58 protein-coding genes (2 of these 58 only partly in view) are annotated in these 55,298 nt (G+C 59.0%); 33 read left to right on the forward strand and 25 right to left on the reverse strand.

All coding sequences use genetic code 11. The features are described from left to right. Positions 1–881: the 3' portion of an adenylate/guanylate cyclase domain-containing protein gene (locus ACR0JB_RS15650; protein ID WP_170578132.1), read on the forward strand. 508 nt of this gene lie to the left of the window's left edge; 881 of the gene's 1,389 nt are visible here — the last part of the coding sequence; the start codon falls outside the window, past its left edge; the stop codon is at positions 879–881. Between the two features lie 78 nt (positions 882–959). Here ACR0JB_RS15650 and ACR0JB_RS15655 read toward each other — a convergent pair whose 3' ends face one another. After that, positions 960–2,096: an alkane 1-monooxygenase gene (locus ACR0JB_RS15655; RefSeq protein WP_170398186.1), complete on the reverse strand. Its 1,137-nt coding sequence runs from the start codon at positions 2,094–2,096 to the stop codon at positions 960–962. A gap of 59 nt (positions 2,097–2,155) precedes the next feature. After that, the gene (mutY, locus tag ACR0JB_RS15660; protein WP_170398189.1) at positions 2,156–3,211 is read right to left on the reverse strand and encodes an A/G-specific adenine glycosylase; all 1,056 of its coding nucleotides are present in this window, start codon (positions 3,209–3,211) and stop codon (positions 2,156–2,158) included. Positions 3,212–3,292: 81 nt separating this feature from the next. Between mutY and ACR0JB_RS15665 the strand changes: the two genes are divergently transcribed. Both ACR0JB_RS15665 and ACR0JB_RS15670 read left to right on the forward strand, forming a co-directional pair. Next, positions 3,293–3,799 carry a DUF721 domain-containing protein gene (locus ACR0JB_RS15665; protein ID WP_170398192.1) on the forward strand — a complete coding sequence of 169 codons (507 nt, stop codon included), beginning with the start codon at positions 3,293–3,295 and terminating at the stop codon, positions 3,797–3,799. A 14-nt stretch (positions 3,800–3,813) separates the two neighbouring features. Continuing rightward, entirely contained in the window at positions 3,814–4,470 is a 657-nt protein-coding gene (locus ACR0JB_RS15670) for a DsbA family protein (RefSeq protein ID WP_170378256.1), read from the forward strand. Positions 4,471–4,509: 39 nt separating this feature from the next. On the opposite strand, the gene lpxK is transcribed toward ACR0JB_RS15670, so the two are convergent. The 4 genes from lpxK to ACR0JB_RS15690 are packed head-to-tail and all read right to left on the reverse strand — an operon-like array spanning position 4,510 to position 8,861. Next, a complete protein-coding gene (gene lpxK / locus ACR0JB_RS15675; RefSeq protein ID WP_170398195.1) occupies positions 4,510–5,508 on the reverse strand; it encodes a tetraacyldisaccharide 4'-kinase in 999 nt (332 codons plus the stop codon). Beyond that, on the reverse strand, positions 5,508–6,731 hold the full coding sequence (locus tag ACR0JB_RS15680; RefSeq protein ID WP_170398199.1) for a 3-deoxy-D-manno-octulosonic acid transferase: 1,224 nt from the start codon (positions 6,729–6,731) through the stop codon (positions 5,508–5,510). Before ACR0JB_RS15680 ends, lpxK begins: the two co-directional genes overlap by 1 nt. Next, entirely contained in the window at positions 6,728–7,528 is an 801-nt protein-coding gene (locus ACR0JB_RS15685) for an inositol monophosphatase family protein (protein WP_170506744.1), read from the reverse strand. Before ACR0JB_RS15685 ends, ACR0JB_RS15680 begins: the two co-directional genes overlap by 4 nt. Continuing rightward, a complete protein-coding gene (locus ACR0JB_RS15690; RefSeq protein ID WP_170578130.1) occupies positions 7,515–8,861 on the reverse strand; it encodes a TldD/PmbA family protein in 1,347 nt (448 codons plus the stop codon). The genes ACR0JB_RS15685 and ACR0JB_RS15690 overlap by 14 nt, the downstream gene beginning before the upstream one ends. A 239-nt stretch (positions 8,862–9,100) precedes the next feature. Here ACR0JB_RS15690 and ACR0JB_RS15695 point away from each other — a divergent pair, with 239 nt between their 5' ends. Beyond that, positions 9,101–10,027, forward strand: a complete 927-nt coding sequence (locus tag ACR0JB_RS15695) for a hypothetical protein (RefSeq protein WP_480790058.1) — start codon at positions 9,101–9,103, stop codon at positions 10,025–10,027. 49 nt (positions 10,028–10,076) lie between these two features. Here ACR0JB_RS15695 and ACR0JB_RS15700 read toward each other — a convergent pair whose 3' ends face one another. Beyond that, on the reverse strand, positions 10,077–11,600 hold the full coding sequence (locus ACR0JB_RS15700; protein WP_480790059.1) for a DUF2125 domain-containing protein: 1,524 nt from the start codon (positions 11,598–11,600) through the stop codon (positions 10,077–10,079). A gap of 139 nt (positions 11,601–11,739) precedes the next feature. On the opposite strand from ACR0JB_RS15700, the gene ACR0JB_RS15705 reads away from it, so the two are divergent. From ACR0JB_RS15705 to ACR0JB_RS15715, 3 genes are read left to right on the forward strand one after another with little or no spacing between them, the layout of a single operon-like run. After that, positions 11,740–12,483, forward strand: coding sequence for an SDR family oxidoreductase (locus ACR0JB_RS15705; protein ID WP_480790060.1), 744 nt, complete (start codon positions 11,740–11,742; stop codon positions 12,481–12,483). Beyond that, on the forward strand, positions 12,480–13,088 hold the full coding sequence (locus ACR0JB_RS15710; RefSeq protein ID WP_226689243.1) for an enoyl-CoA hydratase/isomerase family protein: 609 nt from the start codon (positions 12,480–12,482) through the stop codon (positions 13,086–13,088). Before ACR0JB_RS15705 ends, ACR0JB_RS15710 begins: the two co-directional genes overlap by 4 nt. Next, on the forward strand, positions 13,085–13,822 hold the full coding sequence (locus ACR0JB_RS15715) for a VOC family protein (protein ID WP_170398217.1): 738 nt from the start codon (positions 13,085–13,087) through the stop codon (positions 13,820–13,822). Before ACR0JB_RS15710 ends, ACR0JB_RS15715 begins: the two co-directional genes overlap by 4 nt. Here the strand turns inward: ACR0JB_RS15715 and ACR0JB_RS15720 are convergent, their stop codons facing one another. Then, on the reverse strand, positions 13,823–14,119 hold the full coding sequence (locus ACR0JB_RS15720; RefSeq protein ID WP_170398220.1) for an HNH endonuclease: 297 nt from the start codon (positions 14,117–14,119) through the stop codon (positions 13,823–13,825). Between the two features lie 48 nt (positions 14,120–14,167). Between ACR0JB_RS15720 and ACR0JB_RS15725 the strand changes: the two genes are divergently transcribed. Further along, positions 14,168–15,349 (forward strand): TIGR03862 family flavoprotein, encoded by a 1,182-nt coding sequence (locus ACR0JB_RS15725; RefSeq protein WP_170506736.1) that lies wholly within the window; start codon positions 14,168–14,170, stop codon positions 15,347–15,349. On the opposite strand, the gene holA is transcribed toward ACR0JB_RS15725, so the two are convergent. The 4 genes from holA to ACR0JB_RS15745 form a co-directional block, all read right to left on the reverse strand. Further along, the gene (gene holA / locus ACR0JB_RS15730; protein WP_170398228.1) at positions 15,346–16,374 is read right to left on the reverse strand and encodes a DNA polymerase III subunit delta; all 1,029 of its coding nucleotides are present in this window, start codon (positions 16,372–16,374) and stop codon (positions 15,346–15,348) included. The two genes, ACR0JB_RS15725 and holA, sit on opposite strands and share 4 nt — an antisense overlap. Further along, positions 16,371–16,862, reverse strand: coding sequence for an LPS assembly lipoprotein LptE (lptE, locus tag ACR0JB_RS15735; RefSeq protein WP_170398230.1), 492 nt, complete (start codon positions 16,860–16,862; stop codon positions 16,371–16,373). Before lptE ends, holA begins: the two co-directional genes overlap by 4 nt. After that, positions 16,849–19,386 (reverse strand): leucine--tRNA ligase, encoded by a 2,538-nt coding sequence (gene leuS, locus ACR0JB_RS15740; RefSeq protein WP_480645158.1) that lies wholly within the window; start codon positions 19,384–19,386, stop codon positions 16,849–16,851. Before leuS ends, lptE begins: the two co-directional genes overlap by 14 nt. Positions 19,387–19,458: 72 nt before the next feature. After that, positions 19,459–19,944 carry a DUF3576 domain-containing protein gene (locus tag ACR0JB_RS15745; RefSeq protein ID WP_170398235.1) on the reverse strand — a complete coding sequence of 162 codons (486 nt, stop codon included), beginning with the start codon at positions 19,942–19,944 and terminating at the stop codon, positions 19,459–19,461. A 283-nt stretch (positions 19,945–20,227) separates the two neighbouring features. Between ACR0JB_RS15745 and ACR0JB_RS15750 the strand changes: the two genes are divergently transcribed. Then, positions 20,228–21,295 (forward strand): porin, encoded by a 1,068-nt coding sequence (locus ACR0JB_RS15750; RefSeq protein WP_480790061.1) that lies wholly within the window; start codon positions 20,228–20,230, stop codon positions 21,293–21,295. Between the two features lie 102 nt (positions 21,296–21,397). Beyond that, a complete protein-coding gene (locus ACR0JB_RS15755) occupies positions 21,398–22,057 on the forward strand; it encodes a YggS family pyridoxal phosphate-dependent enzyme (protein ID WP_170351054.1) in 660 nt (219 codons plus the stop codon). Here the strand turns inward: ACR0JB_RS15755 and ACR0JB_RS15760 are convergent. Further along, a complete protein-coding gene (locus tag ACR0JB_RS15760; RefSeq protein ID WP_480790062.1) occupies positions 22,041–22,541 on the reverse strand; it encodes a L,D-transpeptidase family protein in 501 nt (166 codons plus the stop codon). The genes ACR0JB_RS15755 and ACR0JB_RS15760 overlap by 17 nt on opposite strands. After that, a complete protein-coding gene (gene ribA, locus ACR0JB_RS15765; RefSeq protein ID WP_170351052.1) occupies positions 22,538–23,632 on the reverse strand; it encodes a GTP cyclohydrolase II in 1,095 nt (364 codons plus the stop codon). Before ribA ends, ACR0JB_RS15760 begins: the two co-directional genes overlap by 4 nt. 161 nt (positions 23,633–23,793) lie before the next feature. On the opposite strand from ribA, the gene ACR0JB_RS15770 reads away from it, so the two are divergent. Then, positions 23,794–24,480, forward strand: a complete 687-nt coding sequence (locus ACR0JB_RS15770) for a response regulator transcription factor (RefSeq protein ID WP_058283107.1) — start codon at positions 23,794–23,796, stop codon at positions 24,478–24,480. Positions 24,481–24,671: 191 nt separating this feature from the next. Here ACR0JB_RS15770 and ACR0JB_RS15775 read toward each other — a convergent pair whose 3' ends face one another. After that, a complete protein-coding gene (locus ACR0JB_RS15775) occupies positions 24,672–25,127 on the reverse strand; it encodes a hypothetical protein (RefSeq protein WP_480790063.1) in 456 nt (151 codons plus the stop codon). A gap of 224 nt (positions 25,128–25,351) precedes the next feature. Between ACR0JB_RS15775 and ACR0JB_RS15780 the strand changes: the two genes are divergently transcribed. The 4 genes from ACR0JB_RS15780 (at position 25,352) to ACR0JB_RS15795 (ending at position 27,985) form a co-directional block, all read left to right on the forward strand. Then, positions 25,352–26,140 carry an exodeoxyribonuclease III gene (locus ACR0JB_RS15780; protein ID WP_425081807.1) on the forward strand — a complete coding sequence of 263 codons (789 nt, stop codon included), beginning with the start codon at positions 25,352–25,354 and terminating at the stop codon, positions 26,138–26,140. 76 nt (positions 26,141–26,216) lie between these two features. Then, positions 26,217–27,134, forward strand: coding sequence for a thioredoxin (gene trxA / locus ACR0JB_RS15785; protein ID WP_170378292.1), 918 nt, complete (start codon positions 26,217–26,219; stop codon positions 27,132–27,134). A 27-nt stretch (positions 27,135–27,161) separates the two neighbouring features. Next, positions 27,162–27,803 carry an LON peptidase substrate-binding domain-containing protein gene (locus tag ACR0JB_RS15790; RefSeq protein ID WP_170362347.1) on the forward strand — a complete coding sequence of 214 codons (642 nt, stop codon included), beginning with the start codon at positions 27,162–27,164 and terminating at the stop codon, positions 27,801–27,803. After that, a complete protein-coding gene (locus tag ACR0JB_RS15795) occupies positions 27,800–27,985 on the forward strand; it encodes a Trm112 family protein (protein WP_480790064.1) in 186 nt (61 codons plus the stop codon). The genes ACR0JB_RS15790 and ACR0JB_RS15795 overlap by 4 nt, the downstream gene beginning before the upstream one ends. Here the strand turns inward: ACR0JB_RS15795 and ACR0JB_RS15800 are convergent. Next, positions 27,982–29,244, reverse strand: a complete 1,263-nt coding sequence (locus tag ACR0JB_RS15800; protein ID WP_480790065.1) for an FAD-dependent monooxygenase — start codon at positions 29,242–29,244, stop codon at positions 27,982–27,984. The genes ACR0JB_RS15795 and ACR0JB_RS15800 overlap by 4 nt on opposite strands. Before the next feature lie 54 nt (positions 29,245–29,298). Here ACR0JB_RS15800 and ACR0JB_RS15805 point away from each other — a divergent pair, with 54 nt between their 5' ends. The 4 genes from ACR0JB_RS15805 to ACR0JB_RS15820 all read left to right on the forward strand — a co-directional run bounded on the left by ACR0JB_RS15805 (position 29,299) and on the right by ACR0JB_RS15820 (position 35,466). Next, a complete protein-coding gene (locus ACR0JB_RS15805) occupies positions 29,299–30,627 on the forward strand; it encodes an amidase (RefSeq protein ID WP_170398245.1) in 1,329 nt (442 codons plus the stop codon). A 109-nt stretch (positions 30,628–30,736) separates the two neighbouring features. Then, positions 30,737–31,918: an aminotransferase class I/II-fold pyridoxal phosphate-dependent enzyme gene (locus ACR0JB_RS15810; protein ID WP_170378296.1), complete on the forward strand. Its 1,182-nt coding sequence runs from the start codon at positions 30,737–30,739 to the stop codon at positions 31,916–31,918. Positions 31,919–31,932: 14 nt separating this feature from the next. Then, complete coding sequence (locus tag ACR0JB_RS15815; protein WP_170398247.1) at positions 31,933–34,830, forward strand: DNA translocase FtsK; 2,898 nt, start codon at positions 31,933–31,935, stop codon at positions 34,828–34,830. 39 nt (positions 34,831–34,869) lie between these two features. Further along, positions 34,870–35,466 (forward strand): LolA family protein, encoded by a 597-nt coding sequence (locus tag ACR0JB_RS15820; protein WP_170398249.1) that lies wholly within the window; start codon positions 34,870–34,872, stop codon positions 35,464–35,466. Between the two features lie 12 nt (positions 35,467–35,478). On the opposite strand, the gene ACR0JB_RS15825 is transcribed toward ACR0JB_RS15820, so the two are convergent. Together ACR0JB_RS15825 and ACR0JB_RS15830 are read right to left on the reverse strand one after the other, a co-directional pair. Further along, positions 35,479–36,060, reverse strand: coding sequence for a transglycosylase SLT domain-containing protein (locus ACR0JB_RS15825; protein WP_170351042.1), 582 nt, complete (start codon positions 36,058–36,060; stop codon positions 35,479–35,481). 60 nt (positions 36,061–36,120) lie between these two features. Beyond that, positions 36,121–37,002, reverse strand: a complete 882-nt coding sequence (locus ACR0JB_RS15830) for an AEC family transporter (protein ID WP_170398251.1) — start codon at positions 37,000–37,002, stop codon at positions 36,121–36,123. Between the two features lie 80 nt (positions 37,003–37,082). On the opposite strand from ACR0JB_RS15830, the gene hspQ reads away from it, so the two are divergent. Next, positions 37,083–37,409: a heat shock protein HspQ gene (gene hspQ / locus ACR0JB_RS15835; protein ID WP_170506718.1), complete on the forward strand. Its 327-nt coding sequence runs from the start codon at positions 37,083–37,085 to the stop codon at positions 37,407–37,409. Positions 37,410–37,434: 25 nt separating this feature from the next. Here the strand turns inward: hspQ and ACR0JB_RS15840 are convergent, their stop codons facing one another. The 3 genes from ACR0JB_RS15840 to ACR0JB_RS15850 form a co-directional block, all read right to left on the reverse strand. Then, entirely contained in the window at positions 37,435–39,012 is a 1,578-nt protein-coding gene (locus ACR0JB_RS15840) for a gamma-glutamyltransferase family protein (protein ID WP_170506715.1), read from the reverse strand. A gap of 211 nt (positions 39,013–39,223) precedes the next feature. Further along, positions 39,224–39,664 (reverse strand): ATP-binding protein, encoded by a 441-nt coding sequence (locus ACR0JB_RS15845; protein ID WP_254437451.1) that lies wholly within the window; start codon positions 39,662–39,664, stop codon positions 39,224–39,226. A gap of 32 nt (positions 39,665–39,696) precedes the next feature. Next, positions 39,697–40,035, reverse strand: a complete 339-nt coding sequence (locus tag ACR0JB_RS15850; RefSeq protein ID WP_170398259.1) for an STAS domain-containing protein — start codon at positions 40,033–40,035, stop codon at positions 39,697–39,699. Between the two features lie 101 nt (positions 40,036–40,136). Between ACR0JB_RS15850 and ACR0JB_RS15855 the strand changes: the two genes are divergently transcribed. Together ACR0JB_RS15855 and ACR0JB_RS15860 are read left to right on the forward strand one after the other, a co-directional pair. Continuing rightward, entirely contained in the window at positions 40,137–41,309 is a 1,173-nt protein-coding gene (locus tag ACR0JB_RS15855; protein ID WP_170398261.1) for an acetyl-CoA C-acyltransferase, read from the forward strand. A 54-nt stretch (positions 41,310–41,363) separates the two neighbouring features. Beyond that, the gene (locus tag ACR0JB_RS15860; RefSeq protein ID WP_170398264.1) at positions 41,364–41,816 is read left to right on the forward strand and encodes a GAF domain-containing protein; all 453 of its coding nucleotides are present in this window, start codon (positions 41,364–41,366) and stop codon (positions 41,814–41,816) included. A 53-nt stretch (positions 41,817–41,869) separates the two neighbouring features. Here the strand turns inward: ACR0JB_RS15860 and ACR0JB_RS15865 are convergent, their stop codons facing one another. Then, positions 41,870–42,265, reverse strand: a complete 396-nt coding sequence (locus tag ACR0JB_RS15865) for an SHOCT domain-containing protein (RefSeq protein WP_170378302.1) — start codon at positions 42,263–42,265, stop codon at positions 41,870–41,872. Positions 42,266–42,370: 105 nt separating this feature from the next. Next, positions 42,371–42,781, reverse strand: coding sequence for a DUF1294 domain-containing protein (locus ACR0JB_RS15870; protein WP_254429602.1), 411 nt, complete (start codon positions 42,779–42,781; stop codon positions 42,371–42,373). On the opposite strand from ACR0JB_RS15870, the gene ACR0JB_RS15875 reads away from it, so the two are divergent. From ACR0JB_RS15875 to rarD, 10 genes are all read left to right on the forward strand, one after another. After that, positions 42,770–43,339, forward strand: a complete 570-nt coding sequence (locus ACR0JB_RS15875) for a helix-turn-helix domain-containing protein (protein ID WP_170398267.1) — start codon at positions 42,770–42,772, stop codon at positions 43,337–43,339. The genes ACR0JB_RS15870 and ACR0JB_RS15875 overlap by 12 nt on opposite strands. Further along, positions 43,339–43,962, forward strand: a complete 624-nt coding sequence (locus ACR0JB_RS15880; RefSeq protein WP_170413845.1) for a LysE family translocator — start codon at positions 43,339–43,341, stop codon at positions 43,960–43,962. The genes ACR0JB_RS15875 and ACR0JB_RS15880 overlap by 1 nt, the downstream gene beginning before the upstream one ends. A 4-nt stretch (positions 43,963–43,966) precedes the next feature. Next, positions 43,967–44,347 carry a GFA family protein gene (locus tag ACR0JB_RS15885; RefSeq protein WP_425081818.1) on the forward strand — a complete coding sequence of 127 codons (381 nt, stop codon included), beginning with the start codon at positions 43,967–43,969 and terminating at the stop codon, positions 44,345–44,347. A gap of 15 nt (positions 44,348–44,362) precedes the next feature. Beyond that, positions 44,363–46,813: a GcvT family protein gene (locus ACR0JB_RS15890; RefSeq protein WP_480790066.1), complete on the forward strand. Its 2,451-nt coding sequence runs from the start codon at positions 44,363–44,365 to the stop codon at positions 46,811–46,813. A 17-nt stretch (positions 46,814–46,830) separates the two neighbouring features. Beyond that, on the forward strand, positions 46,831–47,307 hold the full coding sequence (locus tag ACR0JB_RS15895; protein ID WP_480790067.1) for a cupin domain-containing protein: 477 nt from the start codon (positions 46,831–46,833) through the stop codon (positions 47,305–47,307). 12 nt (positions 47,308–47,319) lie between these two features. Next, positions 47,320–48,372, forward strand: coding sequence for an alcohol dehydrogenase catalytic domain-containing protein (locus tag ACR0JB_RS15900; RefSeq protein WP_480645142.1), 1,053 nt, complete (start codon positions 47,320–47,322; stop codon positions 48,370–48,372). A 12-nt stretch (positions 48,373–48,384) separates the two neighbouring features. Continuing rightward, positions 48,385–49,278, forward strand: a complete 894-nt coding sequence (locus ACR0JB_RS15905) for a homocysteine S-methyltransferase family protein (protein WP_480785875.1) — start codon at positions 48,385–48,387, stop codon at positions 49,276–49,278. A gap of 10 nt (positions 49,279–49,288) precedes the next feature. Beyond that, positions 49,289–50,260 carry a GlxA family transcriptional regulator gene (locus ACR0JB_RS15910; RefSeq protein ID WP_170351026.1) on the forward strand — a complete coding sequence of 324 codons (972 nt, stop codon included), beginning with the start codon at positions 49,289–49,291 and terminating at the stop codon, positions 50,258–50,260. 90 nt (positions 50,261–50,350) lie between these two features. After that, on the forward strand, positions 50,351–52,804 hold the full coding sequence (locus ACR0JB_RS15915; protein WP_170506701.1) for a GcvT family protein: 2,454 nt from the start codon (positions 50,351–50,353) through the stop codon (positions 52,802–52,804). 158 nt (positions 52,805–52,962) lie between these two features. After that, the gene (gene rarD / locus ACR0JB_RS15920) at positions 52,963–53,868 is read left to right on the forward strand and encodes an EamA family transporter RarD (protein ID WP_170398288.1); all 906 of its coding nucleotides are present in this window, start codon (positions 52,963–52,965) and stop codon (positions 53,866–53,868) included. Here the strand turns inward: rarD and ACR0JB_RS15925 are convergent. After that, positions 53,859–54,563 carry an SGNH/GDSL hydrolase family protein gene (locus ACR0JB_RS15925; RefSeq protein ID WP_170398290.1) on the reverse strand — a complete coding sequence of 235 codons (705 nt, stop codon included), beginning with the start codon at positions 54,561–54,563 and terminating at the stop codon, positions 53,859–53,861. The two genes, rarD and ACR0JB_RS15925, sit on opposite strands and share 10 nt — an antisense overlap. Before the next feature lie 2 nt (positions 54,564–54,565). Continuing rightward, entirely contained in the window at positions 54,566–54,976 is a 411-nt protein-coding gene (locus ACR0JB_RS15930; RefSeq protein WP_170398292.1) for a nuclear transport factor 2 family protein, read from the reverse strand. Between the two features lie 97 nt (positions 54,977–55,073). Here ACR0JB_RS15930 and ACR0JB_RS15935 point away from each other — a divergent pair, with 97 nt between their 5' ends. Beyond that, positions 55,074–55,298, forward strand: the 5' end (the start) of a protein-coding gene (locus ACR0JB_RS15935; RefSeq protein ID WP_170398294.1) for an RluA family pseudouridine synthase. 423 nt of this gene lie beyond the right edge of the window; only the first 225 of its 648 coding nucleotides appear in the window; it begins with the start codon at positions 55,074–55,076; its stop codon lies beyond the right edge, outside the window.

The following is a 55,298-nucleotide window of genomic DNA, read 5'->3' on the forward strand; positions in this document are numbered from 1 at the left end:
TCGCCTGGTGGGTTGCAACCCCGATGCCCGGTCTCAGCGAGCGTGTGGCTGAGGCATTGGCTGGCTATCCCGATGTGGCAGAATTGCTGGACCCCAACAGCTTTATGCCAGCGCAGCGTATTCAACAGGTGATCGTATTCATGATGGTGGCGGTGACATTGGGCGTGTCGATGCGGCGGCTCAATCGGTTGCTGATGTCGAATGCGGGGTTGGAGCGCGAAAGGGCAAACCTGTCGCGGTATTTCTCACCGAACGTGGTGGATGAGCTGAGCCAGAATGATGAGCCGCTGAAGCAGGTGCGCAAAGAGCAAATTGCCGTCCTGTTCATCGATATCGTCGGATTCACCAGATATGCCGCCGGGCGCGACCCTTACGAAGTGATTGAGGTTCTGCGCGGCTTTCACGCTCGAATGGAGGCCGAAGTGTTCCGGCATCACGGAACGCTGGACAAATACCTGGGTGACGGGTTGATGGCCACGTTTGGGACGCCGGTGCCGACAACGCAGGATGCGAGTAATGCAGTGGCCTGCGCGCGCGGGATGATCGATGTGATTGACCGTTGGAACGTGGAACGCCGCCGTACGGGCGAGCCTGAGATACGTGTGGGGATCGGGGTCCATTTCGGCGCGGTCGTTCTGGGGGATATCGGCGCCAACCGTTTGGAATTTGCGGTGATAGGGGATGCGGTGAATGTGGCCGCGAAGCTTGAGGCGCAGACCCGCGAATTTCAGGCAAAAGTCATCATGAGCGACGCAGTTCGGAGCCGTTTGGAGGAAGAAGGTCGCAACGTATCCGAGCTGATGGCGGGGTTTGCGAAACACGAAAATCGTGCGGTCCGGGGGGTGGAGGCCCCGATGGATGTATGGGTGATGACCGGGTGAGGGCTCCCGCCGAACAACCATGCATCGAAGATGCAAGGCGGATCGTTGGGCCGGGCAGCACGCTGACGCGTGCTGCGGTCAGGCACGTGGCAGCGGGTTTTGCAATTTGTTATAGGGCGTCCAGTCCGTAACTTCGGGATAATATTGGCGCCGCCAAGCGCGGACGCGCGGGTTCATGATGCGACGCCACAGCGGTGGGATCATCGCGGCGACCGTCATCACCGGATAGCCGTAGGGCAATTGCGGGGCGGCGTCCTCGGGGTGGTGTTGCAACAGTGGAAAGCGGCGGTTGGGTTTATAGTGGTGGTCCGAGTGGCGCTGCAAATTGATGAGTAGCCAGTTCGACGCTTTCTGTGACGCATTCCATGAGTGGCGCGGTTGGACATGCTCATACTTGCCTGCGCCCAGATGTTTGCGTGTCAGGCCATAGTGTTCGACGTAATTAACCAATTCTAGCTGCCAGATGGCGACGCCCGCCTGGATCAGGAACAGTGCGAGCCCCGAGAGACCTCCGATCACGAAGGCCAAAACCAGCATTGCACCTTGTAATGCCCAGTAGCGCCAGAACGGGTTGGAGAGGTCGCTCCACGGGCGGTCTTTGCGGGCCAGTTTTTCGCGTTCAGCCCGCAAGGCCGAGAACAGGCATTGTTTCAGCACCCGCGGATAAAACCGATGAAACCCCTCGTTATAGCGGGCAGTCACCGGGTCGCGGGGCGTACCGACATAGCGGTGATGCACCAGCAGATGTTCAGAGCGGAAATGTGAATACAGCACCATCGCCAGAAGGATATCGCCCAACCAGCGTTCGACCCGGCCTTTTTGGTGCATCAACTCGTGGCTGTAGTTGATGCCGATCGTGCCCGAGATTACTCCCATGCCGAAGAACAGCCCAACCTTAGCCAAGGTTGACAGGTGGTCGGTATGCGTGGCGTACCAGATCAGCCCGTAAAGGGTCAGGAATTGCACCGGTACCCAGGCTTTTGTCAGCAGGATGTACCAGTGCAACATCGAGTCGGGGGTATCGGGGCTGGCATTGGCCAGATCCAGCCCGGTGAGCCGGTCGAGCAACGCAAAGGCCCACCATGTGGAAAGTGGCACCAGCAAGACCCACCAACCGCCGGCCATTGCGGTGAACCAGATCAGCGGGATCAGCAGGAATGAGATCCAGAACGGCAGGGCCGATTGCCAACGGGGTAAGGTATCTGTTGCGGTCATTGGGTGGCTCCGGATGACTGCGCGCACATTAGCCACAGTCCGGCAGGACAGACAATGGGTTACCGGTTGCGCCAGAGGTCATATGCTTTGCGCATCACGGTCGGCAGGTCGCTGGGGCGGAAAGTGTGTTTTTCCAAAACGATCAGATCATCAAGGGTCGTTTCCGTCGGCAACGTAGCTGTCCAGACACACAGGATCAGGTGAAAATGGGTGAAGGTGTGGCGCACCTCACCTGCTAATGCTTGCCAGTCAGCGGAAAAGGGAGGGGAGTCTGCTGGCGCATCTGACCAAACTGACCCCGGCCAGCCCAGCATGCCGCCCAGCAACCCTTTGTCGGGGCGCCGCTCCAGCAGCAGGGCTCCATCCGTACGCTGAGCGATATAGACATGGCCATACCGCGTGGGTTTCGGCTTTTTCGGTGTCTTTCGCGGCAGGTCGGGCTGGGTTCCGGCCGCACGAGCCTGACAAGGGTTGCGCAGGGGGCAGATGCCACAGGCCGGAGATTTCGGGGTACAGATCGTGGCCCCCAGATCCATCACGGCCTGTACATAATCTCCGGGTCGCAGGTCGGGCGTTAGCGCAGCGGCTTTTTCTTTCAACAGGGGTTTCGAGCTTGGCAGAGGGTCGTGAATGTCATACAGACGCGCCATGACCCGCTCGACATTGCCATCCAGAACAGTCTCGGGCTGGTCAAAAGCGATGGCCGAGATAGCGGCGGCCGTATAGGGGCCGATGCCGGGCAGTTTCAGCAGGGCGTCATAGGTATCAGGAAAAACGCCGCCATGTTCATTGGCCACCGCGCGCGCGCATTTCAGCAGGTTGCGGGCACGGGCGTAATAGCCCAGCCCGGCCCATTCGCCCATGACTTGATCATCCGGTGCGGCCGCCAGTGTCTGAACCGTAGGCCAGCGCGCGGTGAATCGCGTAAAATAATCTCGGACAGCGGCCACAGTGGTCTGTTGCAACATCACTTCGGACAACCAGACCCGGTAGGGGTCGGGTATCATGCCCGCCGCCCGGTCGGCTGGTCTAACACGCCACGGCATCGTGCGAGCGTGGCGGTCGTACCAGGCCAGTAACGCACCGCTCAGGTCATATTGAATAGTGTCACGCAAGTTTTATCTATCTCTCTGTCGGGTTTCGCTGGCGTCCGATATCATGCCCTTTACAATAGCGGCGCAGGAGTTGGAAACCAGATGCAGCGCAGACGTTCTTCGACCCGCGGGTTCAAACGCACCGCGACATTGCTGAACGGCCAGATCAGGCGCGCCGGGGAAAGCCGGGGCTTTGCCGTTTCGCGTCTGCTGACCCATTGGGCCGAGATCGTGGGCCAGGATATGGCCGCCATCGCGCGACCGGTGAATGTGGGCTATGGCAAGGGCGGGATCGGCGCGACGCTGACGGTGCTGACCACTGGCCCGCAGGCTCCGATGCTTGAAATGCAAAAGGAACAGCTGCGCGACAAGGTGAATGCTGTTTATGGCTATAACGCCATCAGCCGGGTGCGTATCACCCAGACCGCGCCGACAGGATTTGCCGAGGGGCAGGCCAGCTTCGATCACAAACCGAAAGCGGCGAAACCCAAAATCGATCCCGAAATCGTGGCCGAGGCGGACCGGACCGCGCGCGACGTCAATGACGGTGATCTGCGCGCGGCCCTTGAACGTCTGGGCCGCAACGTATTATCCAAGCAAAAACGCTGAGAAAGGGCTGAGAAATGAGCCGTATTGCAACCGGAATCTGCGCGGCCGTCGCTATCGCCGCTGGCGGCTATTGGCTGTCGAATTCCTCTACTTCGTATCCGATGATTGGCAGTGCCGAGGCGCAAGAGGCCGATATTGACACCTCGACCATCGTCGAGATGGTGCAGGGGGCAGAAGATGCGCCGGTCGAGATCATCGAATATGCATCCTATACCTGCCCGCATTGCGCCAACTTCCATACGGGGGCGTATAAGCAGCTGAAGAAGGATTTCATCGACACCGGTAAGGTCAAGTTCATCTACCGCGAGGTGTATTTCGACAAATATGGCCTGTGGGCTTCGATGGTCGCGCGTTGCGACGGCCCCGATAAGTTCTTTGGCATTTCCGACCTGATCTATGAAGGTCAGTCCGAATGGACCCGCGCAGGTGGTCCAGCTGAAATCGTGGACGAGTTGCGCAAGATCGGGCGTCTGGCTGGTATTGACAATGACCAGCTTGAAGCCTGCCTGCAGGACGGCACCCGCGCGCAGACACTGGTGGCCTGGTATCAGGAAAACGCCGAACGTGACGGTGTTCAATCCACGCCTTCGTTCGTTGTGAATGGCAAGAAGGTCGACAACCAATCTTATGCCGATTTCAAGAAGCTGATCGAAGAAGAACTGGGCAGCTGATTGCCTGTTGCGACCGGTTCTACACGGACCGGTCGCACTTTACGGCGACGGGGCGATTTGCAGCAGCATCTGCCGCACCTTGTCGGCCTCATTCACTTGCAAACGCACAGGCAGGGTGATGACCTTGCTGCGAAACGCCGGTGGCAGGCGCACGGCGTCTTTTTCTGTTGTCACCATTTGCGCGCCCAGCAGGCGGGCCTCGTTCTCTAACCGGGTCATAAGGGCAGGGGTCAGCGGTTGGTGATCGTCCAGTGCCTCGGCCCGCAAGAGTGTCGCGCCCTGTTGGCGCAAGGTGGCAAAGAACTTTTCAGGATGGCCGATCCCTGCAAAGGCCAGAACCGGCGTATCTGCCCAATCCATACCGGTTTGCAGGGGCTCAACCGCGCCGGTGGCGTGGGGCACGGTCAGCTTCGCCCCCCAGCGATCGGCAAATTGGGTTTGCGCGTCGGTATCACCCAGCGACAGTACCAGATCGGTGCGCTGCAATCCGGTATCGACAGGTTCCCGCAATGGTCCGGCAGGTAGGCATAACCCATTTCCGAACCCACGCGCCGCATCGACCACGATGACCGAGAAATCCTTGGCGACCGAGGGGTTCTGAAACCCGTCGTCCAGCAGGATCACACTGGCCCCGGCTTCGGCCGCCGCGCGCGCGCCGGCGGCGCGGTCCTTGGCCACCCAGACCTCGGCAAAGGCGGCCAGCAACAGGGGTTCATCCCCGACTTGCGCGGCAGTGTGTTTGGCTGGGTCAACCTGCACGGGCCCTTCTAACGAACCTCCATGGCCACGCGTCACCACATGCGTTTCGTGCCAGGCGTCGCGCAATTGCTCGATCATCCAGATTACGGTTGGGGTTTTGCCGGTACCACCTGCGTTCAGGTTGCCGATGCAGATGACAGGAATGCCGGGTTTCATCCCGGGCTCGGACGCCACCCGTCGGGCGGTTGCGGCGGCATAAATGCGTCCCAGCGGCGCCAGCAATTTTGCGCGCATATCCAGTCGGTCGGGGGCGGTATTCCAGAAATCAGGTGCTCGCATCAACCCGCACTCCGCTGATCCAGGCAATCCTGCACCATATCGATCAGTTGATCCGCTTGTGGTGCGCCTTCGGATACGATCTGCCACCCGGCCAACGCCATATCTGCAGCCCGGTCAGGCGATAGCAGCTCGACCACGGCGTCGCCCAGTTCGGTTGCGGATCTGACCATGCGGGCAGCGCCGGCCCGATCCAGTTGATCGTACATCTGCTGATGACGATGCACAAACGGGCCGTGGATGACAGACGACCCAAGGGCAACGGCAAAAAGTGGATCGCGCCCACCCGCGTCGCGTTCTAGCGAACTGCCCATGAATGTGACTGGCGAGATCCGGTGCCACAGGCCCAGATCTTCGGAGTGGGCGGACAGGATAACCTGCGTGTTGTCTTCGATCTGACCGCTGGTGTCCCAATTGGTACAACGCAGATCCATAGTCTCAAGGCGGTTTTGCAGTGGTTCTGCCTCAGCGGTGTCTGCCACATGCAGCACCAGTGTCAGCCGGGGCAACATCCGCAATGCCTGGCGATGGGCACTAAGGATCGAGATGAACTCCTTGTCCCGCACACATGCTGCCAACCAGACGGGACGCCCCGCCAGTGCGTGATTGGTTTCGATCAGTTCATCCTCGGGCCAGGGCTGCGGGTTCGGGCTGACATACAATGGTGGAGAGTCGGTGACTTTGCCCGACGTGATGCCAAGGCGACGGATTGTCCGGGTGGTTTCCGAATTCGTGGTCAGGATGGTTTTGAAACAGTCTAAAGTAAAACGGGTGATGTCCGGCAGCCACCGGGCGCCGCGCGCGATCTTTATATCAACCCGTGCTTCGATCAGGATCAGGGGAATACCGCGCTCTTCGGCGCGCGTGATAACATTGGGCATCAGCCCGCCCCCGACCCACAGGCCGATTTCGGGGTGCCAATGGTCCAGAAACGCGCGTGCTGCCCCCGCTTGTTCGGAGGGCAGGTTCACCAGCGGGTAGTCTCCTTGCTCCCAAAGGCTCAGGTCGGCTTCGGCGGGCACTGTCAGCAGCACATGCAAAGTGGGTCGGACCTGCTGCAGCCTATGGCAGAAATCTACGACCGCGCGCTGGCGATCCTGCGCGTTGATATGGACCCATAGCAACTCGCCCTCAGGGCGCTGGATCTCGGGTTGGCTGCTCGGGTTGGACACGCCCCAGGACAGAACCCGATAGGCTGCCAGGCTGAGGGATCGCGGTCGGCTCATGGGCGGATTCCGGTGCTGCCCGGGTCAAGCTGTGCGTGCAGGGTGTCATGAATGGGCGTGCCGGCCGCGATCACGCCGTTCAGGCGCGGATGGGCGTTGTTGAACCGCAAGGGTTGCGCCAACCGGTCGGAACAGCGGCCGCCAGCCTCACGGATAAGCAGGTCGCCCGCAGCGATATCCCATTCCCAACTGGGCCGCAGCGTCAGCATCCCGTCGAAACGCCCTTGTCCGACCAGCGCCATTCGATAGGCCAGTGACGGGCGATAGACCCGTTCAAAGTCAGGCACCTGACCCTGCCGCCAATGGTGTGGCTTCATATTGGGTTTGGCCGCCAATATTTGCGCCGTGTCCAGCGTCGTGACGCCCGAGACGTGGATCGGCGCCCCATTCAGAAACGCGCCTTGTCCTTTGGCCGCAGTATACAGCAGATCGCGCAGGGGCAGGTAAATTACAGCCGCAATCACTTCGCCCTGTTCTGCAATGGCCAGTGAGTGTGCCCAGGTGCGCGATCCTTCGGCAAAGCTGCGCGTGCCGTCGATCGGATCGATGATGAACACCCGGTCCTTCGTCAGCCGGTCAGTGGAATCCTCGGTTTCTTCGCTCAGCCAGCCATAGCATGGACGGGCGGCGGGCAGGCGCTGTTCCAGCATGGCGTTGACGGCCAGATCGGCCTCGGTCACCGGTCCGGCGCCGTCGGGTTTATCCCAGCGCTGCGCCGTTGTGCCCGAGTATCGGGTGGCGATCTTTCCGGCCTCTAATGCGGCGTCGATCAAAAGTTGCAGGTCAGCTGCCGGCAAGTGTCATTCCTTCGATCAGCACCGACGGAACCACCCGCGACAGATACGGGCGCGCGTCGTTTGCCGGGATGATCCGTTTCAACATATCGCGCAGGTTGCCCGCGATGGTGCATTCGTTGACCGGATGCGTGATCTCTCCGTTCTCGACCCAGAACCCTGATGCACCGCGTGAATAGTCACCCGTGTTTGGGTTGATGGTCGAGCCGATCATAGATGTCACCAGCAGCCCGGTGCCCATGTCACGCAGCAGGTCCTGGCGGCTGTGTGTGCCTTGGGTCAGGCTCAGGTTCCAGTTGCTGGGCGAAGGTGGCCCCGACACGCCTCGCGTGGCGTTACCGGTAGAGGTCATGTCCAGCTTGCGCGCGCTGGACAGATCAAGCGTCCAGCCGGTCAGCACGCCGTTTTCGACAATGGCGCGCCGCTGCGTTGGCAGTCCTTCGGCGTCGAAGGGGCGCGAGCCCGCGATGCGTGGGCGGTGCGGGTCTTCGATCAGCGACAGGTGGTCAGGTAACACCTGTTCGCCCAGACAGTCCTTAAGCCAAGACGCGCCCCGCGCGATAGCCGCACCATTGCTGGCCCCCAGCAGGTGACCGATCAGCGAGGATGAGATGCGTTCGTCAAACAGCACCGGAAATGTGCCGGTGGCGGGTTTCTGAGCCCCGACCAGCGCCACAGCACGTTCACCTGCGGTGCGGCCAATTTCCTCGGGGCTGCGCAGGTCGCTTTGAAAGGTGCGGCTGTCGCCGTCATAGTCGCGCTCCATCCCGGTACCTTCGCCCGAGATCGCCACGCATGAGGTCGAGCGGCTGCTGCGGGCATAGCCACCGGAAAAACCGTTGGTTGCTGCCAGATGTACACGGTGCGTACCATAAGCCGCCGCTGCATCGGATACTTGCGATACGCCGTGAACCGCCAGTGCCGTAGCTTCGGCGGCCAGCGCGTCATGCAGCAGGTCTTTGGCCGCTGGTTCCGGGGTAGGGTCGAACAATTCCAATGCGGGCAGATCCCAATCCGTGGCCAACTGGGCCGCATCGGCCAGCCCGGTGAACGGATCCTCGGGGGCTTCGCGGGCCATGGCCACGGCGCGCTCGGCCATCGCGGTCAAGGTTTCCGGGCGGCTGTCAGAGCTGGACACGATCGCCTGCCGCTGCCCCAGGAACACCCGCAGACCAAGGTCAGTACCCTCGGACCTTTCGGCATGTTCCAGCGCCCCGCTCCGCACTTCGACTGAAGCCGAAGAGCCATCGATCACAATAGCATCCGCCGCGTCGGCCCCGGCATTGCGGGCCGCGTCCATTAAGGATTGGCTGATGTCTTCAGGTGTAAGGGTCATGCGGCCTCCGGTTGTATTGCATTGGACCTAGCCTTGGACCGCCCGTCCCGCAAGACCTCTGGGCAGATAGATCACAGGTCAGACCCCTTAGTTTGGCCCAAATTCAGATGGGGCAGCCGAAGGGTTTGCATTTCCGTATAAACTTTCATTAGTTGGGACGCATTACAGATTTCCGGGTGACGATCACAACAGATTGAAACTTTCACCCGGGCAAGTGAAGGCAAATAGGAGAGCTTGGCTTGGCTCAGTTTTTCGTAGTTGATTTTGACGAGCCGCATGTCGTTGCCGCGGGCAAAGGGTCGAGCAATATCATCAGCCATTTCACAAGGGTTCTTACCAAGCTGCAAGTCCCTGCTGAAGTTTTGCCTTTCCGGGAACTGATTGAGCGCGGCCCGACAACAGATCCGAAAAGCTATGTTTTGCTGCATTACAACGAGCTTTTCGTCGTTCAGTATCAAAAAGTAGACTGGCTGCGCGCGAGTGAGGCAGAGCTCGTGGCGCTGGGTCACAAGGTCCTGCATTCCGTTGAGCATGGGCGCGTCATTGGCCACAAAGTCCGCCAGAACAAGGTTTTGACGGCCGCGGGCGTTCCCATGCCTAAGTTGATTGAGGCGGGTGACAGTTTCGGCACTGTTTTTTCGAACGAAGTGTCAAACGCGCATGTTCCGGTACAACTCGTGAGTGACGAAAGGGAATTGGATTCCACGCGGTACAACACCGATTACATCAATTGCAAATACGAATACAAAGGTAAGCCCTGGCATGTATCCATTCGTGCCATGGCAGTAGGCGAACAGGTCCTGTTTTCGTGGATAAGAGCCGGAAAAGGACTCAATGTCCGAACTCGGGGGACGCCGGTTGATGCTGAAATGCTAACACATTTTCACGACCTACTGATCAAACCCAATATTGACCAAATCCGCGACATCGCGAAAAGCGTCAAGAATGCTGTGGGCGTCGGGCTTTACGCGCATGACATTCTTCCATGCGCAGAAACCGGGAAATTTTTTCTGTGTGAGACCAACTTCAAATTTTATGAGGGGATGTACCGGTTCCACATGCAGAGCATTGCTAAGGATCTGCCGACACCCGCGTATTTTAATGGTCGAACCGCCGGACGGCGTATCGCACGAGCTCTAGTCCACGAGTTGGATTTGCAGACCTGAGTCAGTTAGCGGGCGAAGCTCTGGTAATATTGAGCTTCGCCCCCCAACATCACTTGATGCGCTGACCGTTGGCCAGTATCTGGCCATCTTCCGTGAACTCGATTTTCGAGTTCAGCGTATCCGGTTCGTCGCCGGGTACGGCCATCAGGCCCATCATCATCCGCGCACCCATCGCGTCGCTTTCGCCGATCACGCCCATGGTGATCAGCGTGTCGATCAATGCGTTGGCGCCCGCCAGCTGAAGGTTCGCCACGCCGGCCGGGGTCGGCAGCCCGTCGAACTCCTCGGTGCTGGAATTGTCGAAAGTAAAGTCCGCGTCACCCGTCAATTTAGCTCCGACCATTGAGACCAGCAATTCGTTGATCTTCAGCGAGTTCAGCTCACCCGGTGCTTCGCCAGATGTTTCCAGAGCCTCGATGGCGGCCGGATCGAAGAAGTTCGTCAGGATTTTTGCGGTTCCGGTGGCGTCCAGCGCGATGGTTGCCGGGTCGCGCGGCAGGGCGCCTGCCGGGTCGAAGATGCTCCACAACACGTCAGACATGGTGAAATCGGTTACGTTGACCGACAGTCCAAAGGGCTGCTCTTCTTCGGATTGCTGCACCGGGAATTCGAACCCTAACCCTGTCTTGGCCATTGCCATCTCGATTGGGAACGGCAGCTCGGCCGTGGTCACGGCGAGGTTTGCGCTGTTTTGTTCGACATCATAAGCCAGACGCTGATCGTCCAAGCTGGCGCCGAACCGGCCACCTTCGGATTGGGTGGCCATCGAAAATGCCTGACCTTCGCTCGTCCCTTCAATCGCGGCCTGACCCGAGGCATAGGTGAACAGACCCGAGAATGAGACCCCGCCGTTGAAGAAGGATTGCGGGTCGGTGCCGTCGAAATCTTCGGGGATCACGTTGGTGCCTTCGAAGGTCAATTGGTTCATCGACCCGTTGATCTTGCCATCATCTGACCCTTCGGGATCGGTGAATCCCAGATCATAGGTCAGCCCGGCTGCGGTCATTTTCTGGTCCACTGTGCGGGTTTCGCCGATCTTCATCCGCGAATCTCCTGACAAGTCGGTCAGTTTGAAATCCATGGCCAGCATGTCGTTGGGCAGGGTCTCATCCTCGACCTGTACGCCACCCAGTTTCAGACCAAGTGTGGGCGCGGAATAGTCATAAGTCATATCGTCCGGTTGGCCCGAAACGACCATCTCAAGCCCGGTATGGTAGTACTCGATATCAACGGAAAACGCCTCGCCCTCTTCCTCGCCGGACAGGGTCATGGGAAAGCTTTCGGGGAAACCGATGCTGACTGTGCCGTCACCATTTTCAGTCAGGGTCATCTGCGGGACGGTCATTTTGAACGATCCGTCCGTGTCCGGCGAAGACAAGGCAACATTCATATCGGTGATCGTGGTCACCCCGCCCGAGATGGATTGTTCCGCCGAAACCGTATAGCCCATCTGGGACAGGTAGGCCTGCCAATCATCCCAAACCTGCTGGGCGGTGACATCGGCGAACGCGCCCTGAGTGACAACGGCATAGGCCAGAACTGCGCCGCTGCTGCGGCGGAGGAAAGCGGACATTTGAGAACCCTTCTTGATCAAATTTGCCGGCATCGTCGTGCCTGAGGCCGCAGGCGTCAAGGGGCAAGGGCTGGACCCTTTCCCCGTTGGCACGGTAAAGATTCACACAATCTAAAAACAACGGAGGTACAGGGTCCATATGCAGGGTAAAACCGTACTGATAACAGGGGCCAGTCGTGGCATCGGGGCCGAGGCGGGGCGCGTATTTGCCGCAGCGGGGGCAAATGTCGCGCTAGTGGCCCGTAACCTCGACCAGATTGATGCGCTGGCTGCTGCATTGGGTGACAATGCTATCGCGCTGCAATGCGATGTCAGCGATTTTGCGCAGGTCGAACAGGCTGTTGCGGATTGTATCGACCGTTTTGGCGGGCTGGACGTTTTGATCGGCAACGCGGGTGTCATTGATCCGATCTTTCACTTGTCCAATGCCAATGTCGCCGCGTGGAGCCAGGCAATCGACATCAACCTCAAAGGTGTCTTCTACGGAATGCGCGCCGCGTTACCGGTTATGCGCGCGGCGGGCGGGGGCACGGTGATCACGGTTTCTTCGGGTGCGGCGACAAACCCGATCGAGGCGTGGAGCCACTACTGCGCCTCGAAAGCCGGGGCTAAAATGCTGACCGAATGCCTGCATCTTGAAAATTCAATGCACGGCATTCGTGCTATGGGCCTGTCGCCGGGCACCGTGGCCACGGATATGCAGCGGGTGATCAAGGCGAGCGGCATCAATGCCGTTAGCCAGCTGGATTGGGATGATCACATTCCCGCCGATTGGCCTGCACGGGCATTGCTTTGGATGTGTTCGACGGATGCAGATGAGTTTCTGGGCTCAGAAATCTCGCTGCGACGCGAAGATATCCGGCAAAGGGTAGGGTTGACGTGATCAAACTAACCAAGAAGGACGGGTTGTGGACGGTCACACTCAACAACCCGCAAAAGGCCAATGCACTGACCGAGGCGATGCTGAGTGAACTGGTTGAGATCGCCGAAGCTGCTAATGAGGCGCGGGCCCTGATCCTGACAGGTGAGGGTAAGGTGTTCAGCGCCGGGGCCGATCTGGATGAGGTCCGTGCGGGACTGGCGACCTCGGATCTTTGGGAGAGGTTGTCAGGCGCCATCGCGGCCTTGCCGTGTCTGACGGTGGCTGCTTTGAACGGGACGCTGGCGGGCGGTGCCAACGGGATGGTGCTGGCCTGTGACCTCCGAATCGCGGTGCCGCAAGCCAAGTTCTTTTATCCGGTGATGAAGCTAGGATTTTTGCCGCAACCCTCGGACCCGGTGCGTATGGCTGCCCTGATCGGGTCATCGCGCACCAAGATGATTCTGATGGCCGGGCAAAAGATCACGGCAGAGGAAGCGTACGGTTTCGGTCTGGTCGACCGGGTTGTCGACCCTGATCAACTGATGCCAACGGCGCATGAACTGGTGGCAGACAGCCTGGCCGCCGATCCCCGAATTGCCGCTGGAATCGCAAGGATGTGCCAATGAAATTGTCCGCCGTGCTGCTGCGTGTTGCCGACCCCAAGCAACTGACTGATTTTTATACGGATGTTCTGGGTATGACGGCGCGTGCGCAGGGGGCGAATTATCGCATTGGCTATGGTGGCCAGGACGCGGACCTGCTGCTGATGCCGGGTGGGGGCGGATATGCCCACGATGGTGGACAGCGGTATTGGAAGATCGGTATTACCGTGCCCGATGTTGACCTGGCCGTTTCTCATCTGCGTGAAAAAGGCGTCGAGGTCTCGGAGCCGAAACAGTTCCGCGACATCGGCTATATGTGCCACCTGAAAGACCCCGAAGGGTTTGTGATCGAGCTGCTGCAACACGACTTTCAGGGCAACCGTCCTGACAACGCAGCCGACCCTGCCGCACCATTCGCCAAAGCCTGCATCGGCCAGATCACCTTGCGGACAGGGGACATAGCCGCCGAGGATGCGTTCTGTCGGGCGCAAGGCATGCAACTGCTTTCAGTGCAGGATGTGGCCCAATACGGGTTCGACCTGCATTTCTATGCCTTCACCGATGATGTGCCGCCTAATCCGGACCTTTGGTCCGTTGAGAACCGCGAATGGCTTTGGAAACGTCCCTATACCACGCTGGAATTCCAGCACATCGCCGGGGCGCAGTTTGCGCCGGCGCCGGATTACAGGGGGTTAGAGGTTCAGGGGCTGTCGACGTCCCTGAGGGATGCTTTTGGTGATCCGGTGCGGCCTGGCTGATCAGCGCCCACGTCGCTTGCCCGGAACTTTCGACCGAAATCCGGGTGGTCGTTTGCGCACCCAGATCAGGAATTTCTTCAGACGCGGGTGGGTGCGCAGAGCCTCGACCGTATTGAACGCGCGGGCCAATTCGCCCTCGGTCAGGGTGGCGTGGATCTCTTTGTGGCAAATCACATGCAGCAAAACCGTGGGTCCGCCCTTGCCCCCTTTGAGTTTTGGGATCAGATGGTGCAGGCTGCCGCCCCCATCCGGGATGGGGCGGTCACAGAGCGGGCAGATCGGATTGCTGTCTGACATGGCAGGTACAGATTTGCGCTGGATAGCGTGAAAGGCAAGGGGACGGACATGGCGCAGGCAGTGGTGATCGGGGCCGGACCCGCAGGCCTGATGGCGGCAGAGGAACTGGCCGCTGCTGGCCATGATGTGATGGTGGCCGAGGCCAAGCCCTCGATCGCGCGTAAATTACTGATGGCGGGCAAGTCGGGTCTGAACCTGACCAAGGACGAACCGTTCGAAACTTTGCTGCAATCCTACGGAGAGGCGGCGGAGTGGCTGCGTCCGATGATTGCTGAGTTCGACGCCGCCGAGGTGCAGGACTGGGCGCGGGGCTTGGGGCAAGAGCTGTTTACCGGCTCGACCGGGCGGGTTTTCCCGACAGTGATGAAAGCCTCGCCGCTGTTGCGCGCATGGCTGAGGCGGCTTGAGGGCGCGGGCGTTCGGATACAAACCCGCTGGCGTTGGTTGGGATGGGACGGCGATGCGCTGATTTTCGATACGTCTGAAGGTACACAGAGCCTGAAGCCGGATGTGACCATTCTGGCGCTGGGCGGGGCCAGCTGGGCGCGGTTGGGGTCAGACGGTCAATGGGCGGATATCTTGCAACAGAAAGGCGTCGCGCTGACACCCTTCGCCCCGGCGAATTCCGCCTTGTCCGTTGACTGGAGCCCCCACATGACCCCGCATTTCGGCGCGGCGCTGAAATCGGTGCGTTGGATGGCCGGAGAGCTGGACAGCCGCGGAGAAGCCACGATATCGGCAACGGGGCTTGAGGGCGGCGGGTTGTATTCTTTGACCCCGGCTTTGCGCGCCGGTGCGGACCTGGTAGTCGATCTTGTGCCCGATCTGGACGCAGTGGCGCTACAGTCGCGGTTGGATGCAAAGAAATCCAAGACCACACTGTCACAATGGCTGAAGAAGTCATTGAAGCTGCCGCGGCAAAAGATTGCGTTGTTCCATGAGATGTCGAAACGTTGTGGATTGCCGCAATCCTCTGAGGCCACTGCACTCAAACAACTTCCTGTTTCCGGGGCTGCCCTGCGCCCGATGGATGAAGCCATTTCAACGTCGGGTGGGGTCAGATGTACAGTGCTGGACGAGGGGCTAATGCTGACCGCAATGCCCGGCGTGTTCTGTGCCGGAGAGATGCTGGATTGGGAAGCTCCGACCGGGGGCTATCTGCTGACCGCTTGCATGGCGACTGGGCGATGGGCCGGGCGTTCGGCTGTGGATTGGTTGCGCACCGGCTAGCGGGATCGGGCCAGCATAGCCAGACGGATCATTGCCCGTTCCACCAGCGCCATGGCAGGCGCAGTCTGCCCAGCTGAGCGCAGTGACAGGTCAGTATCAGTCAGAACTGTCAGAGCCGTTTGCAACTTCGGTGCTCCCCAGCCCTGGGCCTGGCGTAAAATCCGGTCACGGCGTTTGCCATAGACCGGTGGCCGCAGCTTGCCGATGCCCTGTGCCGCCCCGCCGGGGTCCGAGGCACAGGCATACAATGTGCGAAAGTGCCGGGTTGCGCCGATACACAGGCTGACCGCATTGGTGCCCTGTGATTGCAGCCGTCGGATCAGCGGACCGATCTCTCCGGCGCGGCCTTCAGCCACCACGTTCAAAACATCATCCAACGCGGCCTCGGTCGAGCGGGGCGCGCAAGCTTCGATATCCTCGATGGCCAGTTCGGAACTGTCTCCACGTTTATAGAGCGACAGTTTTTCAATGGTTTGCGTGAAGTCTCCGGGGCTGATGCCGGTGGCCAGTTCAGCAAGGGCAGACATCGAATCGCGAGGGATGTTCTGCAACCCGGCCTGTGTCAGAATCCGTTCGATCTCGGCCCGTGAGGGCGGATCGTCATAAATGCCGACAGCATAGGCAGCGGGATGCGCCTCGAACGCCTTGCGGATTTTCGAGCTGGGTTTCAACTGCCCGGCTGTGACGATAATCTGGGCATCACCAGGGGCCCAGTCTTCGAACGCGGCGATAAATGCGGGGGCGGCGGTGTCGGTGGTGTCTTCGACGAATACGGCGCGGGGGCCTGGGAAAAACCCCACGGCCTTGACCGCATCCAACAAAAGTGCGGGATCGCCGCGCAAATCCGTGCCAGGAATGCGGGTCAGGCGCATTTCCTCTTCGGCATTGGCGCCCAGAAGTGCCGACAGAACCTGCTGGCGTTTCAGTGCCACGCGCATCGTATCCGCACCATAAATCAAGAGCCCGGCCTTGTCGGCGTCGGGCCGGGAGAAATACCCTTCAGCCTCGCGCGGGCTGAGCTTCATGAACCAAGGCCTGGCGCAGCATAGAGTTCGTTTACGATCTGATCCGATAGGATCGCCATCAACCGTTTGCGGGCGTCGCGTTCGTCCGCCAGCGTGGACACTGTCGATCCGGCGGCTGAATAGCTGACGAAATTCTCGACCGTGCCCGAGGCAATGACCTGACCGGTCTCGTTTAATTTGAGCGTGTAGCTCGACCTGCCTTCGAGGGTATAGCGGTTGGTTTCGTTCGTCGAAGTGATCGCAGACCGCTGGAAAGCAATCGAGACGTTTACATTCAGATTGTATTCGCTGCCCGAGGTCGCGCTGCGCCCCAACCGCTGTTCCAGATTTTGGACCAGCAAATAGGTGTCGACCGAGTTTGGCGCTGAAACGGCGACCTTGCCGTTCAGGGCCGCACCCGAACCACCGGGCGCGTAGACCGGTTCAAAGCCGCAGGCAGCCAACACCAGCGGTATCATCAACAGGATTCTGCGGTTAAACAACGACATTTACGATCCGGCCCGGGACAACAATAACCTTCTTAGGCGCATTGCCATCCAGCGCCTTTTGCACAGCTTCGGTGCTGAGCGCGATTTTTTCAACCTCGTCCTTCGCCATATCTTTGGCCACGCTGATTTCCGCGCGGCGCTTGCCGTTGATCTGAATCGGCAGGGTTACTGTGTCGTCGACCAGCATCGCCTGATCCGCAACGGGCCATGGGGCTACCGCCACCAAGCCTTCGCCGCCTTGATGTGCCCAGATATCTTCTGCAAGGTGCGGCGTCATCGGCGACATCAGCTGCGCCAGCGTTTTTATTGCCTGCTTTTGCGCCGCAGCGCCAGCTTTGGATTTTGCCAGCGTATTGGTGAAGGCGTAGAGTTTCGCGATCGCTGCGTTGAAGCCAAAGCTCTCAACGCCAAGGGTTACGTCGTGGATGGTCTTGTGCATCTCGCGCAAAAGCTCTTGATCGCCTTCCCCTTCGGCTGCTGGGTTCATGGCCCCGATCTTGTCGCAGAGGTTCCATACCCGGTTGAGGTGCTTATAGGCGGCCTCGGCCCCGGACGCGGTCCATTCCACATCGCGCTCGGGCGGCGAATCGGACAGCACGAACCAGCGCGCGGTGTCGGCACCGAACGCCGAGATAATGCTGACAGGGTCGACCACGTTCTTCTTGGATTTCGACATCTTGGCCGAAGGGATGATCTCGACCTCGGTGCCGTCTGCCAGTTTGCCGTCGGTCACATCCTCGGGCAGGTGATAGACCGGGCGGCCGTTTTCGTCGCGGGTCTGGTAAATCTCGTGGGTCACCATGCCTTGGGTGAACAGCGCATCGAAGGGTTCGATGGCCTTTTTGGGCAGATGGCCCGTGATGTTCATCGCCCGCGCGAAGAAGCGGGAATAGAGCAGGTGGAGAATCGCGTGCTCGATGCCGCCGATATACTGGTCCACATTCATCCAGTATTCGGCCTCGGCCAGATCAGTGGGCGTTTCGGCGCGCGGGGCGGTGAAGCGGGCGAAATACCACGACGAATCGACAAACGTATCCATCGTGTCGGTTTCTCGCTTGGCCGGGGCGCCGCAGTTCGGGCACGAACAGTCGCGCCAGGTCGGATGACGGTCCAGCGGGTTGCCTGGTTTGTCAAAGGTGACATCATCGGGCAGGCGGACCGGCAGGTTCTCTTTCTTCTCGGGCACCACACCGCAGCTGTCGCAATGGACAACGGGAATCGGGCAACCCCAATAGCGCTGGCGGGAAAGGCCCCAGTCTCGCAGGCGGTATTTGGTGACGCCTTCGCCCCAACCGGCCTTTTCAGCGAAGTCGACGGTGGCGTTGATGGCCTCATCACCCGTGGCTTCGGTGAGGCCCGCGAAATGGTTCACCCAACGGACTTTTTCGGTCTTGGGCGGCACGAAGGCGGTTTTGTCGACCGGAGTGGCGTCATCCAGCGCAAAGAACGTATCGACCACGGGCAGGCCGTACTTGCGGCAGAAATCCAAGTCGCGCTGGTCATGCGCGGGGCAGGCAAAGATCGCGCCCGTGCCATAGTCCATCAGGATGAAGTTGGCGATCCAAACTGGCAGTTCCCATCTTGGGTCCAGCGGGTGCTTGACGCGGATCCCGGTATCGTAACCCAGCTTTTCAGCCGTTTCGATGGCTTCTTCGGTGGTGCCACCTTTGCGACATTCAGCTACGAATTCAGCAACTTCGGGGTTCTCGGCTTCCAATTGCTTGGCAATCGGGTGATCCGGCGAGATGCCCACAAACGACGCGCCCAGCAGCGTGTCGGGGCGGGTCGTATAGACGGTGATCGGTTCGCCTCCGTCCGTGCGCTCGAACCCGAATTGCAGGCCGCGTGACTTGCCGATCCAGTTTTCCTGCATCAAGCGGACCTTTGCGGGCCAGTTTTCCAACGTGTCCAGTGCGTCGAGCAGTTCCTCGGAATAGTCCGAGATCTTGAAGAACCATTGGGTCAACTCGCGGCGTTCAACCAACGCGCCCGAGCGCCAGCCGCGCCCTTGTTCCACCTGTTCGTTGGCCAGAACGGTCATGTCGACCGGGTCCCAATTCACAACGGCGTTCTTGCGGTAAACAAGCCCAGCATCGAGCATATCCAGAAACAACGCCTGTTGCTGGCCGTAATATTCTGGGTCACAGGTTGCAAACTCACGCGACCAATCGATCGACAGGCCCAATGGCTTCATTTGCCCACGCATGTCGGCGATGTTCCCGTAGGTCCAGTCCTTGGGATGGCCCCCAATGGCCATCGCCGCATTTTCCGCAGGCATTCCGAAGGCGTCCCAGCCCATCGGGTGCAATACGTTGTGGCCGGTCGCCAGTTTGTGTCGCGCGATCACGTCGCCCATCGTATAGTTGCGCACATGTCCCATATGGATTCGGCCTGACGGGTAGGGGAACATCTCAAGCACATAGTATTTCGGCTTGTCCGCCTTGTGGTTGGCGGTGAAGATTCCGGCCTTGTCCCAGGCCTCTTGCCATTTTGCTTCGATTTCGTTGGCCGAGTAGCGAGACATCGTACGGTCCTTCGTGAATGAAAACGCCGGGTAGGAACCCGGCGTGGTATTAGTGTGATTTTCGACGAGTTGCTAGAACTTGTTGTCCGCAATGCGCAACTGACGGGCGCGGGACAGGATTGCATCTTCGACTGCGCGGGTCGTGGCCGCACTGACCGGGGCGCCACCGCTGGTCTGCAGCGAGACCGACAGAGACCGCGCCGCCAGGGCCGGGTCGCTGATGTGAACCGTCGCGCGATATTGCCGCCCCCCACCCGGAGGTGTGCCGTACCCGGTCACGATTACCCCGGTAAAGGGATCAACTTCCTGAACCGGCAGGAAATTCAATACATCCAGCGACGCCGTCCAAAGATAGCGATTCACATTTGTGATCTGTTCGGCATTGCCCCTGTTGAATACGTCCCAGATGGTCGACCGATTCGGATCGTTGAACTCTTGCTCGTCAGAATTGCCACCGGTCGCCAATGAATTCGGATTTGGCGCGGCACCCCGATTCTCACCACAAGCCGCCAGGGCAGCAGTCACTATGATCAAACCGAAAATCGTCTGCAGGCGCATTATCGACTGGTCCTGTTCACTTTGGTCAACATTGTCAGTTGTTACTCCTAGACAAGGACCCGTTCAGCAACAACCCTATTATTGTCACATATCAGTGGACGTAGGGTTGATCAGTGCCTCAAAACATACTGTGGCATCCTTGCACCAATTTTCCCCCAATACAGTCGAGTCATTTATGCCAAGCTTGCGTGTTGGGGGCAAAAAGAGCGAAACGGTTCCCGTGCTGAGACATGTGCTGAGGCATGTGTCGAGTAGAAAAACTTTTGAAACCGAGGGAAACAAGATGAAAAAAGTTCTCTTCGCATCAACCGCTCTGATCGCAACCGCAGGTGTTGCAGCGGCTGATTCCGGAATTAACCTTAGCGGTTACGGCCGTTTCGGTATTGGTTACTTCGAAGATCGCACTGGTGCTGTCACCAATGTCAACACCAACGTGACCACCACCTCGATCGTTGGCGGTGCCATCGTTCAAACGCCTGGCCAAACCACCACTGGCACAGCTGTTGTTGACACCGACGATGCTATCCTGGTTTCGCGCTTCCGTCTGAACATCGACGGTTTCACCGAAACTGACGGTGGCGTTCGCTTTGAAGCTCGTGTTCGTCTGCAAGCAGACGAAAACTCCGCCAACGGCGAAGCCAACAACGCTCAGCTGAACGGCGCGCGTTTCTCGGTTATCTACGGTGGTCTGCGTGTTGACGCCGGTAACGTTGCCGGTTCGTTCGACAACCTCGCAAACTACTACGGTAACGAAGTTGGTCTGGAACTGTTCGCGGGTCAGTACTCGGGCGTTGACTATAGCTTCCTGAGCTATGTTTCGGGCAGCAATCCGGGTTCGAACGCTGTGTTCTTCCAGTATGCAGTCGGCGACTTCGCGTTTGGCGCATCGTATGACCAAGTGACTGGTGCACTGAACGGTTCTGAAGTTGACCTGGACCGTTGGGACGTAAGCGCAACTTATACCTTCAACAACATCACTGCCGCTATCGCCTATGGTCAAACCGACCTGGGTGACATCGGTCTGGATGATGAGAGCCTGACCGTTCTGACCCTGGGTGGCGAATGGGGCGACTTCAACGGTACTCTGTTTGTTGCTGACGACGACGTGAACAACGCCGCCGACGAAGGCACCGCATGGGGTCTGTCCGCAGCCTACAACCTGGGCGCAGCAACTACTCTGCTGTTCACCTATGGTGACGGTAACGGCGACGCTGACACGCAAGAAGTTGCAATCGGTGCCATCTACGACCTGGGTGGCGGTGCATCGCTGCGCGGTGGTATCGGCACCAACGACTGTGACGTTTGCGACAGCCGCGTCCAAGCTGACTTCGGTGCACAGTTCAACTTCTAAGTTGGGTTGAACCGCAAGGTTTAAGGGCAGGTCTTCGGACCTGCCCTTTTCTTTTTTGCCGACATGGTGTTTTCCTGCGCTGAAAGCAGATTGAGGAAGCTTATGTCGCTGCAAGATATCACTGCCCGTATTTCCAAAGCCGAAACTGCCGCCGGGCGGCCTGCCGGTTCTGTCAAATTGATCGCCGTATCAAAAGTGCAGCCGAACGAACGTGTGCAGGCTGTTTTGGAGCAGGGCCATCGGTGTTTTGGTGAAAATCGGGTTCAAGAGGCCGTAGGTAAATGGCCGGGTTTCATGGAGCAGTTCGCCGACATTGATCTGCATCTGATTGGCCCGCTTCAAACCAACAAGGCCCGTCAAGCGATTGAGCTGGTCAACTCTATCCACTCGGTGGACCGGCCCAAGCTTGCCAAAACGCTGGCGCGGCTGGCACAAGAGGTCGGCACCTGCCCGGATCTGTTCATTCAGGTCAATACCGGGGAAGAGGATCAAAAGGCCGGTATCCTGCCTGCCGAGGCGGATACGTTCATTGCAGAATGCCGGGGGCTGGACCTGCCGATCCAGGGGTTGATGTGTATCCCACCCGTCGATGAGGAACCCTCACTGCATTTCGCACTGCTGGCGAAAATAGCCGAGCGCAACGGCCTGACTGGTCTATCGATGGGTATGAGCGGTGATTTCGAACAAGCCATTGCGCTGGGGGCAACCCATGTGCGCGTGGGCTCGGCCATTTTTGGTGAACGGGTCAGGCCGCAGGAATAATCACACGCGTGCCAGGCGAAATCTGGCGCGCGATCCAATGCAGGTGGTCCCGGCGGAAGGCTACGCAACCCTCGGTCGGGTATCCCGGGCGGCGCCATTGGTGAACAAAGATCGCCGATCCGTGGCCCGGTATCGCATTGGGCCAGTTCCAATCAGTGATCAACACCAGATCATACAGCGGATCTGCGCGGCGCAGCTTTTCATGGCTAAAGTCATAGGGCGCGCTGACCAGATTATTGTACTGGTCGTCCCGCCCGTCATCCGACCAAAGATCGCGCGGACCGATGGGAATCGCCCAAGGGGCCGGTTTGGCGATGCGATCTGGCCGGTACAGCATCCCCACGATGTGATGTACACCCGTGGGCGTGGCGCCATCCCCTTCGCGTTTTGCGTGGCTCAAACCGCCTTTGCCAATCGTGCACGGAAACACACGCCCGGCAAATCGTACCCCGCGCGGTGTCAGGACAAGATCATGCGGCGTCACAGCAGATGCCCGGACTTGGCCGCCTTGGTTGCAAGATATCCGCGGTTATGGGCGGTTTCGCCAACCTTCAGCGGCACGCGCTCGGTCACGGCGATACCGGTCTTCTCCATCATCGCGATCTTTGCCGGGTTGTTGGTCAGCAACCGGACCGAGTTGAACCCCAGAGATTTCAGAATGTCCGAACCCAGCCGGAAATCCCGCTCATCATCCTCGAACCCTAACCGATGATTGGCTTCGACCGTGTCGAACCCCTGATCCTGCAGGAAATAGGCGCGCATCTTGTTGGCAAGGCCAATCCCGCGCCCTTCCTGGTTCAAATACAGCAGCACCCCGGCCCCTTCCGAGCCCATCTGCGCCAGCGCACCCCGCAATTGCGGACCGCAGTCGCATTTCAGACTGCCCATAAGGTCTCCGGTAAAACAGGCCGAATGCAAACGGGCCAAAACCGGTTTATCCCGATCAGGGCGGCCGATCTCGACTGCGTAATGTTCCTCGCCACCGTCTTCGGGGCGAAAAACGTGCAATCGACCGGCCTCGGATACTTCCATCGGCAGGCGGGCGGCAACCACAGCATGAAGCTCACTGCGATCGGCCAGATGTGGCGCAGCGCGGGTGTGGTCAATGCATGTCAGGCCATGTGCCGCTGCAAAGCCACGCCCATCCTCAATGGGCATCACAACGGCTGCGGGCAGCAATCGCGCCGACTTGGTGAGGGCGATTGCGATGCGGTGCAGGTTGGCGTTGCCCTGACGTTCGGTCATCAGGGGGCCCTTCATCGGAGCGTTCAGGTCGTCTGACGGATCGGCCACCGCCTGCACCCAGGTCATATCGGCATCGGCAGGGATAATCACACGCGCCAGATCGCCATCATAAGACCGGGCCTTCAGCGTTTCCGCCCGCCGCACAGTGACAGCAACCACCGGGTCGCCACCAAGCCCGCGCAGATCCGCGAGCCGTTGCGCGCTCAGGGTCTCAGCCGCGATGGCCAGCACGCTGAACCCGCTGTCGTCGGTCAATGCGACGGGAACCCCCATGCGCAGATCGGCGCGGGCCCGCGCCAGCAATTCTGAAATATCCGGGATCAGACTCATTTATGTTACCCTGTAACGTTCAAGCCTTCCTGTAGCCTGATACGGCAGAAATGTGAAACATTTCCTCTACCTTGGACACGAGGGCGTGAGACAATTGCAGCAAACCTTGTTGATTGCATCTTCCGCGCGCAAGTGGTGGAAAAGGCTTAGGAGGACCGGACATGGCTCAGCTCAAGAAAATTCTGCTGGTGGATGATGACGAAGATCTGCGCGAAGCTCTAAGCGAGCAACTTGTGATGACCGAGGATTTCGACGTGTTCGAAGCCCATGACGGTCAATCCGCGATGGAGCGGGCGCGCGAAGCGATTTACGATCTGGTCATTCTGGACGTTGGTCTGCCGGATACCGATGGGCGCGAGCTGTGCCGCCTGATGCGCAAGCAAGGTGTAAAAAGCCCGATTCTGATGCTGACCGGCCATGACAGCGACGCAGATACCATCCTGGGCCTGGATGCAGGTGCCAACGACTATGTCTCGAAACCGTTCAAGTTTCCCGTGCTGCTGGCCCGTATCCGTGCCCAGTTGCGCCAGCATGAGCAATCCGAGGATGCGGTGTTTGTTCTGGGGCCGTACACGTTCAAGCCTGCGATGAAGATGCTGATCACAGAAGAAGATCGAAAAATCCGGCTAACCGAGAAAGAAACCAATATTCTCAAGTTCCTGTACCGCTCGACCGATGGTGTGGTCGCGCGCGACGTACTGCTGCATGAGGTCTGGGGTTATAACGCCGGTGTCACCACCCACACGTTAGAGACGCATATCTACCGTCTGCGCCAGAAAATCGAGCCCGATCCGTCAAATGCGCGCCTTTTGGTCACAGAATCGGGTGGATATCGCTTGGTATCTTAACTCGTTGTGGATTGACGTGGATCAAAGTGATACTCTGGATACGTAATTAGATTACTCCCAACCCGCGCATGTCCGGGTTATGACATGCACCTCCCTGTTGGACTGCCGGGCCTGATGGCCCGGCCTTTTTTTGAAACAAGCTGGGTCGAAGATACAAATCCGATGGCCAGATTTGCTCCCCCAAACACAGTTTAGCTGGTGCCGTCGTTTTCCAGAACGGTACCGTAGGTTATGCCGCTGCGCAGGCTGCGAAAATCAGCATAAATTTTGCCATCTTCAAATGTGGCACCGATCAACCCGTTGACCTGGCGGTCTTCTCCGACCCGGGTTTCAACCATGGCGATTGAACCAGTGCCATCGCGGCTGATTGTCCCGGTAACCTGACCTTCGTTCCACCGGTCCGAGCCGATCCGGCTCCATTTGCTGGTTCCCCAGAACGCATTGTCCTGCTGTTGTTTGATCTCAAGAACCCACTCAGATTGATTAAAACGCGGGGCTCCGTCGCTGTGTTCGTTGGGCAGGGCCGCAACGGTGTGGGTGCCGCTCCAGACGCCGCGCAGATCAGGTGTGTTTTCCGCAACTGCATGGGTTGCAAAGGCAAGGGTGCTGGCCAGCGCGGCGGCGCCAAGTGTCTTGAATCTGGTCATGGTTTCCTCCGTTTTCTAGTCATAAATGTTGGGAACAGATGATCTGATTTCCATGCTGGCGGCGAAACATAAACAGGATTTAACCTGCGCTTTATGTTGCGAAGGGGGTAGTGGATTGAGCCCTTTTGCCTTCAAAACCAAAATCTGGCTTGGGACAATTTTTTCTCATGGCACCGGCGGAAACGCCACGCTAACCTGCGCCAATTGCGACAGAGGAATCCCCCATGCCCTTTACCCTTGCCACCTGGAACATCAACTCGGTCCGCCTGCGCGAGCCTATCGTGCTGAAATTGCTGCAGGAGGAAGCGCCGGATGTACTGTGTCTGCAGGAGTGCAAGTCGCCGGTCGAAAAGATCCCGACCGAAGGGTTTGCGGAACTGGGCTATACCCACATGGTTGCACGTGGGCAAAAGGGGTATAACGGTGTCGCCATCCTGTCTCGGCTACCGATGGAAGAGGTCGGCGACAAGGATTTCGCGGGTCTCGGTCACGCGCGACACATTGCCGGACGGTTGGAAAACGGGGTTACCATCCACAATTTCTATGTCCCCGCAGGTGGCGACGTGCCGGACCGCGAAAAGAATGAGAAGTTCGGGCAAAAGCTCGATTACCTCAGCGACATGCGCGATTGGTTCCATGCGGAAAAGCCGGAAAAATCCATTCTGGTGGGGGATCTGAACATCGCCCCGCGCGAGGATGACGTCTGGTCGCACAAACAACTGCTCAAGGTTGTTTCGCACACACCGATCGAGGTCGAATCGCTGGCTGAAACCCAGGATGCGGGCGCTTGGGTTGATATCACCCGTCAGGATATTCCCGAGGGGCAATTGTACAGTTGGTGGTCCTATCGCGCGCGCGATTGGGACGCCGCTGACAAGGGGCGGCGGCTGGATCACGTCTGGGCCACGCCCGATATCTCGAACGCGGGCCACTCCAGCCGCGTCCTGCGCGACGCGCGCGGATGGGAAAAACCAAGCGACCACGCACCCGTTTTTGCCAGTTTTGACCTGTAATTACGCAACTCTGCCCTTGGTTTCCGCTGCCAGCGGTTGCATATAGGGCGCAAGTTCGAACCGGAGAGTGAAAACCATGGATCTTCTGAACGCCGCAGCCAGCCCCGAGGCCACCGATCTGATCAAGGACGGGTCCGAGGCGACCTTTATGGTCGACGTGGTCGAGGCCTCTCAGGAAACGCCTGTCATCGTTGATTTCTGGGCGCCGTGGTGCGGGCCATGCAAGACGCTGGGGCCCGCCCTGGAAGAAGCTGTAACCGCTGCCAAGGGCGCGGTGAAGATGGTCAAGATCAACGTGGATGAGGCGCAGATGATCGCGTCGCAAATGCGCATTCAGTCGATCCCGACCGTTTATGCCTTTTTTAAAGGTCAGCCCATCGACGGGTTTCAGGGCGCTCAGCCGGGCTCGGAAATCAAGGCTTTCGTTGATCGTGTGATCGAAGCCGCGGGCGGTGAAAGCCCCGGTGGGCAGCTGGATGATGCAGTCGAAGCTGCCGAAGATATGCTGGCCGATGGCGCCGCTGTTGATGCGGCCCAAACCTTTGCTGCGATTTTGGGCGAAGATCCGAACCATGCCGGGGCTTACGGCGGGCTGGTTCGCGCACACATCGCGTCAGGCGATTTGGAACAGGCCGAAGCCATTCTGAACGGCGCACCTGCCGAGATTTCTACCTCGGCCGAGGTGGAGGCGGCGCATGCGCAGCTGGAACTGGCCAAGCAGGCCGCTGATGCCGGTCCGGTGGCCGAACTGACCGCTGCGGTCGAGGCTGATCCCGACAACCTTCAGGCCCGGTTCGATCTGGCGCAGGCACTGCACGCCAATGGCAATGTGGAGGAGGCCGTGGCGCAGTTGCTGGACCTGTTCCGCCGTGATCGCGAATGGAATGACGGTGCCGCCAAGGCGCAGCTGTTCACCATCTTCGACGCGCTAAAACCCAATGATCCGATCGTTCTGAACGGGCGGCGCAAGCTCAGCTCGATGATATTTGCCTAATTCGGGATCAGAGCTACACTCGGATACATGATGCATCCCGCTGATCTGCCGGAAACGGTATCCGTTTTTCCATTGCCGGGGGCGCTGTTGTTGCCCCGCTCGCGCCTGCCGCTGCATATTTTCGAGCCGCGCTATCTGCAGATGCTGGACGACGCACTGAAAACGCAGGAGCGGCTGATCGGCATGGTGCAGCCGAACCCATGTCACAGCAACGAAGATAAGCTGCACCAGATCGGCTGTGCTGGGCGTGTGACGCAATTTTCGGAAACCGAAGATGGCCGTTACCTGATTACCCTGACCGGGATTTCACGGTTCCGCGTCCAATCCGAGTTGGACGCCTTTACGCCTTACCGACGCTGTGCCGTGTCGTGGGGTGGGTTTGATCGGGATTTGGGCCGGGCCGAGATGGACGATAGTTTCGACCGCAGCGCATTTTTGGGCTTGTTGGAACGGTTTTTCGCCTCGCGCCAGCTTTCGACCGATTGGGATACGTTGAAAGATGCAGATGATGAGTTGCTGGTGAATTCACTGTCGATGCTGCTGGATTTTGATCCCGAGGAAAAACAAGCGCTGCTTGAGGCCCCCTGTCTGCGCACCCGGCGCGAGACACTAACGACACTGATAGAATTCGCCATGCGCGGCGGCACGAATGAGGAAAAACTGCAATGAGCGAACCCCAACACCCTTTCGACCGGCATATGCTTGAGGCTCTGATTTGTCCGCAGACACACACGACTTTGCACTACGATGCCGACAAGCAGGAACTGGTGTCCAAGGCGGCCAATCTGGCCTTTCCGATCCGAAATGGGATTCCGGTGATGTTGGTCGATGAGGCGCGAGAACTAGACTAGATCGCGCGACCCTGCAGCAGTTTTGGCAGGTCTCCGGTCAGCCCGGCGGCCTCACGCACGAAGCCACGGCGCAGGCCGGGCAGCGATCCCACAATTCCCATTCCAATGTCGCGTCCGATCCGCAGCAGTGGGTTGTCGTTGGAAAACAGCTTGTTGAACACGTCTGTCGCCATAGCCAGCGCCGCCGTGTCGAACCGCCGCCATTCCTGATAGCGTTCCAGCACCAGGACAGATCCGATATCCTCGCCGCGCCGTCCGGCCAGTGTTAGCACCTCGGCCAGAGCCCCGACATCGCGCAGACCCGCGTTCAGTCCTTGCCCCGCGATGGGGTGCATGCCGTGGGCGGCGTCTCCGACCAGGGCCATTCGGTCGCCAATGAAGGAATTGGCGATGGTCAGGTTCAGCGGATAGGTGAACCGGTCGCCCTGCAGGCGGATATCGCCCAGAAAATCTCCGAACCGGGGGCGCAGGACCTGCAGGTACTCGTCTTCGGGCAGGGTGTTGATGTGCTGGGCCGTCTCGGTCCGTTCGCTCCAGACGATCGAACTGCGATTGCCGGTCAGGGGCAGAATGGCTAGCGGGCCGGGTGGCATGAAGAACTGGTGGGCAACGCCGTGGTGGGGCAGGTCATGTTCGATGGCGCAGACCAGTGCGGTCTGGCCGTAATCCCAGCCAGTACGCTTGATGCCCGCCCGCGTGGCGGTGCCGCTGCGGCGACCGTCGCAACCGACCAGCATTGAACCGGTCAGTGTGGTGCCGTCGTCCAAGGTCAGCGTCACGCCGGTCGCATCGCAATCCTGCGCGACAACGGTTCTACCGCTGATTTCTGTGATGCCTTTTTCCTCGGCCATGGCGCTCATAAAGGCGCGGCGCAGGTGACGGTCTTCGACCATATAGCCCATCGGACCTTCTTCGATCTCGGCATGGTCGAAATGCATGAAGAACGGGGATGGCCCAACGCCCGCATACCCATCGGTGACCTTGATTTCCAACATCGGCTGGGCGTGTTCGGCCACGCGATCCCAGACCCCGATCGCATCCAACAACCTTTGCGAGGCCAGCGCCAGCGCATAGGCACGCCCATCAAAGGCTGCGTTCTTGCGCACTTTTTCCGCCAGCGCGTCAATCACGGTGACCGAATGGCCGGTCTGCGCCAGCGCCAAAGCCAATGCCGGGCCGTTCAAGCCGCCGCCCACGATCAGGATATCCGAGGTTTGTTCCATGCCCCGCAATATGCGCGCCCAATCGGGATTGTCCATGTGCGGTCCTGTCGCTACCGTCCGTCAAAGCGCAATTTTTTCAAGGGGGCGGTGATGCAGGATTGGCTGACCATGACGGCGTGTGATCTGGGTCGGGGCATCGGTATGGGGCGGATTGACCCGGTGGAATTGACCGAAACATACCTGTCGGCCATCGACGAACATCCCCACAGCGACCGAATCTATGCCCGTGTCACCCATGATCGCGCCCGGTCTGAGGCGGCAGCGGCGCAAGCCCGCGCCAAGCAGGGGCAGCGCCTGTCGCTTTTGGATGGGGTGCCGATCAGTTGGAAAGACCTGTTCGACACTGCCAGTATTGGAACCGAGTCCGGGTCGGCCTTGCTGAAAGGTCGGGTGCCGGAAACTGACGCGGTCGTGGTGCGCAACGCCACCGCATTGGGGGCGGTTTGTCTGGGCAAAACCCATATGAGCGAGCTGGCTTTTTCTGGCCTTGGCCTGAACCCAATTACTGGCACGCCGCCCTGCGTCGATGATGTAGAGGCGGTGCCGGGTGGATCCTCGTCTGGTGCCGGGGCATCGGTGGCCTGGGGATTGGCGGCTGGCGGGATCGGCTCGGACACCGGCGGATCGGTCCGCATCCCCGCGGCCTGGAACAACTTGGTGGGGCTTAAAACCACCGCCGGACGGATCAGCCTGGAAGGTGTAGTGCCCTTGTGCCTGCGATTCGACACCGCCGGTCCGCTGACCCGGTCGGTTGAAGATGCCGCGCATATGCTGGCGCTGTTGGAAGGAGGTACACCGGCGGACCTGCGGGGGGCCAGCCTGAAAGGTCGGTGCTTTGCTGATCTGCAGAACGTCGCCAAGGACGACCTGCGCGATGCGCCCCGCAAAGCTTTTGACGACGCTGTTGACCGGTTGCGCGATGCTGGCGCGGAAATCGTGCCATTGGAAGTGCCCGAACTGGATGAGGCGATGGGGCTTTCGGGCCTTCTCTACACCACCGAAGCCTATGGTTTGTGGCGTGACGTGATCGAGGCCAACCCTGATGCCATGTATCCCGAGATTCTGGAACGATTCCGTGCAGGCAAAAATAACTCTGGCCCCGATTACGTCGCCGCATGGTCCAAACTGAAAGCCTGCCGGGCCGCTTGGGACGCGGCAACCACTGGCTTTGACGCCGTTCTGGCCCCGACAGCCCCGATTCTGCCACCGAATCTGGACCGGTTGATGAAGGATCATGATTATTACGTCACCGAAAACCTGCTGGCGCTGCGCAATACGCGGATTGGCAATCTGATGGGGCTTGCGGCCCTGACCCTGCCCACCGGCACCCCCGGTTGCGGGCTGATGATGTTGGGCTATCCGGGCTCGGAAGAGGTGCTTTTGCGGCTTGGATCAGCGGCTGAGGCAGCGTTGGCCTGAATGCCACAATCCCCTGATTCGGCACCTCTTTGTCTGGACGAAGCCGGGTGCGGCCTGTAATCTACTAAAAAAACGGGGCGAAAATGATCCCGATATTGAGGCAGCAGTTATGAATTTCCCCGAGCGGTTTTCGAACCTACCGGAATACGCATTTCCGCGTCTGCGCACCCTGCTGGACCACCACCAGCCGGGCGGAGATGTGATTCACATGACTATCGGCGCCCCGATGCATGACTTCCCGGCCTGGGTGACGGATGTGATCATGGAAAACGCTGCGGGGTTTCAGGGCTATCCGCCAAACGAAGGCTCGCCCGAGCTGCGTGGCGCGATCACCGACTGGATCAAGCGCCGCTATGGCGTGGCGATGGACCCCGAAACCAACGTGATGGCGCTGAACGGCACGCGTGAGGGGTTGTATAACGCTGCCATGGCGCTGTGCCCGGAACAGAAGAACGGCCAAAGACCGGTCGTGCTGTGCCCGAACCCGTTTTATCAGGTTTATATGGTCGCCTCGATCTCGGTTGCGGCCGAGCCGGTCTTTGTGCCCGCAACCGCCGCAACGGGTCATCTGCCCGATTACGCTGGGTTGCCCGAGGACGTGCTGAACCGCACCGCTGTGGCCTATATCTGCTCACCCGCCAACCCGCAGGGGGCCGTTGCCTCGCGCGATTATTGGGCCGAGCTGATCCAATTGGCCGAGAAATACGATTTCCGCATCTTCGCGGATGAGTGTTATTCCGAGATTTATCGCAATGATGCCCCAGCCGGGGCCTTAACCGTAGCGCAGGAACTGGGGGCCGATCCCGAACGGGTCACCCTGTTCAACTCGCTGTCAAAACGGTCCAATCTGGCAGGGCTGCGATCCGGCCTGATTGCGGGCGGACCTGAGACGATCAAACGGGTCAAGCAGTTGCGCAGTTACGCGGGCGCGCCCTTACCAGCCCCCTTGCAGGCCGCAGCGGCACGGGTTTGGGCGGATGAGGCGCATGTCGCTGAGAACCGCGCGCTGTATCAGGAAAAATACGCGATTGCCGATGAGGTATTTGCCAATGTTCAGGGTTATATGCCGCCAGAGGCGGGGTTTTTCCTGTGGCTACCGGTCGAAAACGGCGAAGAAACCGCATTGAAGCTTTGGCAGCAGACCGGGGTACGGGTGCTGCCGGGCGCATATCTTTCTCAAGGTGATCCGGGGCAAAACCCGGGCGAACAATTTATCCGGGTCGCCATGGTGGCCCCAAAAACAGAGATGAAGCGCGGGCTGATCATGCTCCGCGACTGCATCTATTCGTGAGGTACGAGGGCAAAATGGCATCATATAACGCGCGCAACCGCGATCCATTGCTGGACAGCACGACTCAGGCCGCGATTGAGCGGCGCAGCAAAGAGCTGATCGGGATCGCCTTGATCCTGCTGGGCCTGGCCGCCGCTGCGATGATCTGGTCCTACACGCCGGATGATCCGAATTGGATGGTTTCAACGGACGCGCCGGTGCAAAACTGGATGGGGCGGATTGGTGCCTCAATCGCCGCACCGTTGTTCATGATCGTAGGTTGGGGCAGCTGGAGTATCGCGCTGGTGCTGATCGGCTGGGGCGTGCGCTTTGCTGGGCATTTCGGCGAGGAGCGCGCGGTTGGCCGTCTGATCTTTGCGCCGATCTGGATTGCCATTGTCTCGGTCTATGCTGCGACGCTGGTGCCGGGGGAGGCCTGGCGCGCGACCCACAGCTTTGGTCTGGGTGGTCTGTTCGGCGATACCGTAATGGGCGCGCTTCTGACGCTGCTGCCGATTTCCTCGCATTTCATGGTCAAGCTGATGTCACTGGCCATGGCTGCCGGGATGTTGGCGCTGGGTGTTTTTGTGCTGGGTTTCACCAAAGCGGATGTGCGCAAGGGCTTCCGCGCCTTCTTGCTGGGCTTGGTCATGTCCTATGACATGCTGATGAACTTGCTGGGCCGTGGGGCCACTGCCACCGCGCAGGCCGCTCGCGACCGTCGCACGCAGTGGGAGGAACGCAAGGCCGCCCGTACGGAAGCGGCGGAAGCTGTGTTTGAAGATAATCTGGCCTATGCCGATCCGGTGTTCGAAGAGCCGGACTATGAAGAACCCGAGCCCGCAAAGCCGGGCTTGTTGGCGCGGATGCCCAGCCTGATCCGCCGTCCCGAGTCGATGATCGAGCCCGAGCTGATCGATCCTGAACCCGTTGCTGGGTTTGACGAAATGCCGGGTGAGGACCGCATCCGGTCTAAGATCTCTGCCGCTGTGCGCAACCGCAAGGTCGCGATCGGCGAAATGACCCCCGAGCCTGATCCGCACCTGCCGCTGACCAAGGGGCGGGGCCGGGGGCCCGATCCGCTGATCCTGAACCCCAGAGGTGGTGACGAGCTACCGCCTGAACCGCCGATGACCTCGGCTGGCCTGCCGCCAGAACCGATGCTGACAGCAGAACCCGCGCCAGAGTGGCAGCAAGAACCGCTGCATCAGGACTTTGCGCCCGAGCCGGATTTCGAAGACGAAGCCGTGTTCGAGGACGCGCCCGAACCCGCGCCACAGCAGCGACCTGCGATGAAAATCCCGGTGGCCGAGCCGCGCAAACCGGTGGTGGCGCAGCCTGTGCGCCGGACCCCGCCACCCTCGCGACGCGCGCAGGCCGAGGCGCAGCCGACCTTGTCCTTCGAGGAACGGCATTCCGATTTTGAATTGCCGCCGCTGAGCCTGCTGTCCAATCCCGCCAGCATTCAGCGCCATCACCTCAGCGATGAGGCATTGGAAGAAAACGCGCGGATGCTGGAAAACGTGCTGGATGACTATGGCGTCAAGGGTGAGATTACCAGCGTCCGCCCCGGTCCGGTTGTCACCATGTACGAACTGGAACCGGCGCCGGGTCTGAAAGCCAGCCGCGTGATCGGTCTGGCCGATGACATCGCACGCTCGATGTCGGCGTTGTCGGCCCGGGTTTCGACTCTGCCGGGTCGCTCCGTGATCGGGATCGAACTGCCGAATGAAAACCGTGAGATGGTGGTTCTGCGCGAAATTCTGGCCAGCCGAGATTTTGGTGACGGTAACCATGCGCTGCCTCTGGCGTTGGGCAAGGATATCGGTGGCGAGTCCGTTGTGGCGAACCTGGCCAAGATGCCTCACTTGCTGATCGCGGGGACCACCGGGTCCGGTAAGTCGGTAGCGATCAACACCATGATCCTGTCGCTGTTGTACAAGTTGTCACCGGACGAATGCCGCCTGATCATGATCGATCCGAAGATGTTGGAACTGTCAGTTTATGACGGCATCCCGCATCTGCTGTCGCCCGTTGTAACCGACCCGAAAAAAGCGGTTGTGGCCCTGAAATGGGTCGTGGGCGAGATGGAGGACCGCTATCGCAAGATGTCCAAGATGGGCGTGCGTAATATCGCGGGCTACAACGGCCGTGTGAAGGACGCGTTGGCCAAGGGCGAGTTGTTCAGCCGCACGGTCCAGACCGGGTTCGATGACGAAACCGGCGAACCGATGTTCGAGACCGAAGAATTCGCCCCCGAGTCGATGCCCTATATCGTTGTCATCGTCGACGAGATGGCCGACCTGATGATGGTCGCGGGCAAAGAGATCGAAGCTTGCATTCAGCGTCTGGCGCAAATGGCGCGGGCCTCGGGCATTCACTTGATCATGGCTACGCAGCGTCCCTCGGTCGATGTGATCACTGGTACGATCAAGGCGAACTTCCCGACCCGGATTTCGTTCCAGGTGACCTCGAAAGTCGACAGCCGCACCATTCTGGGCGAAATGGGCGCCGAGCAACTGCTGGGGCAGGGCGATATGCTGTATATGGCCGGTGGGGCCAAGATCACCCGCTGCCACGGGCCATTTGTCTCGGACGAAGAGGTCGAAGAAATCGTCAACCACCTGAAACAGTTCGGCCCGCCGGATTACATGAGCGGCGTTGTCGATGGACCGGCAGATGAGAAGGCTGACAATATCGATGCCGTTCTGGGTCTGAACACGGGCGGCAATACGAACGGCGAAGATGCCCTCTATGATCAGGCCGTGGCGATTGTGATCAAGGATCGCAAATGCTCGACCTCATACATCCAGCGGAAACTTGCCATTGGCTACAACAAGGCCGCGCGGTTGGTTGAGCAGATGGAGGACGAAGGCGTTGTTTCTTCTGCAAATCACGTCGGTAAGCGGGAAATCCTCGTCCCCGAGCAGTAGGATATTTAATAATAAGGGCAAAGCGCTTATCTGGGTTTTATGAAACAGATTGCTTTTGCCCTTGCTCTGACCCTGGCCGCACCTGCCGCCTGGGCGGCCGACAAACTGCCATTGTCGCAGATATCCAATTATCTGAACGGTCTGAATACCGTTGAGACGACATTCACTCAGGTCAATGATGACGGCTCGTTGAGTACCGGCAAGCTGTGGATGCAGCGGCCGGGCAAGATGCGGTTCGAATATGATCCGCCCAACAGTGCCGTTGTTCTGGCCAATACGGGCACGGTGCAAATCTTTGACCCCAAGTCGAACCAACCGCCCGAGCAATACCCGCTGAATCGGACACCGCTGTCACTGGTGCTGGCGCGTAACGTGAACTTGGGGCAGGCAAATATGGTTGTGGCTCATAACTTCGACGGCACCGCCACAGTTGTCACCGCCCAAGACCCGAAAAACCCCGATAGCGGACGGATCGAGCTGATGTTCACCGACAACCCGGTTGAGCTGCGCAAATGGGTGATCCATGACAATGCGGGCACGAAAACAACCGTGCTGTTGGGTCAACTGGATACAGACAGCAACCTGAGTCGAGATCTGTTTACCAAAGCGAAAAGAAGCGGGTCAGGCAATCGCTGACCCGCGTTCTGGTCAATAGCGGCAACCAGACAGTTGCGCTTGGTAAAGTTTGGCGCGCGCATCCACATCATTGGCGACATTCAGCAACCAGGTCTTGCTATAGTGGCTGCCCCGGGCATAGCCGGTGTGGCCTTCGTGATAGGCTAGATACTGGTTGCGGGTGTCGCTGGGGTGAATGCCGTTCCGCTGATAACTTTTGTTCATATACCAGCCGATAAAGTCAGACGCATCGCGGATACGGTCACGCTTGGCCCGACGCTTGCCGGTCTCGCGCTGGTATTCATCCCAGGTGCCATCCAACGCTTGGCTGAAGCCATATGCGCTGCTCTGCCGGCCCATCGGAATCACACCCAGAACGTAATTATGCGGCGTGCGTGCGTCATGCTTATAGCGGCTTTCCTGATAGATCGTCGCCATTTGTACATGAACCGGGACGCCCCATTTGCGCTCGGTGCTCTTAAAGGCCTTCATATAATCGGGCCGTTCGCGCGCAATGCTGCACGCGTCATTCAATTTGCTGGGTGGTTGCTTGGACCCACCACCACAGGATGCCAAAAGCAGCACCCCGAAGAGTACGATTAGAATTCTGCTCATGTGCCTCGTGCCTTTTTTCTTTATTCTAGCGCAGATTGAGCGTTTAGGGAATCACAATCGTTACAGAATAATCGCGAGAATTATAGGTAATGCGCCCACGGACAACGCTGTTGAGACCATGACCATCCCGGCAACCGCGTCGGAATCGGCATCGAACCGCTCGGCCAGCAAGTAAGAGGTTACTGCCACCGGAGTACACATCTGCAGCACCAGAACGCCAAAGGCCACGGCTTCGAGTTTGAAGATCAGCGCAACAGACCAGCCCAGGGCGAAACAGACAGCCAGTTTAAGAAATGACAGCCAGACCGCCTGACCCAGCCGGTGCGTTGTCAACCGCGCAACCGCCACGCCCAGCGTTATCAGCATCAGGGGCACTGCCATCTGGCCCAACAATTCCAATGTGTTAGTCAGAAACATGGGCGTCTGCCATCCGCGCCACAAAAACAGCGCCCCCAATAGGGTGGCCCAGACCATCGGTTCGCGCACGACTTTGCCGAACGCGCCTTTTCCGGCCACAAGGTAGATGCCGTAAGTAAACGAAAACAACGCTGTTACTGACAGGAAAATGACCGCATAGCCCAACCCGGCCTGGCCAAAGGCGAAAATGCACAAAGGAAGACCCAAATTTCCGGTATTTCCGAATATCAGCGGCGAAAGATAGGTACGCTGTTCAAGTTTCAGCCCCCGGACGATCAGCCAGAAGACCGCTGCCATCACCAGATTAGCAACGATTGTTGCAACGGTAAAACGGGAAAGATCGCCGCCCGGAATGTCGGTTTGCATCAGCGCCACAAAGATCAGGCTGGGCACAGCAAGGGTCATGGCAAAGCGGGTGACGAACTGCAGGCGATACTCAAATCCCAGCTTGACCCAGGCAAAGCCGATGCCCGCCAGAATAAAGACCGGGGCCACGATTTCGAATACTGTCAGCAAAAGGTTCACAGACTGTTTCCCTAATTTACGGATCAATGATTGGCATTTCGGCCCGGAAAGAGGTAGTAAGTTCAATGGGGGCATAAACTATGCTGAAGACACACGCCAAGTACGGCCTGGGACAGGTCGTCCGTCATAAAAAACATCCCTTCCGAGGGGTGATTTTTGACGTGGACCCCGAATTTGCGAACACGGAAGAATGGTATCAGGCCATCCCCGAAGACAGCCGCCCGGTCAAAGATCAGCCGTTTTACCACTTGTTGGCGGAAAACGACCAATCCTTCTATGTGGCTTATGTTTCTGAACAAAATCTGATCGCTGACCAGTCGGGCGAACCGGTCGAACACCCCGATATTCCCGATATGTTCGGTCCGTTCGAAAACGGCGCCTATCCGCTCCACTTCCATCTGAACTAAGGGTGCTTGGCCGGGTGTCGGCCCGTCAGTACCCAAGGGCGCACCCGTCTTTTCGCGGGTCGCTTGCGCCTTGAAGAACGCCATCCTCACAGATTCGAATGGCTTGTGCGCCGCCCAACGGCGTTTCTGGAATCTCTACAGTGTGCCCTAAATCACGTAATTGTTGGACGGTGCTGGGCGAAATTCCGCGTTCCAGCTTTAATACGCCATTGTCGGCAAAGGCGCGCGGTGCGTCGATGCTGGCCTGAAGGCCCAACCCGTGGTCCGTCAAATTTGACACAAACCGGGCGTGGCCGGTGGGTTGATAGGCGCCACCCATCACGCCGAACGGCATCAGCACACGACCATTTTGCGTCAACAGCCCCGGAATGATTGTGTGCATGGGGCGTTTGCCGCCGCTCAGTTCATTCGGATGACCCGATTGCAGGGTAAAGCCTGCGCCTCGGTTTTGTAGCAGAATGCCGTATTTTTCGGATGCGATCCCCGAACCGAAACTGTGAAAGATGGAATAGATCAGCGAAACCGCCATTCTGTCCCGATCCACAACGGTGATATAGACGGTGTCCTTGTGAATAGCCTCGGTCAGTGGGGCGGCGGCGGGCATGGCGCGTTTCGGGTCGATTAGCGCGGCCAGCCTGTCGGCCACATCCTGATCCGTGAACCGATCCGCATGTGTTGTATGATCGGGATCGGCGATAAAGCGGTTGCGGGCGTCATAGGCGAGTTTCGAAGCCTCCGCCTCGATATGCAGACGCTGCGCCCCGAACGGGTCCATGCTGGCAAGGTCGAAGTTCTTGAGGATATTCAGCAAAAGAATGGCCGTGGCGCCTTGGCCATTTGGTGGATGTTCAACCAGTTCCAATCCATTGTAGTCACCGCTGACAGGCTGTGTTTCAGTACATGCGGTGGTCAGAAAATCCTCGGCTGTGTGAACGCCACCCAGTTGGGCAAGTGCAGCGACCATATCTTCAGCGATGTCACCGGAGTAAAACGCATCCCGCCCGGTACGAGCAATCTGGCGCAAGACTTCGGCTTGCCCGCGAGAGCGAAACACCTGCCCAACCTTAGGTGCGTCGTCATTGATCAGGTAATGCGTCCGCGCGGCCCCCTGTAGGGTAGCTGCCCCCGTTTCCCAGTCAAACGCCACCCTTGGGGCAACCGGGACCCCAGCTTCGGCATAGTGAATGGCGGGTTGCAGAATGGCTTCAAGCCCCAGCTTGCCCTCGGTTTGCGCTAGATGACAGAACGCATCGACGGCGCCGGGAACGGTTACAGCGTCTGCTGTGTTCAAAGGCACTTTTGTCAGCCCCTGCGACCGCAGTTTTTCTGCGCTAGCTGCTGCAGGCGCGCGGCCCGAGCCATTCAGGGCGCGTATCTGATCCTCACCCGCCCGGTTGTACAGCACGAAACAATCGCCGCCCAGCCCGGTCATCTGAGGTTCACAAATACCCAACAGCACCGCCCCGGCGATGGCGGCATCCATTGCGTTGCCACCCTGGGTAAGAATGTCCACAGCGACCTTTGCGGCCAAGGGATGCGACGTGGCGCACATCCCTTCGGTCGCCAGAACTTCGGATCGACCCGGTGAGTGAAAATCCCGCATGACATTATTCCCCGATTGAACGCGCCGAAGGTATCGCGCAGTCCGGGGTTGTCCAGTCAAATCAAAGGGAAGTTCCTCGGCGCCGTTCACTGGGTGGGGGCTGTGACACGTGGCGCCGAGGGAAGCTATCTGAGCTACAATTACTCTTTTGCCCTTTGTTTGCGGCGTTACAATGGTTCGATCTGGGCCTTATTGTGACGTTTTCTTGCCGTCAGGTGGGCTCTGGAAAGTCAAAGCGCAGCGACAACCGGTTACAACCATTGCTTCGTTCGTAGCGGATATCGCTGGTCAGTTCGTGGATTAGAAACCAACCGAACCCACCTTCGGGCAGGTCTTCGACCGTCGATCCCAGTGATGCCGGGATGCCGTCAGGTACACGAAATCCGGGTAACGGGTTGCCAGTGTCCGAGATCAAAATCTCAAGCCAGTTCTGATGCAGGCGGCACCGAACCTTCACCTTGGCCGGAGTTATGTCGGCATAGGCATGTTCGACCACATTATTGATTGCTTCGGCCAGCGCGATTTTCACATCACCCGCCTTGTGCGCCGGAAGCCCATGCGCCGCCAACCCCCGGCTGAGTTGCGCGATCCCGGCACTGGCCTCGGTCTCAGTTGCTGCGAAGCTCAGATCTAAACACTTGCCGTTGTACATGGGCATCGCGCCTATTCAGATAGTCAATTAGGTCAATCCGCGGCGGTCGACAGGGCATCATCCAGGGTTGGATACAGTTTGAACACCGTGTCCATACGGGTCAGGCGGAATACCTTTGCAACAAAAGGGTGCAGCCCAGCCAGGTCCAGCCTGCGCTCATTTCCAAGCTGTTTCATCGAGGCGACGATGGCACCCAAGCCACTTGAATCAATGAACTCGACACTGGTCAGGTCCAGCACCACGCGTGTGGCCCCGCCTTCGGCCTGATTGCGCATATCTTCCTTGAACTGGATGGCCATGGCCGCATCAATCCGGTCGGAATGCACTTTGATAATTTGGGTTGCGTCGGTCGTTGTGCTGGTCAAGGCCATGCGCGACGGTCCTCTAATATGAAACTCGCTAGTAGAAATACGCTAGACGACAATTCTTACCATTCGGTATCTATCAATGCTGAAAGAGGAGGATCATCGCGATGAAACAGGTTGTTATCGCGGGGGCGGCGCGGACGCCCATGGGCGGGTTTCAGGGTATGTTCGACGGTATTGCCGCTGCTGAATTGGGCGGGAGCGCCATTCGTGCTGCGCTGCACGGCGCGGGCGCTGATACGGTCGACGAGGTGCTGATGGGCTGTGTTCTGCCCGCCGGCCAGGGCCAGGCCCCGGCACGACAGGCCGGATTTGCGGCGGGATTGGGTGAAGAGGTGCCCGCAACAACCCTGAACAAGATGTGCGGGTCGGGAATGAAGGCTGCCATGATCGCCTTTGACCAGATTGCTCTGGGTCACGCTGATACGATGATCGCCGGTGGCATGGAGAGTATGACCAACGCCCCTTACCTGTTGCCGAAAATGCGCGGCGGTGCGCGCATTGGGCATGGTCAGGTGGTTGACCATATGTTTCTGGACGGCCTCGAGGACGCCTATGACAAAGGCCGCCTGATGGGCACTTTCGCCGAGGATTGCGCCGAAGCCTATCAATTCACGCGAGAATCGCAGGACGAATACGCGCTGCAGTCGCTTTCCAACGCCCTGTCTGCACAGGAAAGTGGTGCCTTCGAGGGTGAGATCACACCTGTTACCTCCAAGACCCGCAAGGGTGAGGTCACTTTTGCCCAAGATGAACAGCCGCAATCCGCCCGGCCAGATAAAATCCCGACGCTGAAACCTGCCTTTCGTAAGGATGGGACGGTCACGGCAGCCAATTCGTCATCGATTTCTGACGGGGCAGCCGCGTTGCTACTGGCTTCGGCTGAGGCGGCCGAAGCGCAGGGCCTGACTGTGCGTGCCCGGATCATTGGTCATGCCAGCCACGCGCAGGCCCCGGGTTTGTTCACGACCGCGCCGGTTCCGGCCGCACAGAAACTACTGTCGAATATCGGCTGGTCCAAAGATGACGTCGACCTGTGGGAGGTGAACGAGGCCTTTGCCGTTGTACCCATGGCCTTTATGCACGAAATGGGCCTGTCGCGCGACAAGGTGAACGTAAATGGCGGGGCCTGCGCTTTGGGACATCCAATCGGCGCCTCGGGCGCGCGGATCATGGTCACTCTGCTCAACGCGCTGGAAAAGCGGAACCTCAAACGCGGCGTGGCTGCCATCTGCATCGGTGGCGGCGAAGGCACGGCCATCGCCATCGAACGCGTTTGACGCTTGGGTTTATTCCACATACTGCGGGATAAACCTTTTCCAAAGAGCTCAATCATGACCGCCGATTACGACACGCTTGCTAAAACCATCGCCGCCTTGACCGAAGGTGAAACGGATCAGGTTGCCCTAATGGCGACAATTGCCTGCGAGGTGCATCACGCCGATGACCGGTTCGACTGGACTGGCTTTTACCGCGTGACCCAGCCCGGTTTGTTAAAGATCGGTCCCTATCAGGGTGGGCATGGCTGTTTGGTCATCCCGTTCGACCGGGGCGTCTGTGGTGCTGCCGCGCGGACTGGCGAAGTGCAGCTTGTGCCGGATGTCGAAGCCTTTCCGGGTCACATCGCCTGTGCGACGTCCACCCGGTCAGAATTGGTGCTGCCAGTGCGGGACGCATCGGGAAAGGTAATAGCGGTGTTCGACATCGACAGCAATCAGCCGGACGCATTTACCGATCAGGACGCCACAGCGCTTGGCGCCATTCTGACCGACGTCTTTGCAAGATGAATTCAGCCGGGACATGTCCCGGCTGATTGATGTTCAAAAAGGGTCGCGATTTATCAGCTTGCCAGGATCTTGGCCTTTTGCGCGGCGAATTCCTCTTCCGTCAGGTGGCCGCTCTCCTTGAGCTTGGCTAGCCGTTCCAATTCATCCGCGGCGGATACGCTCGCGACCGAGCGGATGTAATCCTTCTGCGCCTCTTCTATCTGATTCATGGTCTCGACATTGTGCTGGTGCATCTTATCCCCGCGCACGATGAGATAGCACAGCACGCCCAACCAGGGGATCAGGATCACAAAGGCGATCCACAACGCTTTGCCTCCGCCGCTCAGGTCCTTTGAGCGGAAGACATCGGCAACGACCGAAATCATCACCCAGAACCAGGCAACCATCAGGAACAACCAGAAGATTGACCAGACTATATCGAAGAAACCGATCCCGTTTTCCATATTCATCCAACCCTTTGCATAAAAAATAGAAATCTCTGCGCACAGAGACACCTATTTGTAACAGACAGTTGGCGATATGGTTAGATATTGTTTTAGGTGAATATAATATTTTTACAGTAGTTTTTCCGAGGCTTCGGTCATCACCAAGAATATTAGAGTCATTTGAACTCCAGTTATAGCGAACAGCCAGACTGAAAACCCGCGTTTGCGGGTTTTGTGCCTGAAAATCCATCGCCCGACCACTGCGCCGGGGCTGCCACCAAGCGCGGCCAGCCATAATAGGCGGCGTTCCGGCACCCGGTTTTTGCGCCGTCGTGCGCGGGCCTTGTCCCAGCCAAAGGCCAATAGTGTCAGGGTGTTGATCCCCCATAAATAGATCACTGCAATCCACATGCGAAAGGCATACCAAGCAAACTGATCAAGTGAAATGAAAAAACTCTTGGAAATTTCATGATTCTCAGCCATCGTGAAAAAGGAGAGGAAATTTTCACAAGAATCGGAACGCCCCTGGTGAATACCCAAGCCCCCCACAGCGCGACACTTGGTGCGGATATCCGCGCCCTGCGCAAGGCGCGCGGGTTGACCTTGACCGAGATTGCAGCGCGGTTGAACCGGTCTGTCGGATGGCTCAGCCAGGTTGAGCGCGACATGTCCGATCCCTCGATCTCGGACCTGCGCCAGATTGCTGAGTGTCTGGGTGTGCCGATGTCGATGCTGTTTGCGCATTCCTCGGTGCCGGTGGCCGAACAGGGTTATGTGGTGCGCGCCGGATCGCGCCGTCCGATGGGCTCGGGTGAGGAAGGGTTGATCGAAGAATTGCTTTCGCCCGATCTGACTGATGATTTCGAGATGGTACATTCCACATTCGAGCCACGCTCCAGCATGCAGAAACCGGCCAATCGGCCGACGCAAGAGGTTGGTTACATGATCTCTGGCCGATTGGACCTGACCATAGGCTCCAACCAGTTCACGGTGGGGCCGGGTGACAGTTTCCGCATCAGGCATGAACCCTATCAATGGGCCAACCCCTATGATGAACCCGCCGTGGCCATCTGGGTCATCGCCCCGCCGGTGTACTGATGAGTTACGAGGCCTGGACCATATTCGCGCTGTTTTGGGTAGTGTTCGTAACTACGCCGGGGCCGAATGCGGTCAATTGTATTTCGAATGGGATGAGCCTGCCGTTTCCAAAGGCGATGCTTAGCGTTCTGGCAATCCTGACGCAGGCCAGCGCGTTTCTGATTCTGTCGGCGCTGGGTGTGACCGCGCTGATTGCGGCCTCTCCAACCGGGTTCTTCATCGCAAAGCTGGTGGGCGCGGGTTTCCTGATCTGGGTTGGTATTCGTGGCTGGATGAATGCAACGAAACCTGCGCCAGCTTCGGAACGGCCTGCACGTCATGTCTATCTGCACGCGCTGGCCGTGGCGACGATCAACCCCAAAAGCGTGGCGGGATATCTGGCGGCCTTTTCACAATTTGTGCAGCCCGAGGTGCCGATCTGGCAACAGATGGGGGTGATCATGCCCACCGCGCTGGTCATCACCACGCTCAGCTATACCGGGTTCACCTTGCTAGGTGCGCAGATGGGCAAGGCGGCACTGGGGGCGGTGTTCAACATCTGGGTGCGCCGGGTCATGGCGACCTGTTTCATCATCTATGGCGTGTTGCTGGGGGCCAGCTCCACGCCCGCAACAAGGGGGTAATGACATGCAAGCCGGTTCCTGCCTGTGCGGCGCGGTCGCGTTCACGATTGACGGAGAGTTGTCGCCGCCCTCGGCCTGCCATTGCGGTCAGTGCCGCAAGCAATCAGGGCATTATTGGTCTTCGACCTCGACCCATCAGGACAACCTCAGCTTCGCTGCCAGCGATACGCTGAACTGGTTCCATGCCTCGGACATTGCTCGGCGTGGCTTTTGCAACGCCTGCGGTTCGTTCCTGTTTTGGCAGCACAATGACGAAGACACGATTTCGATTTCCATGGGCGCACTGGATGAGCCCACAGGATTGCACCTCGCCCGGCATATCTTTGTCGCTGACAAGGGCGATTACTATGACATCACAGACGATCTGCCCCAACGGGCACAGTAACAAGGATCAAGACCAATGAGCGATTTTCCGACAAAAGCCCGCGTGGTTGTTATCGGTGGCGGTGTGGTGGGGGCCTCCTCGCTGTACCATCTGGCCAAGAAAGGCTGGACCGACTGCGTTCTGCTGGAAAAGAACGAGCTGACCGCAGGCTCGACCTGGCACGCGGCGGGTAACGTGCCGACGTTTTCGACCTCGTGGGCGATCATGAACATGCAGCGGTACTCGACCGAGCTGTATGCGCGGCTGGGTGAAGAAGTCGACTATCCGATGAACTATCATCAGTCCGGTTCGATCCGTTTGGCGCACAGCAAAGAGCGGATGCAGGAGTTTGAGCGTGCCATGTCGATGGGCCTGTACCAGGGCATCCCGATGGAGATGTGGACCCCAGAAGAGGCCAAGGAACGCTATCCCTTCCTTGAAACGCATGATCTTGAGGGCGTGCTGTATGATCCGACCGATGGTGACATTGACCCGGCGCAGTTGACACAGGCGTTGGCCAAGGGTGCCCGCGACATGGGACAAAAGATCATCCGGTTCTGCCCGGCAACCGGCGTGACCCAGCACGACGACGGCACTTGGACCGTACACACTGACAAGGGCGATATCGCCTGTGACTATGTGGTCAACGCTGCTGGGTATTACGCGCAGCGCGTGGGTGAGTGGTTCAAGCCTTACGGTGGCCGCACTGTGCCCGCGATGGTCATGAGTCACCAGTACCTGCTGACCGACGAAATCCCCGAGGTTGAAGAATGGTCCAAGGAAAACGGCGGCAAGAAGCTGCCGCTGCTGCGCGACGTAGATATCTCGTACTACCTGCGGCAAGAGAAGCACGGCTTCAACCTTGGCCCGTATGAGCCCAACTGCAAGGGCCACTGGATGAGCGAAGACGACCCGATGCCCGAGGATTTCTCGTTCCAGCTTTGGAATGACGATCTGGATCGGATTGAGGACATCGTCACCGACGCGATGGAACGGGTGCCGCTGATGGCAACCTCGGGCGTTGGTCGCGTGATCAACGGCCCGATTCCTTACGCGCCGGACGGTCTGCCACTGATCGGTCCGATGCCAGGTGTGAAAAACGCCTTTGAGGCGCACAGCTTTACCTTTGGCATTGCGCAGGGCGGAGGTGCAGGCAAGGTACTGGCAGAGTGGATCGTCGATGGTCACACCGAATGGGACATGTGGGCCGTCGATCCGCGCCGCTATACCGATTACACCGATCAGGATTACTGTAACCAGAAGGGCATGGAAGTTTACGGCAACGAATACGCCATGCACTTCCCGCATCACGAATGGCCCGCAGCACGTGACAAGAAGCTGTCGCCGGTCCACGCCAAGGTACGGGAACTGGGCGGAGTCATGGGGGTCTACAACGGCTGGGAACGCGCCAACTGGTTTGCACAACCGGGTGACGACACCTCGCTAGAAGCCACTCATACCTGGGGCCGCTCGGGCCCGTGGGAGCAGCGGATCAAAGAAGAATGCGAGGCCGTGCGCGACAATTGCGGTGTGCTGGATCTGCCGGGCTTCTCGCGCTTTATGGTCAAAGGCGAGGGCGCGGCCGAGGCCCTGCGCGGGCTGGTGGCAGGTGGTCTGCCCAAGGTCGGACGCATCAATCTTGTCTATATCTCGGATGACCGCGGTCGCATCCTGACTGAGATGTCCTGCCTGCGTCTGGGCGAGGATGAGTTTGTCATGATCACCGCCGCCACGGCGCAATGGCACGATCGCGATATTCTGGTGAATGCGATGCCTGCTGGCGTTTCAGTCGAGGATGTCACCACCACACGCGACACGCTGATCGTGACCGGCCCGAAATCGCGGGATATCCTGTCGGGTTTGTCGGATGCCGATCTGACCACCGGGTGGCTGACCCACCAAGCGGCCACCGTCGCCGGGCAGCCTGCTTATCTGATCCGCGTGTCCTTTGCCGGTGAGCTGGGCTGGGAAGTGCATGCCCTGAACGAGCATATGCCTGCCATCTATGACGCGATCATTGATGCGGGGGCCAAGCCGTTCGGGATGTATGCGTTGAACTCGCTGCGGATCGAAAAGGGATATCGCGCCTGGAAGGGCGACCTGTCGACCGACTATTCGCTGCTGGAAGGTGGACTGGGTCGCTTCGTCAAACTGGACAAGCCGCAGGATTTCCCCGGCAAGGCTGCGATCCAGAACGAAAAGCAGCAGGGCGTGAAGAAATCCTTTGTCACCCTGACCGTGGATGCAGGCGATTGCGACGCGCCTTACATGTCTTGCATCTGGCAGAATGGTGAAATCGTTGGCGAAACCACCTCGGGCGCATGGGGCTACCGTGTTGGCAAATCCATTGCGCTGGGCATGATCAAGGCCGAGCTTGCCAACCCCGGCACCGAACTTGAGGTCGAGATTTACGGCCGGAAATGCCGTGCCGTGGTAGAAGAGGATCAACCGCTGTGGGATCCTCAGAACGAGCGGCTGCGCGCATAACCCCTGTCGGAGGAGCCATGAGCAAGCGATATTCCAAATTGGGGCCCGGTGAGGGTCCCAACTATGACTGGGAAAACGACCATACGTTCGTAAAGGTTTCGGCCCGAGATACGAATGGTGCCTATACGCTCATGGAAGACAATCTGAAGGCCAGCTTCGCGCTTGGCCTTCATCGCCACGATACCCATGCCGAGACCTTCTATTTCTTGGAAGGTGCAGTGGATTTCTATGTCGACGGTGACTGGCATCGATGCGGTCCTGGTACCACGATGCATGTCCCGCCAGGGGTTCCGCATGCTTGTCGCGTGGCCGATGGGGCACCGGCGCGGATGTTGATGATTTTTCAGCCTTCGGGGTTTGACGGTTTCCTTGCAGAAATTTCGACTATGACCAACGCCGATTTCGCTGATGAGGCTAAGATGGCAGCACTAAACGCCCGCTATGACATCATCCCGATGGGTCCCGTTCCGTCGCATCCAGACGATCAGGCATAAAGGCAGTATCTGATGACGACACCCACAGTCATGTCCGGCGTTTATCTGACCCAACACGGCGGACCCGAGGTGTTGGAATGGCGCGACGACCTTCCGGTACCGCAACCGGGTCCGGGGCAGGCGCTGGTTCGGGTAAAGGCCGCCGGGGTGAACAACACGGATATCAATACGCGGGTCGGCTGGTATTCCTCGGATGTGACAGGCGCGACGGATTCTGTTGATCAGGACGTCGATGCCGGAGGTTGGGGCGGTGCGCTGCAGTTTCCACGCATTCAGGGTGGTGATCTGTGTGGTGTCGTTGAACAAGTGGGTTCAGGGGTGGCGTTCCAACCGGGCCAACGCGTGACCTGCCCGATCAACCTGCCCCGCCCCAGACCCGGTCACCCGACCGGTTTCGTTGCGCTGGGCTCGGAGTTGGACGGCGCATTTGCGCAATACTGTCTGGTTGAGGCGGATGATCTGTACGACGTCAGCGCCTCGCCCCTGTCTGACGTGGAAATCGCCGCCATCCCCTGCGCCTTTGGCACGGCCGAGAACCTGCTGGCCCGCGCAGGTGTGACCTCGGGGCAAAAGGTGCTGATCACCGGCGCGTCAGGTGGCGTCGGTCTGGCGGCCGTACAGCTGGCGGTGTTGCGGGGGGCAACCGTCTGGGGCGTGACCAGCCCGTCCAAGGCCGAAGTGGTCAAATTGCAGGGCGCCGCGGATACGTTCGACCGTGATGCCGCACTGCCAGCCGATATGTTCGACGTGGTGATCGACGTTGTGGGCGGCCCGGCATGGCCCGGCTTGATCCTGGCGTTGAAACCGGGTGGCCACTACGCGGTTTCGGGTGCCATCGCCGGCCCGATCGTAAAGGCCGACCTGCGAGATATCTATTTGCGCGACATCACCATTCACGGCTGCACCCATCAGGCGTTCGAGGTGTTCGGACGGCTGGTTGAGATGATCAATGGCGGACGCATCATGCCCTTGATCGCAAAGACTTATCCGCTAAAGGACATCGCAACCGCGCAGGCTGATTTTCAATCCAAGGCGTTTGCGGGCAAACTTGTGCTGATTCCCTGAAAAGGATGAGATATGGCGGATATCACTCTTCTGGATGGCTCAATCGGACAGGAACTGGTCAAGCGCAGCGGGGACCGGGCCACGCCACTGTGGTCGACGCGGGTGATGATCGACTATCCCGAACTGGTGGGTGACGTACATGACGACTACTTTCGTCGTGGTGCAACTGTCGCCACCACAAACACCTATGCCGTCCACCGCTCGCGTCTGGTGCGCGTGGGGATGGAGGATCAGGTCGCAAACCTGATCGACACTGCCCTGACCCAGGCAGAACGAGCATGTGCAGGAACCAGAGGGCGGATTGCCGGATCGCTAGGGCCGCTATTGGCTTCGTACCGACCCGACCTGAACCCTGACCCGACAGATGCGGCGAATAAGTTTCGGGAGCTAGTGTCGCTGATGACCACGCGCGTCGATCTTTTCCTGATTGAAACGGTGTGTTCGGTGCGGGAAGCCCAAGGCGCTTTGCGCGGGACAGAGGGCTGCGGCAAACCTGTCTGGTTGGGGCTGTCGGTGATGGATGAGGACGGAACCCGCCTACGCTCGGGCGAGCCGTTGAGGGATATCGAACCGGTTGTGGCACGCTTTGCGCCCGACGCCATCTTGATCAACTGTTCGCGTCCCGAGGCGATTCCCGCGGCGCTGCCGATCATTGCGCAGATGGGCCGCCCGTTCGGGGCCTATGCCAACGGGTTCACCGGAATATCAGAAGGATTTCTGAAAGACGCACCCACAGTCGATGCATTGGAACAACGTCAGGATCTTGGACCTGATGCCTATGCCGATCACGCCATGGCCTGGGTGGCGCAGGGGGCGACGATTGTGGGTGGCTGTTGCGAAGTTGGCCCGGATCACATCGAAACGCTGGCCGGCCGGCTGCGCGCAGCCGGCCACCGGATTGTCTGAGGAAAAGGCGATGCGGACACGTTCGGACAACTTACCGCAGACACAGCAGCACTTCGATATCCTGGTGGCACCCGGCTATGTGTTGTTGGAACTGGCCTCGCTGGTTGAAGTTCTGCGACTGGCCAACCGCGTGTGCCCAACGCCTCCGTTCTCCTATGCCTACCGGTCACTAAAAGGGGGCCCGATATCCAGCAGCAGTGAAGCGATGGTTCAGACCGATCCCGTTCCGGCGCAGCCCAAGGCGGATTACCTGTTCGTGATCGGCAATTCTGACCCGGATCACCCTGACCTTTCACTGGGGCGTGTCGTGTCGAGTTATACGTTCCGCGGGGCCAAGGTGTTCCTTCTGGCCGAGGCCGCCAGCCGCTATATCAACGAACACGGCACGGGCGACATGGCGACCCATTGGGAGAACGCCTCGTTCCTGCGTGAGCGCGGCGCCCGGTTCGAGGCCAAGCTGTCCATTGCCACCGAACAGGGCGCGGTGGTGACCTGTGCCGGGATGGAGGCGACAACAGATGTGGCGCTGGCGGTGATCGGTCGCCATATCTCGGGACCTGCCAAGATGACGGTGGCCGATATCATGCTGCATGAAAACATCCGCGATTTTTCATCAATGCAGCCGTTTTCCGGGGCGAAACTGACCGCGACGGGCGACGCCAGACTGGATCAGTGCATCAAGCTGATGCAGGCCAACATTGAAGACCCGATGCCAATCCATCAGATCGTCGAGTCGCTGCACCTGTCGAACCGTTCGCTAGAGCGGAAGTTCAAAACCTTTTTCGGTACCACGCCCAATGGATTCTATCGTGAAATGCGACTGGCCAAGGCAAATAACCTGCTGCTGAACACCACAATGAGCGTTCGTGAAATCGGGCTTGCCTGCGGTTTTCCCAACGGTTTTTCCTCGGTCTACAAAAGCTTCTTCGGGGTTACGCCCTTTGTTGTAAGGCGGGAAAAACGGGCCGCGATACAACGGTGAAAATCGCCAATACAGTGACGGTTTTGGCGCATTTATTGTCGATCTTCCGTGGCATTTTGGCGCAAACCTGACACATCGGAGATTCTCAGGATGGTTGATCTTCCCAGCAAGGCCAAAGTGGTCATCATCGGCGGCGGCGTCATCGGATGCTCGGTCGCATATCATTTGACCAAGAAGGGCTGGAATGACGTTGTGCTGCTGGAGCGCAAGCAACTGACCAGCGGCACCACATGGCATGCCGCCGGTCTGATCGCGCAGCTGCGCGCCACGGCGAACATGACCAAGTTGGCGAAATACAGTCAGGAGCTTTACGGCTCGCTTGAGGAAGAGACCGGTGTGGCCACCGGTTTCAAACGCTGCGGGTCGATCACCGTGGCGTTGACCGAAGAGCGCAAGGAAGAAATCTATCGCCAGGCTGCCATGGCCCGTGCCTTTGGGGTGGAAGTCGAAGAGATTTCCAACGAACGCGTTCAGGAACTGTATCCGCATATCAACCTCGAAGGTGTGACGGGCGCGGTTTACCTGCCGCTGGACGGGCAGGGCGATCCGGCGAACATTGCGCTGGCTTTGGCCAAGGGCGCACGCCAACGCGGTGCGGTTGTCAAAGAGCGGGTGAAGGTTGCCGATATCGTCAAGCAGGGCCGCAAGGTGACCGGTGTCGATTGGGTTGCGGATGACGGCAGTGCCTCGGGTCATATCGAATGTGACATGGTGGTGAACTGTGCGGGAATGTGGGGGCATGAGGTCGGTCGCATGGCGGGCGTCAATGTCCCGCTGCACGCGTGCGAACACTTCTATATCGTCACCGAGAGTATTGACGGGTTGACCCAGTTGCCGGTGCTGCGGGTGCCGGATGAATGCGCCTATTACAAGGAAGACGCAGGAAAAATCCTGCTAGGGGCCTTTGAGCCCAACGCCAAGCCTTGGGCGATGAACGGCATCCCTGACACGTTCGAGTTTGACCAGCTGCCTGAAGATTTTGATCACTTCGAACCGATCCTCGAAGCTGCCTGTGAACGGATGCCGATGTTGGCCGAGGCCGGTATCCATACCTTCTTTAACGGACCGGAGTCTTTCACACCCGATGATGCATACCATCTGGGCCTCGCGCCCGAGATGGACAATGTCTGGGTTGCCGCGGGGTTCAACTCGATCGGTATCCAGTCCGCCGGTGGCGCGGGTATGGCGCTGGCTGAATGGATGGATACGGGCGAGAAGCCGTTTGATCTGGGCGATGTGGACATCAGCCGGATGCAACCTTTCCAGGGCAATAAGCAGTATCTGTTTGAACGCTCTAAGGAAACGCTGGGCCTGCTTTATGCCGACCACTATCCCTATCGCCAGAAAGCCTCCGCGCGGGGTGTGCGGCGGACCCCGTTCCACCATCATCTGCTGGAACAGGGCGCCGTGATGGGCGAATTGGCTGGTTGGGAGCGCGCCAACTGGTTTGCCAATGAAGGGCAAGAGCGAGAATACCACTACAGCTGGAAGCGCCAGAACTGGTTTGAGAACTCGGCCACCGAACACCACACCGTGCGTGAGAATGTGGGCATGTACGATATGTCCTCGTTCGGTAAAATCCGCGTCGAAGGACCGGATGCTGAGAAGTTCATGAACTATGTCGGCGGCGGCGACTATTCGGTGCCGAATGGCAAGATCGTCTATACTCAGTTTTTGAACCGTACCGGCGGGATTGAGGCGGACGTGACCGTCACCCGCCTGACGGAAACTTCCTATCTGGTGGTCACTCCGGCGGCGACCCGTCTGGCGGACCAGACCTGGATGATGCGTCACGCAGGTAACTTCAACGTGGTCATCACCGATGTCACCGCGGGCGAGGGCGTTCTGGCCGTTATGGGGCCGAATGCGCGTACGCTGCTGGAGAAAGTCTCACCCAGTGATTTCTCGAACGCGACCAACCCGTTTGGCACCGCGCAGGAGATTGAGATTGGCATGGGCCTCGCTCGCGCGCATCGCGTGACCTATGTGGGTGAGCTTGGTTGGGAAATCTATGTTTCATCCGACATGGCAGGGCACGTGTTTGAAACCTTGCACGAGGCCGGGCAGGACATGGGTCTGAAACTGTGCGGCATGCATATGATGGACAGTTGCCGGATCGAGAAGGGCTTCCGCCATTTCGGCCATGACATCACCTGTGAGGATCACGTGGTCGATGCGGGCCTGGGCTTTGCCGTGAAGGTCGACAAGGGCAGCGACTTTATCGGCCGCGAGGCGGTGATTGCACGTAAGGAAAGCGGGCCGAAGAACCGTCTGGTCCAGTTCAAACTGACCGATGCCGAACCGCTGCTGTTCCACAACGAACCGATCATCCGGGATGGCGAATATGTGGGTTATCTGAGTTCAGGCAACTATGGCCACACGTTGGGTGGTGCCATCGGTCTGGGCTATGTCCCGTGTGAGGGTGAGAAGGCAGCAGATGTGCTGGCCTCGACCTACGAGATCGACGTGTGCGGTGTGAAGGTCAAGGCAGAGGCTTCGCTGAAGCCGATGTATGACCCGAAATCCGAACGCGTTAAGGTGTAATCAAATTGTCGGGGCGCTGCGGCGCCCCGCTCGATTTTGGTGCCTGCCTGTATTGGCACGACGTATCAGATTTCCTGATGACCCTCTTCACAGTTTTCGCGGTTTCCAAGCTAGTCTGATTTGCCGTAGAGAAATACGGTATCAGTCGGAGACCCGCCGTGGCAGACGCCCCCCTACCATCGAACAATGCAGACACGCCCAAAGGGCTTGCGCTGGCTGTGACGGCCTATGTCCTGTGGGGATTTTTGCCCCTGTATATGAAGGCACTGTCGCACGTTGGCCCGGTTGAGATTGTTGCGCATCGCGTCATCTGGTCGGTGCCTGTGGCCGGGTTGTTGCTTGTGGCGCTGGGGCGTACGCGGGATCTGAAGGCGGCGCTGGTAAACCCAAAGATGTTAGGGATGGCTTGCCTGACGGCAGCGCTGATCTCGGTGAATTGGGCAATCTATGTCTGGTCGATTGCCAATGACCGGGCTTTGGATGCTGCGCTGGGATATTACATCAACCCGTTGTTCAGCATTGCGCTGGGCGCGGTTCTGCTGCGCGAGCCTTTGACGAAAACGCAGCTGATGGCAGTGGCGATTGCGGCCCTTGGAGTGCTGGCTTTGATCATCGAGGCGGGTAGCCTGCCGTGGCCAGCACTGGGGTTGATGGTAACGTGGGGATTTTATGCCTTTTTCAAGCGGTCACTGCCCATTGGCCCCAACCAAGGCTTTTTGCTTGAGGTCCTGATCCTGCTGATCCCGGCGTTGATGTACGTCACGTGGTTGGGTGTGAAAGGTGCTGGCAATTTTGGGGTGGGTGCATCGGACACCTTGCTGCTGGCTGCGGCCGGGGTGGTGACAGCGGTGCCCCTGCTGGTTTATGCCAATGGGGCCAAGCTGGTACGGTTGTCGACCATGGGTATTCTGCAATATATCGCTCCGACCATGATTTTCATCACCGCCATTACCGTGTTTGGTGAACAGATTGACCGAGGACGCATGATTGCATTTCCTCTGATCTGGACGGCTCTGGTGGTGTATTCGATTCCGATGATCCGGCAGATGCGGGCTCAGGCCTGACGCAAAAGGCGGGCCGCCTCTTCGGCCCAGATCGCATAGGTTTTTGGACTTGGGTGATATCCGTCCGGCGCGACCAGTGCCGGATCGTCGGCCAGATCCATCGACAGATACCGCGCCTGCGCGAAGCTGGCCGTAACATGCCGTAGGCCCTGATCCAACCGCCTTGCCTGATGGCCTAAGACCCAGGCCAGCGGCTGCGGCAGGGCCGGGAACCGGTTCATCTGCGGTACCGCTGTAACGGCCAATCGTTTTACGCCCAGAGGGCCAGTCAAAAGCTTCAACAATTGGGTCTGGCGGTCCACGAAGCGCTTGTACGTCACGCCGCGCGTCACGTCATTTACACCGAGCGCTGTCACTGCCATGTCGAACTGGCCGCTCAGGCCGCGCAATCGGTCAATCGTATCCTGAGTTGTGTGTCCAGTGGTGGCCTCAAGCCGCCATTCGACCGTGTAGTGACTGGCCAGTCGGGACACAAGATGCCCAGACAGCGCTTGCGCCTGCGTCCCCGCACCGACCCCGGCGGCCGAGCTGTCGCCCGTGATCAGCAACCGCAACCGGGGCCCACGCCCTTCGCGCCCTTCGCACGGGCCAATTGGTTCCGGCAGCAATTGGGCGTTGCGGCGCACCAACAGACCCTGCATCGCCAGAACCGGCAGTAAGGGCACGCGCAACAGCTGATCCGGGGCAAAAGGCATGGTCAGTTGAGCGCGTTCTTGAATTCTAGGAACCGCGCATCGGTCATGATCCGCGCCATCATCGCCTCGCGCAGGGCACCGATGGTTTTGTGGGGGCGCATGACGACCTCGAATTCCTGGATCAGCCCATCATCGTTCAGTGTGATCAAATCGACACCCACCGCATCCAGGTCACCGACCTTGCACTGAAACTCCAACGCCCAGTCCTTGCCCGCACCCATCACACGGCGATAGCGGAAGTCCGAGAACACTTGCCCCACGTGCCCCAGTACCGCCGCCACCGGTGCGCGCCCTGTCCAGGTGCTGTAATAGGTGGGCGGTGAAAACCGCACATCCTCGGCCAGCAACTCGTGGATCAGGCTTTCATCGCCCTTGGCCACCACTTCTTGCATGTGTTTGATCGTGGGATGCATGGTCTCTCCTTCCGTATTGGAGCGAGAGTTGCTGAACCGTTCCGTTCAGGCAAGCGCGACGTTGCGGGAGGTCGCGCGCTGCGATAGGCAGGCGCGCATGAGCGAGACCTATAATCCCCCGATGACCCCCTTGGACGTGTTGCACGAGGATGCGCAGCTAATTGTGGTGAACAAGCCCTCGGGCTTATTGTCCGTGCCGGGGCGGGGCGAGCATCTGGCCGATTGCTTGCTGACGCGGGTTCAGGCGACGTTTCCGCAAGCGCTGTTGGTGCATCGGCTGGATCGGGACACTTCCGGCGTCATGGTCTTTGCTCAGACACCC

It is taken from the genome of Ruegeria sp. BI7 (genome assembly GCF_056537925.1).

Coding starts and splice junctions, on each gene's coding strand:
- ACR0JB_RS15810 (WP_170378296.1), top strand. CDS start 30,737: ATGAATTTCCCCGAGCGGTTTTCGAACCTACCGGAATACGCATTTCCG.
- ACR0JB_RS15655 (WP_170398186.1), bottom strand. CDS start 2,096: ATGACCGCAACAGATACCTTACCCCGTTGGCAATCGGCCCTGCCGTTC.
- lpxK (WP_170398195.1), bottom strand. CDS start 5,508: ATGCGAGCACCTGATTTCTGGAATACCGCCCCCGACCGACTGGATATG.
- ACR0JB_RS15725 (WP_170506736.1), top strand. CDS start 14,168: ATGGCGCAGGCAGTGGTGATCGGGGCCGGACCCGCAGGCCTGATGGCG.
- ACR0JB_RS15910 (WP_170351026.1), top strand. CDS start 49,289: ATGCGGACACGTTCGGACAACTTACCGCAGACACAGCAGCACTTCGAT.
- ACR0JB_RS15925 (WP_170398290.1), bottom strand. CDS start 54,563: ATGCCTTTTGCCCCGGATCAGCTGTTGCGCGTGCCCTTACTGCCGGTT.
- ACR0JB_RS15905 (WP_480785875.1), top strand. CDS start 48,385: ATGGCGGATATCACTCTTCTGGATGGCTCAATCGGACAGGAACTGGTC.
- ACR0JB_RS15915 (WP_170506701.1), top strand. CDS start 50,351: ATGGTTGATCTTCCCAGCAAGGCCAAAGTGGTCATCATCGGCGGCGGC.
- ACR0JB_RS15880 (WP_170413845.1), top strand. CDS start 43,339: ATGAGTTACGAGGCCTGGACCATATTCGCGCTGTTTTGGGTAGTGTTC.
- ACR0JB_RS15850 (WP_170398259.1), bottom strand. CDS start 40,035: ATGGCCTTGACCAGCACAACGACCGACGCAACCCAAATTATCAAAGTG.
- ACR0JB_RS15840 (WP_170506715.1), bottom strand. CDS start 39,012: ATGCGGGATTTTCACTCACCGGGTCGATCCGAAGTTCTGGCGACCGAA.
- ACR0JB_RS15895 (WP_480790067.1), top strand. CDS start 46,831: ATGAGCAAGCGATATTCCAAATTGGGGCCCGGTGAGGGTCCCAACTAT.
- ACR0JB_RS15855 (WP_170398261.1), top strand. CDS start 40,137: ATGAAACAGGTTGTTATCGCGGGGGCGGCGCGGACGCCCATGGGCGGG.
- ACR0JB_RS15865 (WP_170378302.1), bottom strand. CDS start 42,265: ATGAATATGGAAAACGGGATCGGTTTCTTCGATATAGTCTGGTCAATC.
- ACR0JB_RS15900 (WP_480645142.1), top strand. CDS start 47,320: ATGACGACACCCACAGTCATGTCCGGCGTTTATCTGACCCAACACGGC.
- ACR0JB_RS15800 (WP_480790065.1), bottom strand. CDS start 29,244: ATGGACAATCCCGATTGGGCGCGCATATTGCGGGGCATGGAACAAACC.
- ACR0JB_RS15680 (WP_170398199.1), bottom strand. CDS start 6,731: ATGAGCCGACCGCGATCCCTCAGCCTGGCAGCCTATCGGGTTCTGTCC.
- ACR0JB_RS15795 (WP_480790064.1), top strand. CDS start 27,800: ATGAGCGAACCCCAACACCCTTTCGACCGGCATATGCTTGAGGCTCTG.
- ACR0JB_RS15885 (WP_425081818.1), top strand. CDS start 43,967: ATGCAAGCCGGTTCCTGCCTGTGCGGCGCGGTCGCGTTCACGATTGAC.
- ACR0JB_RS15930 (WP_170398292.1), bottom strand. CDS start 54,976: ATGCATCCCACGATCAAACACATGCAAGAAGTGGTGGCCAAGGGCGAT.
- ACR0JB_RS15745 (WP_170398235.1), bottom strand. CDS start 19,944: ATGCGCCTGCAGACGATTTTCGGTTTGATCATAGTGACTGCTGCCCTG.
- ACR0JB_RS15820 (WP_170398249.1), top strand. CDS start 34,870: ATGAAACAGATTGCTTTTGCCCTTGCTCTGACCCTGGCCGCACCTGCC.
- ACR0JB_RS15700 (WP_480790059.1), bottom strand. CDS start 11,600: ATGTCCGCTTTCCTCCGCCGCAGCAGCGGCGCAGTTCTGGCCTATGCC.
- ACR0JB_RS15715 (WP_170398217.1), top strand. CDS start 13,085: ATGAAATTGTCCGCCGTGCTGCTGCGTGTTGCCGACCCCAAGCAACTG.
- ACR0JB_RS15805 (WP_170398245.1), top strand. CDS start 29,299: ATGCAGGATTGGCTGACCATGACGGCGTGTGATCTGGGTCGGGGCATC.
- ACR0JB_RS15815 (WP_170398247.1), top strand. CDS start 31,933: ATGGCATCATATAACGCGCGCAACCGCGATCCATTGCTGGACAGCACG.
- ACR0JB_RS15720 (WP_170398220.1), bottom strand. CDS start 14,119: ATGTCAGACAGCAATCCGATCTGCCCGCTCTGTGACCGCCCCATCCCG.
- trxA (WP_170378292.1), top strand. CDS start 26,217: ATGGATCTTCTGAACGCCGCAGCCAGCCCCGAGGCCACCGATCTGATC.
- hspQ (WP_170506718.1), top strand. CDS start 37,083: ATGCTGAAGACACACGCCAAGTACGGCCTGGGACAGGTCGTCCGTCAT.
- ACR0JB_RS15780 (WP_425081807.1), top strand. CDS start 25,352: ATGCCCTTTACCCTTGCCACCTGGAACATCAACTCGGTCCGCCTGCGC.
- ACR0JB_RS15790 (WP_170362347.1), top strand. CDS start 27,162: ATGATGCATCCCGCTGATCTGCCGGAAACGGTATCCGTTTTTCCATTG.
- lptE (WP_170398230.1), bottom strand. CDS start 16,862: ATGTCGTTGTTTAACCGCAGAATCCTGTTGATGATACCGCTGGTGTTG.
- ACR0JB_RS15670 (WP_170378256.1), top strand. CDS start 3,814: ATGAGCCGTATTGCAACCGGAATCTGCGCGGCCGTCGCTATCGCCGCT.
- leuS (WP_480645158.1), bottom strand. CDS start 19,386: ATGTCTCGCTACTCGGCCAACGAAATCGAAGCAAAATGGCAAGAGGCC.
- ACR0JB_RS15750 (WP_480790061.1), top strand. CDS start 20,228: ATGAAAAAAGTTCTCTTCGCATCAACCGCTCTGATCGCAACCGCAGGT.
- ACR0JB_RS15690 (WP_170578130.1), bottom strand. CDS start 8,861: ATGACCCTTACACCTGAAGACATCAGCCAATCCTTAATGGACGCGGCC.
- ACR0JB_RS15845 (WP_254437451.1), bottom strand. CDS start 39,664: ATGTACAACGGCAAGTGTTTAGATCTGAGCTTCGCAGCAACTGAGACC.
- ACR0JB_RS15860 (WP_170398264.1), top strand. CDS start 41,364: ATGACCGCCGATTACGACACGCTTGCTAAAACCATCGCCGCCTTGACC.
- ribA (WP_170351052.1), bottom strand. CDS start 23,632: ATGAGTCTGATCCCGGATATTTCAGAATTGCTGGCGCGGGCCCGCGCC.
- ACR0JB_RS15890 (WP_480790066.1), top strand. CDS start 44,363: ATGAGCGATTTTCCGACAAAAGCCCGCGTGGTTGTTATCGGTGGCGGT.
- ACR0JB_RS15665 (WP_170398192.1), top strand. CDS start 3,293: ATGCAGCGCAGACGTTCTTCGACCCGCGGGTTCAAACGCACCGCGACA.
- ACR0JB_RS15775 (WP_480790063.1), bottom strand. CDS start 25,127: ATGACCAGATTCAAGACACTTGGCGCCGCCGCGCTGGCCAGCACCCTT.
- ACR0JB_RS15825 (WP_170351042.1), bottom strand. CDS start 36,060: ATGAGCAGAATTCTAATCGTACTCTTCGGGGTGCTGCTTTTGGCATCC.
- holA (WP_170398228.1), bottom strand. CDS start 16,374: ATGAAGCTCAGCCCGCGCGAGGCTGAAGGGTATTTCTCCCGGCCCGAC.
- ACR0JB_RS15705 (WP_480790060.1), top strand. CDS start 11,740: ATGCAGGGTAAAACCGTACTGATAACAGGGGCCAGTCGTGGCATCGGG.
- ACR0JB_RS15755 (WP_170351054.1), top strand. CDS start 21,398: ATGTCGCTGCAAGATATCACTGCCCGTATTTCCAAAGCCGAAACTGCC.
- ACR0JB_RS15770 (WP_058283107.1), top strand. CDS start 23,794: ATGGCTCAGCTCAAGAAAATTCTGCTGGTGGATGATGACGAAGATCTG.